The sequence below is a fragment of the Streptomyces sp. NPDC057002 genome (assembly GCF_042673825.1).
Lineage (GTDB): Bacteria > Actinomycetota > Actinomycetes > Streptomycetales > Streptomycetaceae > Streptomyces.
This window is the reverse complement of sequence record NZ_JBHURZ010000012.1, coordinates 229,563-286,456: the sequence shown is the minus strand read 5'-3', so window position 1 is coordinate 286,456 and position 56,894 is coordinate 229,563. Positions and strand designations below refer to the sequence as shown.

The window sequence follows — 56,894 nt, the reverse complement described above, 5'->3', positions numbered from 1 at the left end:
GGCGACCAGCAGATGGATCTTGGAGGGGAAGTAGCGGTAGAGGGTGCCGAGCGCCACCTGTGAGGACTCCGCGACCTCGCGCATCTGCACGGCGTCGAAACCGCCCCGGCTGGCCAGTTGCGCGCTCGCGTGCAGGATGCGGCGACGGCGGGCCTCCTGCCGCTCCGTGAGGGGAGGGGAGGCGGGGGCTGCGGCTCTGGCTTCCACCTTGGCCACTGTGTTCACCTTGGCTTCCGCGGGGCTCGGGTCCCGTTCCGTGACGGTCCGTGAGGGCAAGTGATCAGACAGCATGGCACGGCACGGCCGTGGCGTGAATCACCTGATCCACTGGTCACAGCGCCCCTACCTGCCGGTAGATTCAGAGCCTCCGAACGATCAAGTCTGAAACTTGTTCTAGATTAGCGTCCCGGCGTAATCTCGCGGGACAGTGCAGGGAGAAGGGGGCCAGAGTGACCGCTGAGGCCAGGGAGGCCGGGCCCTCGGAGGACCCCGCCGCCGACGGCTTGCGACCGCTCCGCATCGCGCTCCTCACCTATAAAGGGAACCCGTTCTGCGGCGGCCAGGGTGTCTACGTCCGGCACCTCTCGCGCGAACTGTCCCGCCTCGGCCACCGCGTCGAGGTCATCGGTGCCCAGCCCTATCCCCTCCTCGACGAGGGCTACGACGGCCAGAGCCTCACCGAGCTGCCCAGCCTCGACCTCTACCGCCAGCCGGATCCTTTCCGCACCCCGAAGCGCGACGAGTACCGCGACTGGATCGACGCGCTCGAAGTGGCGACCATGTGGACCGGCGGCTTCCCCGAGCCCATGACGTTCTCGCTGCGCGCCCGCCGCCATCTGCGGTCCCGCCGGGGCGAGTTCGACGTCGTCCACGACAACCAGACGCTCGGGTACGGCTTGCTGGGAGACGTGGGCGCGCCCCTGGTGACCACGATCCACCACCCCATCACCGTCGACCGGCAGTTGGAGCTGGACGCGGCGGACGGCTGGAAGCGGCGCCTGTCGGTGCGCCGCTGGTACGCCTTCACCCGCATGCAGAAGCGCGTCGCCCGCCGGCTCCCCTCCGTGCTCACCGTCTCCGGCACATCGCGGCAGGAGATCGTCGACCACCTCGGTGTACGCCAGGACCGGATCCACGTGGTCCACATCGGCGCCGACACCGACCTGTTCTCGCCGGATCCCTCGGTGCCCGTCGTGCCGGGCCGGATCGTCACGACGTCCAGCGCGGACGTGCCGCTGAAGGGCCTGGTCCATCTGGTCGAGGCGCTCGCCAAGGTGCGCACGGAGCACCCCGGCGCGCACCTCGTCGTCGTCGGCAAGCGGCCCACGGAGGGGCCCGTCGCCCAGGCGATGGAGCGGTACGGCCTCGCCGGCGCCGTCGACTTCGTCAAGGGCATCTCCGACGCCGAACTCGTCGACCTGGTGCGCTCGGCTCAGGTCGCGTGCGTGCCGTCGCTCTACGAGGGCTTCTCGCTGCCGGCCGCGGAGGCCATGGCGACGGGCACGCCCCTGCTCGCCACGACCGGCGGCGCCATACCCGAGGTCGCGGGCCGAGACGGTGAGACGTGCCTGGCGGTGCCCCCGGGGGACGCGGGCGCGCTGGCCGCCGGCCTGGGCAGGCTGCTGGGCGACGCGGAGTTGCGTGCGCGGCTCGGAGCGGCCGGTCGGGAGCGAGTACTGCGGCACTTCACCTGGGCCAGGGCGGCGGAGGGCACGGTGGCCAGGTACCGCGAGGCGATCGCCAGGTCCCGGAGCGCCGAAGCGGGCCGCTCCGCTCCGGTCGACGGAGGCTCAGGGACCCGGGCCCCGGGCACCTCGGCGGCGGGGCGTGAGGGCTCGGCGTCAGTGGCCTCCGCCGGTTCCGGGGCTCCGGTTTCTTCCGGCTCGGCGGGTCGTGACCGCTCGGCGCCGGTGGCCTCTGCCGGTTCCGCGTCCCTGGCTTCCGACCGCTCCGCGGTCTCGACAGGGGCTGAGCCCACGGCTCCCACGGGTGCGGTGTCCGCGGCCCCCACAGATGAACAAGGCGTCAACTCCGAAAGCAGGGCCACGTGCTGACCGTCGACTTCTCCCGGTTCCCGCTCGCCCCGGGCGACCGCGTCCTGGACCTCGGCTGTGGTGCCGGCCGGCACGCGTTCGAGTGCTACCGGCGCGGCGCGCAGGTCGTGGCGCTGGACCAGAACGGCGAGGAGATCCGCGAGGTCGCCAAGTGGTTCGCGGCGATGAAGGAGGCCGGCGAGGCCCCCGAGGGCGCCACCGCCACGGCCATGGAGGGCGACGCCCTGGCGCTGCCCTTCCCCGACGAGTCCTTCGACGTCGTCATCATCTCCGAGGTGATGGAGCACATACCGGACGACAAGGGCGTCCTGGCGGAGATGGTGCGGGTGCTCAAGCCCGGCGGCCGCATAGCCATCACGGTCCCGCGCTACGGCCCCGAGAAGGTCTGCTGGACCCTGTCCGACGCCTACCACGAGGTCGAGGGCGGCCACATCCGCATCTACAAGGCCGACGAACTCCTGGCCCGCATCCGCGAGGCCGGCCTCAAGCCCTACGGCACCCACCACGCCCACGCGCTGCACTCGCCCTACTGGTGGCTGAAGTGCGCGTTCGGCGTCGACAACGACAAGGCGCTGCCGGTGCGGGCGTACCACAAGCTCCTCGTCTGGGACATCATGAAGAAGCCGCTGGCCACCCGGGTCGCCGAGCAGGCGCTGAACCCGCTGATCGGCAAGAGCTTCGTGGCGTACGCGACCAAGCCGCACCTGCCGCGTCTCTCCGGCGCCGGGGCGGACGCCCAGTGACCACTCCCCGGACGGAACATCTGGTCCTGCCCGGGGTCCTCACCGCAGGGCAGGCCGCCGCGACCGTCGCCGGCATCCTCGCCGTGCAGCGCGAGGACGGTGCGATCCCGTGGTTCCGGGGGCACCACCTCGACCCGTGGGACCACGTCGAGGCGGCCATGGCCCTCGACACGGCCGGCGAGCACGAGGCCGCCGAGCGGGCCTACGTGTGGCTGGCCCGGCACCAGAACGAGGACGGCTCCTGGTACGCGGCCTACGCAGACGGCGAGTCCGGCGACGTCACCGACCGGGGCCGGGAGACCAACTTCGTCGCCTACATCGCCGTGGGCGTCTGGCACCACTACCTCTCCACCGGCGACGACACGTTCCTGGAGCGGATGTGGCCGGCGGTGTACGGGGCGGTGGAGTTCGTGCTGCGCCTGCAGCAGCCGGGCGGGCAGATCGGCTGGCGGCGCGACGACGACGGCACGGACACGGCGGACGCCCTGCTGACGGGCAGCTCCTCGATCCACCACGCGCTGCGGTGCGCGCTGGCGATCGCCGAGCAGCGGGAAGAGGCGCAGCCGGACTGGGAGTTGGCGGCGGGTGCCCTGCGGCATGCGATACGGCGGCATCCGGAGCGGTTCCTCGACAAGAACCGGTACTCGATGGACTGGTACTACCCGGTGCTCGGGGGTGCGCTGACCGGGGCCGAGGCCAAGGCGCGTATCGAGGAGGACTGGGAACGGTTCGTGGTGCCCGGGCTCGGGGTGCGGTGCGTCGTGCCCAACCCGTGGGTGACGGGGGGCGAGTCCGCCGAACTCGCCCTCGCGCTCTGGGCGATGGGCGAGTCCGACCGGGCGTTGGAGGTGCTGCAGTCGATCCAGCATCTGCGGGACGCGGAGAGCGGGCTGTACTGGACGGGGTACGTCTTCGACGATGACGCGATCTGGCCGCGGGAGCTGACCACGTGGACCGCGGGGTCGTTGTTGCTGGCCGTGGCCGCGTTGGGCGGGCACGAGGCCACGTGCCAGGTGTTCGGTGGGGATGAGTTGCCCGTGGGGCTGGACTCGGACTGCTGCGCCTAGGGGTTCAGGAGAGTCAGTGGCGGTGGGCCCTGTTGGCGATGGCGTGGCCCACGAACAGGTAGACCACCGCTGCCAGACCGTAGCCGCAGACCACTCGGGCCCAGGCCTCGTCGAAGGTGAAGAGGTCGTGGGACCAGCCTGCGAGCCAGCGGGCCGCGTCGTGGATGAACTGGACGAAGCTGTTCGCCTGGTTGGCGTCCAGCAGGTACATCAGGATCCACAGACCCAGGATGAGAGCCATGACGTCGGCCACGACCGCGACGATCGTGCCGGCCTGATTCGCACCGTTGCGATATCGAGGGGACATGTCATTCGGGTTGCCCTTGAACTCTGGATGAAACCCGGGGATTCGCTCAGGCGTTCAACTCGGCTAGTACGCGCAGCGTGTGGCGGTCCGGGCTGAGCACCAGCAGGTCCGTCACCGGGCCCTTGCGCCACGACTCCAGCCGCTCCGCGATCCGTTCGCGCGGGCCGACCAGGGAGATCTCGTCGGCGAAGGCGTCGGGGACGGCGCGGACGGCCTCCTCCCGGCGGCCGGAGAGGAACAAGTCCTGGATGCGGCGGGCGTCTTCCTCGTAGCCCATGCGTGCCATCAGGTCGGCGTGGAAGTTGCGGGCCGCGTGTCCCATGCCGCCGATGTAGAAGCCGAGCATCATCTTGACGGGCAGCAGGCCCTCGGCGACGTCGTCGCAGACCCGGGCCTGGGCCATCGGCGCGACCAGGAAACCCTCGGGCAGATCGGCCAGGGCCGGGCCGTACACCTCCGGCCGGGTCGGCGACCAGTACAGCGGCAGCCAGCCGTCGGCGATCCGGGCCGTCTGGGCGACGTTCTTCGGCCCCTCCGCCCCGAGCAGGACCGGCAGGCCGGCGCGGAGCGGATGCGTGATCGGCTTGAGGGGCTTGCCGAGGCCGGTGGCGTCCGGGCCCTGGTACGGGTGGGAGTGGAAGCGGCCGGACAGTTCGACCGGGGCCTCGCGGCGGAGCACCTGCCGTACGACGTCGACGTACTCGCGAGTGGCGGTGAGCGGGGACTTCGGGAACGGGCGGCCGTACCAGCCCTCCACCACCTGCGGTCCGGACAGTCCGAGGCCGAGCATCATGCGGCCGCCCGAGAGATGGTCCAGGGTGAGGGCGTGCATCGCGGTCGTGGTCGGCGGGCGGGCCGCCATCTGGGCAACCGCCGTGCCCAGCTTGATGGTGGAGGTGTGGGCGGCGATCCAGGCGAGCGGTGTGAACGCGTCCGAGCCCCAGGACTCCGCCGTCCACACGGAGTCGTAGCCCAGCCGTTCGGCCTCCCGCGCGAGCGGTATGTGGTCGGGGGAGGGGCCGCGGCCCCAGTAGCCGAGTGCGAGACCGAGCCGCATTCCTGCCTCCTGACGGTGTGTCAGCCGACTGGGGCGACGACTGTACGGCAACGGCCCCCCGCCCGGAAGGGCGAGGGGCCGTGAAGGGGGCGTGGGCTCAGCCGCGCTGGATGCCCGACGTGTCCTGCAGGACACCGCGACGGCCGTCCTGCGTCTGCGCGACCAGGGACGGGCCGCGCTGCTCGACGGCCAGGTACCAGGTACCCGGGGCGAGTTCGGCGATCGGCGTCGGCGAACCGTCCTCGGCGAACAGCGGACGCGGCACCGGAACCGCGAACCAGAACGGCGAGAAGTCCCCGGCCGGAGCCTGCGGCGCCTGCGCCTGCTGCGGCTGGGGCTGGCCGCCGAACGGCTGACCGGGCTGCCCCGGCTGACCGGCCTGGCCGGGCTGACCCGGCTGCCCGGGCTGCGGGTGACCGTAGCCGCCGGGCTGCTGGGCGCCCGGGTAGCCGTAGCCACCGGGGGGCTGGGCGCCGTAGGGCTGCGGGGCGGCCGGGCGGGGGGCCGGGAGGAGGGCGCCCTTGAGGGCCGGGACGAGGGGGGTGGCGATGGCGGCGCCGGCCATGAGCAGCGTCGCGACGAGGGCGAGGATCATGCCGATGCCGGGGCTCGGGGCGCCCTCGCTCGCGTTCTCACCGATGTTGTCGAAGCCACCCGGCACGTCGACGATGTTGCCGAGCGCGCTCCACGCGGCGAACACCGTGAAAGCGGCGCCGAACTGGCCGAGGTCGAGCCCCGCGATCTTCGGGACCTGCGGCAGGCCCCGGGCCACGACGACGAGCGCGGCGCCGATGACCCCGGCCAGCACGACGCTGAACACGACCGGGCCGCTGCCCCACAGCATGGGGAGGTCGACGCTGTCGGGGACATTGTCGAACGAGTACAGGTCGAGGAACGACGCGATGAAGAGCAACACCGCTGCTCCGATCACCACGCCGTCGCCTCGAGTGAGGGAGCGGATATTCACTTCAGGTCCTTCGTAGGTCGTCTCATCGTCGGTAGAGGCGTCGCTGTCACCATGTCGCCGTCAGGCCCCTGTGTGAAGCGCGGGGGTGGCCCCTCATCGTAGGGATGACACTATCGTCCGCCCTGTCAGGGTGTCCGCCGGGATCCGCCCGTCGAGAACTACCCGCGCAGGAAACTCACGATTCCCTCAGAGATCCCTTGCGCCGCTTTCTGCCGCCATGCGCCACTGGTCAGTGATGCCGCGTCCTTGCTATCGCGCATGTTGCCGCACTCGATGAACACCTTCGGAACCGTTGACAGATTGAGACCGCCCAGGTCCTTACGCGTGACGAGACCGGAGCCGTCGCCGATGTAGTTGGAGGGCGCGCTGCCGGTGACGGCCACGAAGCGGCCCGCGACGCGCTCGCCCAAGTCGCGGGAGGGCGCGACGATCGCGCGGGTGTCGGCGGAGCCCGCGTGGACCGCGCCGGGCAGGATGACGTGGAAGCCGCGGTTGCCGGCGCCCGAGCCGTCCGCGTGGATCGAGACCACGGCGTCGGCCTTCGCCTCGTTGCCGATCCGGGCCCGCTCGTCCACGCACGGGCCGAACGGCCGGTCGGCGTCCTGCGTCAGCTTCACCGTGGCGCCCTGCGCTTCTAGGAGTGCGCGCATCTGGTGCGCGACGTCCAGCGTGAACTTGGCCTCGGTGTAACCGTCGTTGGTGGACGTACCCGTGGTGTCGCACTCCTTCCAGTTCGTTCCGATGTTCACCTTGCGGTTGATCTCGGACGGGTGCTGGAAGTTGTCCGGGTTGTGGCCGGGGTCGATGACGACGACCTTGCCCTTGAGCGGGCCGGAGGCGGCGGGTGCGGAGGCCGAGGGCGCGCTGGGCGTGGGGTCGGCGCCCGGCTTCTTGCCGTCGTCGGTGGCGTCGTCGGCGGGCGGGCTCGACGCGGCGGGCGGGGAGGACCGTACGGTCGCCTGACCCGAGCCGCCGTCGTCGCCCGAGCCGCCCACGGTCTCGTACACCAGCCAGCCGAGCAGCGCCCCCGGCACCAGCGCGGCGAGCGCGACGGTCAGGGGGCCGCGGCGGGGGCGGCGGGGCTGGGGCGGTTCGAAGTCCGGGCCTACGTACGACACGTCCCTCACCCTAGCGGCCGTCCCGGAGCGACCGCGGGCGGAGGACGGCCGGGCGGGTGGCGGCTACCCCTCGTTCCCGTCGGGGCCCTCGCGCCGCACCGCCTCCTTCACCTCCGCCTCGACCTCCTGGCGGGGGGTGTCCTCCTGCTTCGCGTACGCCGTCACCGCCGCCTGTACGTCACGGGCGAGGTCGCGCCAGGCCCGCCAGGCGGTCTCCCATGTCGTGGTCTGCCGGCCGCTCCACTTGGTCTGGGTGGGCGGACCGTAGGCGTCCCGCAGTTTCCGCATACGGGCGTGCGCCTCGTCCGCCGCGCGCTGCTTCTCCACGAGCTCTGCGAATGCGATGGTGTGTGCCACGCGCCCGGATCCTCGAACAGCAACCGCCCCCCACCGACACGCCACGCCGCCCGTGGGCCGACCGGGAGGGGCACGGGGGGTGCGGTTCACCCGGCCAGCCGCCGAACTCCGCAGATGCCCGGGGTCCGGCCAGCCGCCGAGCCACGCGCCCGGCGTTCGGCCAGGCGCCCAGTCGCCGAGCTCCGCAGACGCCAGGGGTCCGGCCCGGCGTCAAGTAGCCGAGCTCGCGGACGGTCGGTGTTCGGTCAGCCGCCGAGCCACAGACGCCCGGAGCTCAGCGATCCGCCGAGCTCCGCGGGCGCCCGGTGCCCGGCCACCCGCCCAGTCGCGCCGGGGGCCCGGCCAGCCGCACGCGCCCCGCGTTCGGCCAGGCGCTCAGCCGTCGAGCTCCGCAGACGCCCGGGGTCCGGCCCGGGGCCAAGTCGCCGAGCTCGCGGACGGTCGGCGTTCGGTCAGCCGCCGAGCCACAGACGCCCGGCGCTCAGCGAGCCGCTGAGCTCCGCGGACGCCCGGTGCCCGGCCACCCGCCCAGTCGCGCCGGGGGCCCGGCCAGCCGCCGAGCCACGCGCCCCGCGTTCGGCCAGCCGTCGAGCTCCGCAGACGCCCGGCGCTCGGCCCGGTGCCCGGTGCGGGCAGTCGGCGCCCCGCCGTCGCTGTCAGCCGCCCCCGCCATCGCCGCCGGGTGTCGGTCGGCGCAGTGCCTCCGGCCGGCAGCGGCCGGCGCTCGTTTCAGATGCCCGGCCCCGTGCGCCGCAGTACGCGCAGGGAGTCCGTCGCCGAGATCTCGCTGAACGCGCCGGAGGCGAGGGCGCGCAGGTAGATGCGATACGGGGCCTGGCCGGTGAACTCGTCCTGGGGGTTCGGGAAGACGTCGTGGATGACGAGCAGGCCGCCCTCCGCGATGTGCGGTGCCCAGCCCTCGTAGTCGGCGGTGGCGTGCTCGTCCGTGTGGCCGCCGTCGATGAAGACCAGGGCCAGGGGAGTGCGCCAGAACCCGGCGATCTGCGGGGAGCGGCCGACCAGGGCCACCACGTGGTCCTCCAAGCCCGCCTTGCGCAGGGTGCGGCGGAACGTGGGCAGCGTGTCCATCAGGCCGATCTCGGGGTCGACCGTCTCGGGGTCGTGGTACTCCCAGCCCGGCTGCTGCTCCTCGCTGCCGCGATGGTGGTCGACGGTCAGCGCGCTCACCCCCGCCTCACGGGCCGCGTCGGCGAGCAGGACCGTGGACCGGCCGCAGTACGTCCCGACCTCCAGCAACGGCAGCCCCAGCCGCCCGGCCTCCACCGCCGCCGCGTACAGGGCCAGCCCCTCGTCCACGGGCATGAACCCCTTCGCCGCCTCGAACGCGGCCAGGATCTCGGGCTTCGGAGCCGCGGGCGGCATGGGGGTCCTTCCGGTCGTACGACGGTTACGGGCGCCCATGGTGCCGTACCCCCTGCCGTCGGGCGACAGGGGGTACTGGTGAGTAGGGGAGCAGCGCGGACCGGTCAGGCGGGGACCGTCTCGCCCGGCAGGGGCAGGTCCAGGTCGACCGGGCGGTCGTCGCCCGTGTGGGTCGCCGAGGAGGCGAGCGGCGCGTGGCCCGGGGCCCGGGCGGCGACGACGTAGGAGCCCCGGTCGGGGACGGCGAGCGCGTAGCTGCCGTCCTCGGCGGAGAGGGTCGCGCCGGCCTGGCGGCCCCGCCGGTCGATCAGTGTGACCTTGGCCCGGGCGACCGGTGCGCCGTCCGCGTCCAGGACCCGGCCGCGGAAGCCGCGCAGGACGGCCTCGGCGTGCTCCAGGTTGGCGTCCTCCTCGCTGCTCGCCCGCAGCTGCGGGTGCGCGGCCGGCCGGCGGCCGGGCAGGAAGAGGGCGAAGAGCAGGCCCACGGCGACCGCGGCGGTCGCGATCAGGAAGGAGACCCGGAAGCCGTGCATGGTCGGGATCGCGACCCCGCCGACGTTGTTGGCGGTGTTGGCCAGCACCATGCCGATCACGGCGCTGGACACCGACGTACCGATGGAACGCATCAGGGTGTTGAGGCCGTTCGCCGCACCCGTCTCCGAGGCTGGGACCGCGCCCACGATCAGCGCGGGCAGCGAGGAGTAGGCGAGGCCGATGCCCGCTCCCAGCAGGACCGCGATGACCAGGCTCTGCCAGGCGGCGCTCATCAGGCCGAGGCCGGCGCCGTAGCCGATCGCGATGATCAGCAGGCCGAGGATCAGGGTGACCTTGGGGCCGTACTTCGCGGACAGCCGGGCGTAGACGGGCGCCGTGAACATCATCGTCAGGCCGAGCGGCGCGACGAGCAGACCCGCGACGACCATCGACTGGCCGAGCCCGTAGCCGGTGGACTTCGGCAGCTGGAGCAGCTGCGGCAGGACCAGGGAGACGACGTAGAAGGAGACGCCGACCATGATCGAGGCGAGGTTGGTGAAGAGGACGGCCGGGCGGGCCGTGGTGCGCAGGTCCACCAGCGGGGCCTTGAGGCGCAGTTCCATCACGCCCCACAGGAGCAGGACGGCCGCGGCGGCGCCGAACAGGCCGAGCGTGGTGCCGGAGGTCCAGCCCCAGTCGCTGCCCTTGGTGATCGGCAGCAGGAACAGCACGAGACCGGCGGACAGCCCGAGCGCGCCCAGCAGGTCGAAGGAGCCCTCGGCGCGCATCGGGGACTCCGGTACGACGAGGAGGGTCAGGACGATGGAGAGCACACCGAGGCCGGCGGCGCCGTAGAAGAGGGCGTGCCAGTCGGCGTGCTGGGCGACCAGGGCGGCGGCGGGCAGGGCGAGGCCGCCGCCGACGCCTATGGAGGAGCTCATCAGGGCCATCGCCGAGCCGAGCCGTTCCCGGGGGAGCATGTCGCGCATCAGGCCGATGCCGAGCGGGATCGCGCCCATCGCGAAGCCCTGGAGCGTACGGCCGGTGATCATGAGCAGCAGATCGCTGGTGAGCGCGCTGAGCAGCGCGCCGACGACCATGACGGCGAGGCTGAGGATCAGCATGCGCCGCTTGCCGTAGAGGTCGCCGAGGCGGCCCATGATCGGGGTGGCCACCGCACCCGAGAGAAGGGTCGAGGTCAGGACCCAGGTCGCGTTGCCGGGGTCGGTGTCCAGCAGTTGCGCCAGATCCTTGATGACCGGGACGAGCAGGGTCTGCATCACCGCGACAACGATGCCCGCGAAGGCGAGCACCGGGACCACGGCCCCGCTCGCTCTGCCGGCGGGACGGTCTGTCGTCGTCTGCGTCATTGAGAGGGGCCTCCAGGCCGGAAGGGTGTGCGGGAGCTACGGGAGCTACGGGAGCTACAGGGGACGGGGTTACGTGGTGACTGAACTTGTATGTGCAGGCAACTATTCCGTTGCTTTGGCACTCTAACGAATTCTTGACCTTCTCTTGGGGAAGGGGGGCCAGGGGCCATGGGTCAGGTCCCCGGGAGGGCCCTGGGCCTAGGCCGAAATCCCGATGCCAGGAGCATGGAGTGGTTGAGAGCATGACACCCATGCTTGAAGCCGCAGAAAGGACCCGAATACCCCGCCGTACCGCGTCGCCCCCCACCTGGCTCGTGGTGGCGCTCACCTGTGCCGGCCAGTTCCTCGTCGTGCTGGACGTGTCCGTCGTCAATGTGGCGCTGCCCTCGATGCGGACCGGGCTCGGGCTGAGCGAGCAGGGCCTGCAGTGGGTGGTGAACGCCTACACCATCGCCTTCGCCGGGTTCATGCTGCTCGGCGGGCGGGCCGGAGACCTCTACGGCCGCAAGCGGATGTTCCTCGTCGGGCTCGGTGTGTTCACCCTGGCCTCGGTGGCGGGCGGACTGGCGCAGGACGACTGGCAGTTGCTGGTCGCACGGGCCGTACAGGGGCTGGGCGCGGCGGTGCTGGCGCCCTCGACGCTGACCATCCTCACCTCTTCGGTGCCGGAGGGCCCGGCCCGGGCCCGGGCGATAGGCACCTGGACGGCGGTCGGGGGCGCCGGCGGCGCGGCGGGCGGTCTGGCCGGCGGGCTCCTGGTGGAGGCGCTGTCCTGGCGGTGGGTGCTGCTGATCAACGTGCCCGTGGGTGTCGTGGTGCTCTGCGCCGCCGCCTGGTTCCTCGTCGAAGGCCGGGCCGGGGACCGGCGGCGGCTCGACCTGCCGGGCGCGCTGCTCGTCACGACCGGGCTCGGCACACTCGCCTACGGCATCTCCCAGACGGAGGCGGAGGGCTGGACGGCGGCGGCCACGCTGCTGCCGCTGCTCGCCGGGCTCGTGCTGATCGCCCTGTTCCTCGCGGTCGAGGCCCGCACCGCGAGCCCGTTGATGCCGCTCGGGCTGCTGCGCCTGCGGTCGGTGGCGTCGGCGAACGTCTCGATGTTCCTGTGCGGCTTCGCGATGTTCTGCATGTGGTTCTTCATGACCCTGTACGCGCAGAACGTCCTGGGCTACACGCCCCTGGAGGCCGGACTCGCCCTGGTCCCGAGTTCCCTGGCCGTCGTCCTCGGCTCCAAGCTCGCGCCCCGGCTGATGCGGGCGGCCGGCCCGCGCACCGTGGCGGTCATGGGCACGCTGGTCGCAGTGGCCGGCTTCGCCTGGCAGTCCAGGATGACCGCCGAGGGCTCGTTCGCGACGGCGATCCTCGTCCCCGGCATCCTCATGATGCTCGGCGCGGGCCTCGCGTCGACACCGCTCGCCGCCCTGGCCACCTCCGGCGCGGCCCCCGGCGAGGCCGGCCTGGTCTCCGGCCTCGTCAACACCTCCCGCACGATGGGCGGTTCACTGGGCCTGGCCGTCCTGTCCACCCTCGCGGCGGCCCGGACGGCGGGCAGCGGAACACCGGCAGCGCTGACGGAGGGCTACGCGCTGGCCTTCCGGGTGGGGACCGGGGTGCTGATCGCGGGCGTGCTGCTGATGTGGGTCTGGCTGCCGCGGATGCCGCGGGAGCGGTAGGGCCCGCGCGGTTTGTTTCGGGCCGGGGCGGAGTGGTGCGTCGAGGGGGCGTGCTGCGTCGGCGGGGCGGAGTGGTGCGTCGGCGTTGGCGCCGGGCTCAGAGCCAGCCCTGGCTGCGGGCCTCGCGCAGGGCCTCCGTGCGGTTGCGGGTGCCTGTCTTGCCGATGGCGGAGGAGAGGTAGTTGCGGATGGTGGACTCCGAGAGACGGAGCCGGGCGGCGATGTCGGCGACGGTCGCGCCGTCCGCCGATGCCTTGAGGGTGTCGCTCTCGCGGCTGGTCAGCGGGTTGGGGCCGGCGCTGAGCGCGGCGGTGGCGAGGGCCGGGTCGACCACGGTCTCGCCGGCCAGGACACGGCGGATGGCGGCGGCCAGTTCCTCCACCGGGCCGTCCTTCACCAGGAAGCCGGTGGCCCCCGCCTCCATCGCCCGGCGCAGATAGCCGGGGCGGCCGAACGTGGTGAGGATCAGCACGCGGCAGTCCGGTACCCGGGTCCGCAGGTCGGCGGCGGCGTCCAGACCGCTCCTGCCCGGGAGTTCGATGTCGAGGAGGGCGACGTCGGGGCGGTGGGCGAGTGCCGCGTCCAGGATCGCGTCACCGGCCGCCACCTGGGCGACGACCTCGATGTCGTCCTCCATGCCGAGCAGCAGCGCGAGCGCGCCGCGCATCATGCCCTGGTCCTCCGCGAGCAGCACGCGGATGGGTCTGTCGGTCACGCGCCCAGGGTAGGGCGGGGCGAGTCGAGCAGCGAGGCCAGTGTTGCGGTGAAGGCCTTCGCCGAGTGGTCGGCGTGCTCGCGTATGCGGGTCGCCACGGCGTCGGCCCCGCCGCCCTCCACCAGCTGCACGATCCGGTCGATGCTCTGCTCGTGCGGATCCTGGGTGGACAGATAGAAGTCCGTCGCGTCGTACGCCATGTGGAAGACGTGCTTCTTCACATCGCTCAGCGTCAGGTAGTCGTCGTGGGTCTTGGGGGTCGGCTCGGGCGCGCCGACACAGACCGCCGGGGTGCCGGCGCCCCAGGCGTTGACCGCCAGGTGGTAGGTGTCCGTGATGACCAGCCGGTAGCGGGGCAGGACCCCCACCAGGTCGCCGATGGTGTGGTCGCCCGGGCGGGCCGCGATGTGGCCGACCGGAGCGGGGACGTCCCGGTCGAACCAGGGCAGCCACTCCAGGGGAGCGCCCAGGCGGTCGGACAGGTCCTGGCAGGCGGCGGGCAGCCACGCCGGGACGGGTGTCCTGGCGCCCAGGAACACACCGATCGCACCGCCGTCCGGTACCGACCGGGACCAGTCCGTCGTCGGGAGGTGGTCGAGGTCGCCCGGGCGGGACAGCAGCGCCGCGTCCGAACCGAAGTAGTCGGTCGTACGGTCCCCGCGCAGGTGCGCGATCTTCGCGGCCGAGAGCGGGTCACGCACCCAGGTGCGGTGGTTGCGCGTCACCAGTCGGGCGAACAGGGGGCCGTACTCCTTGTCCTCGTAGTCGGACTGCGTGTTGTGCAGGATGGTCCCGCCGTAGCTGAGGGTCCGGGTGAGGAGCTCGTCGGGCTGGTCCGCGAACAGCAGGGTCCGATTCAGCAGGTTCCGGGCGGCGTCCCGGTCCGCGGCGATGCCGAAGTCGAGCAGACGGTTCGTCGCGTCCTGCGCCAGATAGTGCCGGGTGTGCAGGAAGTCGCCCCAGAAGACGACCGCGTCGTGGTCGCGGAGTGTGTCGAGGTGCTCGGCCAGCGGAAGGAAGCGGAACGGGAAGCCGGTGCCTCGCGCGCACTCGCGCAGCGGCACGGTCTCCGGCGTGTGCAGGGTGAACCAGGTGGCGTCGACCTCGCCGCCCTCGGCGGTCATCCGCCGCAGCAGGGACTCGAACGCCAAGTCCACGGTCAGCATGCCCGTGTTGCGGTACCCGATGTTCGGCGCGGTGATGACGGCGACGCGTCCCATGTGCTCCATTTCCCCCAGCCGTTGCCAACGCGGTCGTACTACGACGCGACCCGTCGGCCAACGTACACGGGGGTGTCCTGCCGTAGGGGGCCTGCCCCCGGGTGGGAGGGGGAGGGGGCGGTGGAGCGCTTGGGCCTGGCTTGGGCCTGGCTTGGGCTGTCGGGGGGCCCGGCATCGGACGGCGGATGGCCACACCGGTTCGGCCACTGCCGGTGGCGCGTCCGCCGTAGGGAGCCTGCCGGGCCGCTCCTCGCGGGGCTCGGGCCGTCGGGGGCGGACGGCAGTTGCTGGGCGTATGCCGCCGGCTCCCAAACCCCAGCCGCCTGCCGCCGGCGGCCTGCTCTCAAGCCCCTGCCGCCGGCGGGCGAACTGTCACGCCGGTTCCGCCACCGCCGGGCTTGCGTCCGCCGTATCGACGTCGAGCGGCAGCTCCGCCGTCACCGCGAACCCGCCCCTCGCCCGCGGCCCCGCCGTCAGCACCCCACCCACCATCGCGAGCCGCTCCGTCAGCCCGGTCAGCCCCGTCCCGCCGAGCCCACCGGAACCCCAGGGCCCGCCCGAGGCTCCGAACTCGCCAGCGGCACAGGCCTTGCCCATACCGCCCGCGCCGCCCCCGCCTTCGGCACCCACCCCGCCCCCGGCCGTGGCGCCCGCCCCGTTCCTGCCTCCGGCGATCACCCCGGCCGCGCCCACGGCGCCCGCACCTGCCCCGCCCACGGCGCCCGCGCCCACGGCGCCCGTGCCGCCCCCGCCCACGACAACCACCCCCTTCCCGCCTTCGGCGACCACCCCGGCCCTGCCTTCGGCGACCACCCCCGCCTGCCCCACGGCAACCACCCCTGCCCCACCCACGGCAACCACCCCCACCCCGTCATCCGCCACAGTCACCCGCACCCGCTCCCCGTCCACCCCCGCCAGCGTGATCTCGCAACATTCCGCCGTGCTGTGCCGTACGACGTTCGTGACCGCCTCCCGTATCACCCAGCCCAGCAGGGCCTCGGTCTGCGGTCCGAGTGGGGGGCCGGTTCGGGTGACGGTGAGGGTGATGCCTGCCGCCGTCAGGGCCGAGTGCGCGCGGGTGAGTTCCGTGTCGAGGCTGCCCTGCCGGTAGCCGGTCACGGCCTCGCGGATCTCCGTGAGGGCCTGGCGGCCCACGGCCTCGATGTCCGTGATCTGGGCCAGCGCCGCGTCCAGGTCGCGGGCTGCCAGGCGTCTGGCCGCCTCGGACTTCACGACGATCACCGACATCGTGTGCCCGAGCAGATCGTGCAGATCGCGGGAGAAGCGGAGCCGTTCCTTCTCGACCGCACGGCGGGCCAGCTCCTCGCGGGCGGCGCGCAGCTCCCGTACCGCCTCGGAGAGGCGGATGATCGCGGCCGTCACCATCGCCGAGATCCACGTGGCGTACGCGATGTCGAGGCCGCCCCAACCGTCGTGGAAGCAGGACACCGCACCCGCCAGCACCGCCACGGCCGTACCGGCGGGCCGCAGATGCGACAGCCGCAGGGCCGCGCCCGTCGCGAGCCCGAGCAGGGGGAAGAACAGCAGCCAGCTGCCGCCGTAGCCGGCGCCGAGCGCGCAGGTCACGGCTGCCAGCACCGCGAGTGCCACCCGGGTGGAGAGAGCCTCGCGCTTCTCCCGGTCGAACGCCCGGAACGCCACGTAGATGTACAGCGAGTTGAACGTGAACAGGCCCAGCCCGCCGATCCAGGGGTCCGTCGTCCGGTCCTGGAAGAGGTTGGAGAACGCGCCCATCCCCATCAGCAGCCACGGCAGCAGCGTGAAACCGCTGGGCGGCGGGCCGGGGTTCTCGGGGAGCTCGCCCGACTTCCGGGCGGCCCGCCACTCGGCCTTGAGCCGTGTCTTGTTCGCCTTGTAGTACCGCCGGTGCTCCCCGGCCTGCCGTACGGCCGACCGTGTCGCCTCGACGTGGCACCTGACCTTGCCTGTCCAGGACATGTCCCCGCCTTCGATCGTGGTCACATCAGTGACGCTACGGATCCGGCGCGATGGGCGGCAGATGCGGTTGTACGGAGTTCGGCAGGACAAATGTCACCGGTGGCCTCCCTCCCGGAGCCCCGTATCTGACACGGCGTCAGGAGGCTTCACAAGTCTGGTGGCCTGGGCTATACAGAGGGCGCGGGACTGGAACGCGTTCCAGTTGAATTCGGGTCCGTTCCGGTTCGGTCCCAGACGGCCTCGGTGCGGCCGACGGTGCGGACGGCCGTGCCGAGGTCTCTTCCACGGCGATGCCGAGGTCTTCCTACGGCGATCAGGAGCCCCATGCCCATCGACGCAGCCAAGGCGCTCGCCGCCGAACCCCGGACCGGCGAGATCACCTGGGACCACAAGGACGTGCAGCTCTACCACCTCGGCATCGGCGCGGGCACCCCCGCCACCGACCCCGACGAGCTGCGCTACACCCTGGAGTCCCGGCTGCACGTCCTGCCGAGCTTCGCCACCGTCGCGGGCGGCGGAAAGCCCGGGGTGACCGGCGGGCTGTCCATGCCCGGCATCGAGGTCGACCTGGCCCGTGTCCTGCACGGCGGCCAGAGCCTCGTCATCCACCGGCCCCTCCCCGCGACGGGCACCGCCACCGCGACCAACCGGATCGCCGCCGTGTACGACAAGGGCAAGGCGGCCGTCCTGGTGCTGCGTACCGAAGTCGGCGACGCCGACGGCCCGTTGTGGACCAACGACGCCCAGATCTTCATCCGCGGCGAGGGCGGCTGGGGCGGCGACCGGGGCCCGTCCGCTCGGCTCGACCCGCCCGCCGGCGAGCCGGACCGGGTCGTCGAGCGGCAGGTCCGTGAGGACCAGGCCCTCCTCTACCGCCTCTCCGGCGACTGGAACCCCCTGCACGCAGACCCCGAGTTCGCCAAGGTCGCCGGGTTCGAGCGGCCCATCCTGCACGGGCTGTGCACCTACGGCATGACGCTCAAGGCGGTCGTCGACACGCTGCTCGGCGGGGACGTGACCCGGGTGCGCACCTACACCACCCGGTTCGCCGGGGTCGTGTACCCGGGGGAGACCCTGCGGATCCGCATGTGGCACACGCGCGAGTCCACCAGGGTCGCCGTCGGCGCGGCGGACCGGGACGACGCGCCCGTCCTCGCCGACACCATCGTCGAACACACCTGAGTCCAGAACGCCGTACGAGGGGAGCCGCACCATGCGCGCAGCCGTACTGCACGAGATCGGCCAGGACAAACTGGAGGTCCTCGACGACGTCGAGGCGGTGGGCTTCGGACCCGGCAAGGTGCGGATCAGGGTGCGCGCCACCGGGCTGTGCCACTCGGACCTGTCCGCGATGAGCGGGGTGCTGCCGCAGCCCGCGCCGTTCGTGCCCGGGCACGAAGGGGCGGGAGAGATCCTCGAAGTCGGCGAGGGCGTCGGCCACTTGAAGGCCGGTGACCGGGTCGTCGTGTGCTGGCTGCCCGCCTGCGGCGCCTGTCCCGCCTGCAAGCGCGGCCAGACCGAACTGTGCCTCGCCGGGTTCATGAACGCCGGCACGCCCAACTTCAAGCGCCCCGGCGGGGACGTCTTCGGTTTCGCCGGCACCGGCACCTTCACCGAGGAGGTCGTCGTCGACGCCGGCTGCGCGGTGCCGATACCCGACGATGTGCCCTTCGACATCGCCGCCCTCATCGGCTGCGGTGTGACGACCGGACTGGGCGCCGCGCTCAACACGGCGGACCTGGAGGCCGGTTCGTCGGTGGCGGTCATCGGGTGCGGGGGCGTCGGCATCTCGGTGATCCAGGGCGCCCGGCTGCGGGGAGCCGCCGAGATCGTCGCCGTCGACCCCATCGCCTCGCGCCGCGAGATCGCGCTCAAGTTCGGCGCCACCAGGGCCGTCTCCCCGGACGAACTGCCCGACGCCAAACAGCAGGTCACCGCAGGCGAGGGCTTCGACTACGTCTTCGAGGTCGTCGGCAAGTCGGCCACGGCGCGGACCGCGTACGACACCACCCGGCGTGGCGGCACCCTCGTCGTCGTGGGCGCGGGCGCGATGGACGACTTCCTCCAGCTCAACATGTTCGAGCTGTTCTTCGACGAGAAGCGCGTCCTGCCCTCCATGTACGGCGGCGGAGACGTCCTGCGCTCCTACGAACGCACCATCGCCCTGTGGCGCGCGGGCCGGGTCGACCTGGCGGGCCTGATCACCCACCGGGTTCCGTTCGCCGACGTCAACGAGGCCCTGGACCAGATGCGGACCGGGACCGCCCTGCGTACGTGCATCGAGATGTGAGGACGTCCACCATGCCGCTGCCTCTCCAGGGACTGTCCGCCGTCGTCACGGGCGCGGGCCGCGGGCTCGGCCGGGCCGAGGCGCTGGAACTCGCCCGGCTCGGCGCCGCCGTGGTCGTCAACGACTACGGGCAGCCGGGCCGCGACGGCAGCGGCGAGGCGTCCGCCGGGCCCGCCGAGGAGGTCGCCGCCGAGATCCGGGCGGCGGGCGGGGCCGCCCTCGCGCACACCGGTGACGTCTCCGACTTCCGGCAGGCGGGCGAGCTGGTCGAGTCGGCCGTCGCCGCGTTCGGCAGGCTCGACATCCTCGTCAACAACGCGGGCATCCTGCGCGACCGCATGGTGTTCTCGATGGCCGAGGAGGAGTGGGACGCCGTGCTCCGGGTGCATCTCAAGGGGCACTTCAACACCACCCGGTTCGCCGCCGCCCACTGGCGGGAGCGGTCCAAGCGGGCCGGGAAGCCGGTGTTCGGGCGCATCGTGAACACCTCCTCGGAGGCGTTCCTCGCCGGTTCCGCCGGGCAGCCCAACTACGCGGCGGCCAAGGGCGGCATCGTCGGCCTCACCACCTCCACGGCCCTCGCCCTCGGCAAGTACGGCGTGACGGCCAACGCGATCTGCCCCCGCGCCCGCACCCGGATGACCGAAGACGTCTTCGCGGGCGTCGAGCAGCCCTCCGGCAACGCCATCGACCCGCTCGCCCCCGAGCATGTCGCCCCGCTCGTCGGCTATCTGGCCTCACCCGCGGCCGCCCACGTGAACGGGCAGCTCCTCGTGGTGCACGGCGGGATGGTCGCCGTCGTCGAACGGCCGCGGGTCGCGGCCAAGTTCGACAGCAAGCAGGACACCTTCACGTACGACGAGCTGGAGGCCGTCCTCGGGCCATACTACGCGGACCGGCCGGCGGGGGAGACCTTCGCGGCGGCGGAGGTGCTGGGACTGAGACGCGGCTGAGGAACGCTGAACGGCCCCACTCCTCGTGCGAGGGGTGGGGCCGTTCGCCGTTCGGCCACTGACGGTCCGTCAGGCCGCTGTCTCGGTCTGCTCGCTCTCCGCCGCCGGTTTACGGTGGCGGCCGCGCGGAGCCGTCTCGCCGTCGTGCGCGGAGACCTCGCCACGGTGCCGGCCGTGGCCGGCGGAGGTCTCCTGGACGTCGTCAGCGTGCAGCTGGTTCGTGCTGGCGTCGCTCATCGGATGGAATTCACCCCGTCAACATGATCTTTTTTACAGCCGGGTGAGTGTATCCGGCACCTCGCACCCGGGATCCAGGCGGCCACGCCAACCGGCACTAGTTCGTTACAAGCCGTCCCAATGGCGCTTGCTGCAGCGGCACCGGGCGAGGGGCGGAGGGGGTCGGGGGTACCGGTTCCGCTCCCGGTTCCGCTCCCGGTCCCGGTCCCGGTTCAGGGGGATGCCCCGGTGCGGCGGTCGTGCCGGCTGTCCGCGCGCCCGTCTCCTGCCCTGATTCCCTGCCCGGTTCCGGCACCGCCGCCCCGGGCGGGCTCACCTGTGCGACTCCGCACGGCACGACCTCCGTCGCGTACGGCAGCCGCAGCACTCCCTCCGGCGTCCACAGGCCGGTGCCCGCCAACCACCCCTCGGGCGCCGGGAGATGGTGCACCCGCCGCTCGGCCGGCCGCCACACGCCGACCCAGCTGCCCGCCGGCCCGTCCACGCGCAGCGCCACCGCGCAGCTCTCCGGCGTCAGCACCTGCCCCGGCTGGATCGCGAACGGCGTGACCGCGCAGTCCCGCAGTCGCAGGCACTCAGGGAAGCGCACCGGCAGGGTGCTGCCCAGGACGCCCCAGCCCAGCCGGTCCTGGCCCGGCGACGGCGCGTCCGAACGGACGATCAGCAGCCCGCTGTCGTGGTCGGCGAGCAGCAGCCGGTCGTCGCTGTCGGCGGTGATCTGCAGCAGCGGGGACACCTGGCCGCCGCGCTCCAGATCCACCACGACGGCCTTGGTGCGGCCGCCGGTCTCCCGGTCCAGGGCCAGCAGCCGCCCCGCCGGGTCCAGCCAGACCCCGCCCGAGCAGCGGCCGGGCAGCTCGGCCAGCTGTTCCGGCCCGGAGGGGCCGCCGGCCACCCGCCACACCGCCGTCGAACGCCGGCCGACCGCCAGGGCGTACGCCCGCTCGCCGCCGGGGGCGGGCGGCAGCAGCCTCAGCCGGGCGGCCGCGTCCGGGCACTCGATCGCGCCCAGGGGCAGCTCGCCGGTGCCGGGCCCGGTCGGGTACAGCAGTGAGAACGCGTGCCGCCCGGCCACCAGACGGTGGATGAGGACCCGCCCGTCGGCCATCGGCTGTACCTCGGTGCCCGGCTCCTCCGGCTGATTGCGGGGCAGCGGCACCGCGTACGGCTCGGGGCCGTCCAGGGTCCAGCGCTCCGGGAACCAGGAGTCGCCGGCCGACGCCAGGCGTGCGGCGTAGGCACCGTCCGCGGAGAGGGCGCAGCCCGTCGGCTCCGCCCCTTCCCCGTCCTCGTGTCCCGCCGAAGGCTCGATCGCACAGGCAGTCATCGTTCGGTCACCTCCAGTGACGAACGTAGTTTTCGTCCCACACGTGGGGAATCCGGGCGCTCCGGCTTCACACATAAGGGTGTTCCAGGAACGATTCGCCTGAGGAAAAGGGGCATTTGTGCTCGGTGGGGCGACCGGCGGCCTACGGGGCCGGTGACGGTGGCAGTGACGGTGACCGCGACGGTGGCAGGGGCGGTGGCAAGGGCGGCGGCGGTGGCGGTTCAACGCCACAGATCAGACGGGTAGCCTTGCTCCCGTGCCCCGTCTGTCTGAAGTCATCGCCGCGCTCGAGAACCTGTGGCCCGCCGAGCGGGCCGAGTCCTGGGACGCGGTCGGCACCGTCGTGGGCGACCCGGACCAGGAGGTCACCCGGGTGCTGTTCGCCGTCGACCCCGTCCAGGAGATCGTCGACGAGGCGGTGAAGCTGGGCGCCGACCTGCTCGTCACCCACCACCCGCTCTATCTGCGCGGCACGACGACCGTCGCGGCGACCCACTTCAAGGGCCGCGCCGTCCACACCCTCATCAAGAACGACATCGCGCTGCACGTCGCCCACACCAACGCCGACACCGCCGACCCGGGTGTCTCCGACGCCCTCGCGGGCGCCCTGGACCTGCGCGTCACCGGACCGCTCGTCCCGGACCCCACCGACCCGGAGGGCCGCCGGGGTCTGGGCCGCGTCTGCGCGCTGGACCACCCGCTGACCGTCCGCGAGTTCGCCGCCCGCGCCGCCGAGCGGCTGCCCGCCACCGCGCAGGGCATCCGCGTCGCAGGCGACCCCGAGGCGGTGCTGCGCACGGTCGCCGTCAGCGGCGGCTCCGGCGACAGCCTCTTCGACCATGTGCGCGCGGCGGGCGTCGACGCCTTCCTCACCGCGGACCTGCGGCACCACCCGGCCGCCGAGTTCCTGGCGGATCGCGCCCACAGCCCCCTCGCGCTGCTCGACGCGGCGCACTGGGCCACCGAGTGGCCCTGGTGCGAGCTGGCCGCGAGCCAGCTCGACGAGATCTCCGACCGACACGGATGGGACCTGCGCGTCCACGTCTCGAAGACGGTCACCGACCCCTGGACCGCGCACGCGGCCTCCGCCACTTCCGAACCCCTGGGAGCCCCGAACTGAACGCCGAGCCCGCTGACCAGATCCGACTCCTCGACGTCCAGAACCTCGACGTCCGCCTCCAGCAGCTCGCGCACAAGCGGAAGTCGCTGCCCGAGCACGCCGAGATCGAGTCGCTCGCCAAGGACCACATCCAGCTGCGCGACCTGCTCGTGGCCGCGCAGACCGAGGAGAGCGACACCGCCCGCGAGCAGACCAAGGCCGAGCAGGACGTGGACCAGGTGCGCCAGCGCGCCACCCGCGACCAGCAGCGCCTGGACTCCGGCGCCGTCACCTCGCCCAAGGACCTGGAGAACCTCCAGCGCGAGATCGCCTCGCTGGCCAAGCGGCAGGGCGATCTGGAGGACGTCGTGCTGGAGGTCATGGAGCGCCGGGAGTCCGCGCAGGAACGGGCGGCCGAGCTGACCGAGCGGGTCTCCTCCGTCCAGTCGAAGATCGACGACGCGACCGCGCGCCGGGACGCGGCCTTCGAGCAGCTCGACGGCGAGGCCGCCACGGCGACCAAGGAGCGCGAGGTCGTCGCCGGGTCGGTGCCGGCCGATCTGCTCAAGCTCTACGACCGGCTGCGCGAGCAGCAGGGCGGCATCGGCGCGGCGAAGCTGTACGCGCGCAGCTGCCAGGGCTGCCGGCAGGAGCTGGCCCTCACGGAGATCGCCGAGATCCGCAAGGCGGCGCCCGACACGGTGATCCGCTGCGAGAACTGCGGGCGCATCCTGGTGCGCACGTCCGAGTCGGGTCTGTAAGGGCGACAGGGGCGGTGGCCGTGCGGGAGTTCATCGTCGAGGCCGACGGCGGGTCGCGGGGCAACCCGGGGCCCGCGGGCTACGGGGCCGTGGTGAGCGACGCGGCGACGGGGGAGACCCTGCGGGAGGCGGCCGAGTACATCGGCGTCGCCACGAACAACGTCGCCGAGTACCGCGGCCTCCTCGCCGGCCTGCGCGCCGCCCATGAACTGGACCCGGCCGCGACGGTCCACGTCCGGATGGACTCCAAGCTCGTCATCGAGCAGATGTCGGGCCGCTGGAAGATCAAGCACCCCGACATGAAGCCCCTGGCGGCGGAGGCGGCCCGGGTGTTCCCGCCGGGGCGGGTCACGTACGAGTGGATGCCGCGGGAGCAGAACAAGCACGCGGACCGGCTGGCCAACGAGGCGATGGACGCGGGGGCCAGGGGAGAACAGTGGTCGGAGTCGACGTCGACGGCTGAGCTGGACGCTTCGGCCGGGGCGGCTGCCCCCTCGGGGCCGCCCGGTGACGCGGCGGCGGGCGCGGCACGGGTGCGTGGAGCTCTGGCGGAGCGGCCGGCCGGCGAAGCCGCATCGACCGGAGCTGGTGCGCCCTCCGCGAAGGCGGATGCCGACGTCCGTGCCGCGAAGGGCGACGCCGGCCCGGCCGAGGCTGACGCCGACTCGCAGGGTGCTCGTGCCGGGATCGGCGCCGCCGCGCAGGATGCCCGAGCCGATGCCGATGCCGACGCCCGCTCGGCGAAGGCCGAAGCCGACACCCGCGCCGCCAAGGCCGTTGCCGCGCCGGGCTGGGCCCCCGCCGACATGGGTGCCCCCGCCACCTTCGTGCTCCTGCGCCACGGCGAGACCCCCCTCACCCCGCAGAAGCGCTTCTCCGGCAGCGGCGGCACCGACCCCTCCCTCTCCGACGCGGGCCGGGAACAGGCCGAGCGGGCCGCCGCGCTGCTGGCCAGGCGCGGCACCATCCAGGCCGTCGTCTCGTCGCCGCTCACCCGCACGCGGGAGACCGCCGGTATCGTCGCCGCCCGGCTCGGGCTCGACGTGAGTATCGACGACGGGCTGCGCGAGACCGACTTCGGCGCCTGGGAGGGACTCACCTTCGCCGAGGTGCGCGAGCGCCATCCCGACGACCTGAATGCCTGGCTGGCCTCCCCGGACGCCGAACCCACCGGCGGCGGCGAGAGCTTCGCGGCGACGGCCACCCGGCTCGCCGCCACGCGCGACAAGCTGGTCGCGGCGTACGCGGGCCGCACGGTGCTGCTCGTCACCCACGTGACCCCGATCAAGACGCTCGTCCGGCTCGCCCTCGGCGCCCCGCCGGAGTCCCTGTTCCGCATGGAGCTCTCGGCCGCGTCCCTGTCGGTCGTGGCGTACTACGCGGACGGCAACGCCAGCGTCCGCCTCCTCAACGACACGTCCCACCTGCGCTGAGCCCCGCCGCCGCACGGGCCAGCTCCTCGACCCGCCCCCAGTCGCGGGCCGCGACCGCGTCCTGCGGGAGCATCCAACTCCCGCCCACGCAGCCGACGTTGGGCAGCGCGAGGTAGTCCGGCGCGGAGGCCGGACCGATCCCGCCCGTCGGGCAGAAACGGGCCTGCGGCAGCGGCCCGGAGAGCGACTTCAGATACGCCGTACCGCCCGCGGCCTCGGCCGGGAAGAACTTCATCTCCCGCACCCCGCGCTCCAGCAGCGCCACGACCTCGGACGTGGTCGACACCCCCGGCAGGAACGGCACCCCGGACGCCCGCATCGCGTCCAGCAGCAGCTCCGTCCACCCGGGACTGACCAGGAACCGGGCGCCCGCGGCCACCGACTCCTCGACCTGCCCGGGACTGATCACCGTCCCGGCACCCACCACCGCCCCGGGCACCTGCCCGGCGATCTCCCGGATCGCCTCCAGCGCCGCCGGCGTCCGCAACGTCACCTCGATCGCGGGCAGCCCACCGGCCACCAGCGCCCGCGCCAGCGGTACGGCGTCGCTCGCGTCCTCGATGACGACGACAGGGATGACGGGCGCGAGGTCCAGCACGGAGGCGGGCAGGGGAGAGACCATGGCGGTATCCTGCCGCCGACTCAGCAGCATGCGCAAAGCTCATTGCGTATGCTGCAACAGACATCGTCCGGCGGTCAGTGAACCTCGTCCACCAGTACGTCCAGCGCCCACGCCTGCCCCGCCTTGCCCGGCGCCTCGGCCTCGACCACGTACCCGAGCTCCCGCAACACCGTGACCAGCTCGGCCGGGTTCTTCGGATCGGCCCCGGCGGTCAGCAGACCGCGCACGATCCGCCCCTTGGTCGCCTTGTTGAAGTGGCTGACCACCTTCCGCGTCGGCGCGTGCAGCACCCGTACCGACGCCGTCCGCCCGGCGATCTCGCCCTTCGGCTTCCAGGCGGCGGCGTACGCGGCGGACCGCAGATCCAGCACCAGCCCGCCCCCGGCCACCTCGGGAAGCACCGACGCCATCGCCGTACGCCAGTGCGCGCCCAGCGCCCCGAGCCCCGGCAGCCTCACCCCCATCGAGCACCGGTAGGACGGAATCCGGTCCGTCACCCGCACCGCACCCCACAACCCGGAGAACACGAGCAGCGAGCGCGCCGCCCGCCGCTTGGCGGCGGCGTCCAGGGTCGCCAGGCCGAGGGCGTCGTAGAGCACGCCGGTGTAGATCTCCCCGGCCGGCCGCGCTCCCGCCGTCCGCAGCTCCGCGTTCTTCGCGACCTCGCCCCGCAGCCCCTCGCTGAGCCCGAGCACCTCGCGCGCCTTGTCCTCGTCGCCGGCGCACAGCTCGACCAGCTCGGTGAGGACGGCCTCCCGGGCGTCGGCCAGCCCGGGCAGCGACAGCGACTCCGGCTTCAGCGGGGCACCGCGGCCGGAAGAGGCCTTGCCTTCGGACGGCGGCAGCAGGACAAGCACGCGTACTCCTTCGATCGAACTCCGCCGACAGCGTACGGGGGCCTGCGTCGACCTCAGACGCGCGCCCGGCCGAGGGCACGTACGAGGTCGTCAGCATCGTCGGCGTGGAAACGGACGACACGCACCGCCCGCCGGCGCCCGAAGAAGGTGAGATGGGTGACGGGCTCCGTCAGCTCGATCGTGACGGTCGTCTGGGCGCCCACCTCGACATTGAGCTCGCCGTCGGCCCGCTCGTGCGTCATCCGCAGCTCGCGCCGCACCGAGGCGATCAGCTCCAGCGGCACCCGCAGATCGACATGGACGTACCGCCGGATCCGCAGCTCACCGCCGGCCGGATCCAGTACGTGCGGACGTACGACCGACGAGGCGTGCAGCCCGACGACGAAGACAAGGCTGTACACGTCCACAAAGAGGAAGACGGCGTGCACGGTCGGCCAGTCCCGCAGCAGCACGGACATCGCCACGGTCTCGACGACACACACGAAGCCGAACCCGAACATCATCGCGCCCTGCCCGCGCGCATACCCGAACGCCTGACCACCACCCCCGGCCCCCTGCGTACGCCGCGCCACCCACAGCACAAGACTCACGAGCACGCGCACCTCGTGCCGGACCAGCAGCCGCGCGATCCTCATCGTCGCTCCTCGGTGAGGATGTGGAGCGTCCGGCGCATCGCCTCCGCCTGGGCCGGTGCCAGGTCGTCGTAGAAGGCGCGCAGCACACTGTCGTCGTGGTCGAGATCCCCGACCTCCGGGAACAGCCCCGGGGGAATGCAGTCGGCCAGGGCCCGGGCGGCCTCGGCGACACGGGGATCGTCCGGATCCGCCTCGGCGAGCGTGTCGAGCAGCGCGTACGCCTCATGGGCCCGCGCCACGGCCTCGGGATTCCCCAGGGCCTCACCCAACGACGACACGAGCTGCTCCCGTGCCTCGTCCGGCATGGCCGTCTCAAGGAAGGCCATGATCTCGCGGTCCTTGGCGGCCATGGGCGAGTCCGACAGCTGCGCCGACCCGGCGAACAGCGCGGCCAGCTCCGGCGACACCGGCCCTTCGACCGGCAACCCGCCCTCCGCCTCCAGCAGGATCCGCAGCCGCCCCCGCCGCTCCCGGATGGCCTCCTCCTGCCGCGCCAGATCCTCGTCCAGCTCGGTCAGCACCTCGACCAGGTCCTTCCCGGCCTCGTCCGCCAGCACGTCCCGCACCTCGGCGAGCCCGAGCCCCAGCTCGGTCAGCCGCCGGATCCGCGCCAGCACCACGGCGTGCCGCAGGCCGTACTCCCGATACCCGTTCGCCCGCCGCTCCGGCTCCGGCAGCAGCCCCAACTGGTGGTAATGCCGCACAGCCCGCGTGGTGACGCCGACGGCGACGGCGAGTTCTCCGATCCGCATGGCACCAGTGAAGACGTTGACGTTGCGGCAAGGTCAAGCGAACGGCTTGCCGCCTGTCGGAGGCATCGCCCATGTGCCACGATCGAGGGACGATTCCCGATCTCCCGGACAGGTGATCTTCCGATGTCCCAGTCTGACGGGCGACAGAAGGAGGGGCGTGACATGAATGCCATGGCCCATGAGCCGCTCTCGCAGGAAGAGGTTCTGCTGGAGGGCTTTCTCTCCCTGGACACCCCGGAGGGTTTCCGGGCGGAGCTGATCGAGGGGGAGATCGTTGTGACGCCGCCGCCGGACGGGGATCACGAGGACTACATCGGACTGATCGTGAACCAGGTGATCAGGCGTTCCCGGACCGACATGCAGTTCTCAGGGAACAAGGGACTGAGACTGCGCAGAGGAGGCACATGCCTGAAGGACCACGTGGTTCCGGACGGCACGTTCGCTCCTATGGAATTGCGCCTGTATCGGGGAGCCGACTCCTGGATGCCCTGCGACGGCGTCGCCATGGTGCTGGAGGTGACATCGACCAAGCCGAAGGCCGACCGCGAGGTCAAGCGCCGCTGCTACGCCCGCGCCGGCATCCCCTTCTACCTGCTTGTCGACCGGGACATCGCTCAGGTCACGGTGTTCAGCGAGCCGAAGGAGGACGACTACCGCGAGCACTGTGCCCGTCCCTTCGGCAAGCCGATCACCCTTCCGGAACCGTTCGCCTTCGAACTGGACACCGCGGATCTCCTCTGAGCCTCTATGGGCAGCGAGGGGGGAGGTGACCACAGACGTGCGGATCCGCGAACAAGCCAGCTGGACCAGGGCACGTCTGGGCCGCGCCGGCCCGCCCGTCGACCTCCTCACCGCCCACTTCGACCAGCACGTCTACGCGCCGCACGCACACACCGAGTTCACCATCGGCGTCACGGTCGGAGGCTCGGAGGTCATCGCCTACCGGGGCGGGCGGATCCACTCCTACCCCGGCTCGATCGTCGTCCTGGAGCCGGGCGAGATGCACACCGGCGGCCCGGCCGCCTCCGACGGATACGCCTACCGCGCCCTCTACGCCGATCCGGCCCTCCTTACCGATGGCACCCTCGGCGGTGGCCTCCCGCACTTCCGGGACGCCGTCCTCCACGACCCGGACCTGGCCACCGCCCTGCGCCGCGCCCATACGGACATCAGCACCTGCCCCGACCCGCTGGAGGCCGAGTCCCGGCTGCCCTGGCTGTTCACGGCCCTGTCCCGCCGCCACTCAACGGCCCGCGCGAGCGACGACACCCTGCCCGGCGCCGACCACATCGCCAGGTCCGTACGCGACCGCCTCGCCGACGAACTGCTGGCCCCTCCCTCCCTGGCCGCCCTCGCCACCGACCTCGGCCTCTCCCGCTACCAGCTCCTGCGCGCCTTCCGCACGACCATGGGCGTACCGCCGTACGCCTGGCTCGCCCAGCACCGGGTCGCCAGGGCCCGTGGACTCCTGGAAACCGGCCTGCGCCCCGCCGAGGTAGCCGGACTCGTCGGCTTCGCCGACCAGGCGCACCTCACCCGCTGGTTCCGCCGGGTCCTCGGGGTGACCCCGGCGGCGTACCGCAACAGCGTTCAAGACACGGCGGGGTGAGGCGGCCGAGACTCGCCGCATGACTGCACGCGGCTGGTTCCTGTTCTCCCTGATGGGAGTGGTCTGGGGCGTCCCCTACCTGATGATCAAGGTGGCGGTGGACGCGGTGTCCCCGTCCATGGTGGTGTTCACACGCTGCGCCCTCGGCGCCGCACTCCTGCTCCCCTTCGCGATACGCCAGGGCGGCCTGCCCCGCACGATCCGCACCCACTGGCGCCCGATGCTGGCCTTCGCGTGCATCGAGATCATCGGCCCCTGGTGGACCCTGACCGACGCGGAACGCCACCTCTCCAGCTCGACGGCGGGCCTGCTGATCGCCGGCGTCCCGATCGTGGGCGTGGCCCTGGCTCGCTTCTTCGGCGAGACGGAGAGGCTGGGGGCGAGGCGGATGACCGGACTCGGCCTGGGCCTGGCCGGCGTAGGGGTCCTCACGGTCCCGCACCTGACGGGCGGCGACGCGAAGTCGCTGGCCGAGGTACTGGTGACGGTGGTGGGCTACGCGACGGCGCCCCTGATAGCGGCCCGCCACCTGAAGAACGTCCCGACCCTCCAGCTCATCGCCCCCTGCCTGGCCCTGGCGGCGCTGGTCTACGCCCCGGCGGCGGCGCTGACCTGGCCATCGGCCATGCCTTCCGCCTCTGTCCTGGCGGCGCTGGCGGCCCTGGGCGTCATCTGCACGGCGATCGCCTTCGTGGCCTTCCTGGAGCTGATCAAGGAGGCGGGCCCGACCAGGGCGACGGTCTTCACGTACGTCAATCCGGCGGTCGCGGTGGCGGCGGGTGCGATCTTCCTGGACGAGCGGCTGACGGCGGGCATCGTGGCGGCGTTCACGCTGATCCTCGCGGGCTCGGTACTGGCGACGGCCGGACCCGGCAGGAGGAGCCTCTCCCGCCCGGTACCATGGTCGACACGGCAGACGAGCCGGGCGGACGGCCGCGTGGAGTCCCCCTGACGGGGAGCTTCCCGAGGAACGTCCGGGCTCCACAGGGCAGGGTGATGGCTAACGGCCACCCGGGGTGACCCGCGGGACAGTGCCACAGAAAACAGACCGCCCAGCGCTTCGGCACTGGGTAAGGGTGAAACGGTGGTGTAAGAGACCACCAGTGCCCAGGGTGACCTGGGCAGCTAGGTAAACCCCACCCGGAGCAAGGTCAAGAGGGGCCGCCTTTTCGGAGGTGTCCCTGCGCGGATGTTCGAGGGCTGCCCGCCCGAGTCCGCGGGTAGACCGCAGGAGGTCGGTGGTAACGCCGGCCCTAGATGGATGGCCGTCGCCGAGGGGTCCGCGAGGACCCCTCGGAACAGAACCCGGCGTACAGCCCGACTCGTCTGTCGCCTTTTGCGGCCCCTTACCGGCCGGACCTCACACGCGCTTCAGATCCTGGACGAGGCGCTCGAACACGCTCCAGGCACGGGGGTCGGTTCCGTCGCCCAGGGAGTAGTGGAGGGCGGGATCGCTTCCGGGACCGAGCCGCTCGGGCAGGGGGCCGCCAGGCGGGTGGGTGGCCCGGGCTTGACCGATGATTTCTGCCTCCCCGCCGCCGAGTGTGAACGCGACGGGAATGGGTGGTGCTTCGAACGACGGTGGAACCGTGAGGTCGCGCCGGGCGGCGCGCAGTGACATGAGCAGCGTGACGAGACGGTGCTGGGCGTCGAGTGCGGTCGCCAGTTCCTCGATGGTGTTCAGGGGCGGTGCCTCGGCTCGGCCGTAGCCGAGCGCGAGGGTGATGTCCTCCTCGACTCCCGCCGGTGTGCGCTGTACACGGACGGTGGCGAGGGCCGGGCGGTCGGGGTGTCCGACGGCGACGAGCCAGGTGGGCTGGGGCGCGCGGGCTCGGGCCAGGTCGGTCAACTGGCGGGTGGACCAGGGGAGGTTGACGGGTTCGGCGGTGCTCCAGCCCGCGGGCGGTGTGCCGGTGAGGTGCTGGAAGGCGGTTTCGAGGGCGCCGCCGAGGACGAGGTTCTCGTCGGCGGGGTGGCGGGTGCGCAGGGTGAGGATCAGCTGGCGGTCACCGGTGTCGGGGGTGGGGGTGAACGCCTCGGCGATCCGGGTCGCGCCTTGCTCGTCCTGTACTGGGGTGAAGGTGCCGTTCCTCCAGTGGAGTACGGCGCCGGACAGGCCGTCGTAGTAGCCGTGCTCAGGGTCTTGGACGACCCAGCGGTTGGGCAGGCCGCGCAGGGCTGTGCGGGTGGGGAGGGTGAGGCGTGCTGTGGGTGGGGTGACGATCTGCAGGGCGCGGTCAGTGCTGGTGGCGGTACGCAGGGCGTCGGACAGCCAGCTGGTCATGGCGATCAGAGGGCGGTCCTGGATGACCACGGCGGTGGTGTCGGTGAGGACGTCCACGGCAGGGGCGGTGGTGGCGGGAGCCGGGATGGCCGAGACGTCGGTGGTGAGGGGGACGACGTCGGTCGTGGCGGCCTCCGGTGGCCATACCGTCCCGCCCAGCACGGTGGCCAGACGTCCGGCGAAGGAACCCGCGAGTCGTCCGGCTTCGGCGACGGCGGTGGAGGCGCGGGCCTCGGTCCACCACAACGGTCCGTCCTCGACCGCGTGGTCCAGCAGGCGGGTGGTCTCGCCGGGGACCTGGACGAGGATGGGCGTCTCCACCGAGACCAGAGGACGGCCGTCGGGTGCGCAGAGCTGGACGACGGCGCCGTCGGCCGCGGTGTTTACGCCGAGGTCGGGCCCGCCGGCGTAGAGGCCCGCGAGCAGGGTGGGCAGGTCTGGCATCTTGGGGGTGAGGGCGATGACGTCCTTGGTCACGGGCTTTCTTCATCTGCGAGGGCGGTCTGGATGAGCTGGTGGGGGCGTCCGCGGCGGACGAGGGTGCCGCGGCCGGGTGGCTGTTGGGACGCGTACAGGCCGGGGAAGAGCTGGCCTTCGGTGCGGTCGCCGGTCATGACGAGTGCGGTGGCGCCGGTTTCGCGCAGGGTGGTAAAGAGGGGTTCGTAGAGTGCGCGGGAGGCGCCTGCGGTGCGGCGGGCGATGACGAAGTGCAGGCCGATGTCCTGTGCGGAGGAGACGTACGGCAGGAAGGGCGCCAGGGGCTGTTGGCCGGCCGTGGTGAGGATGTCGTAGTCGTCGACCAGGATGACGATGCGGGGCCCGGTGAAGGTGGGCTCGTCGGTCATCGGGGCATCGGGGTCCGCCGTATCCGGCAGGCGTTTCTCCAGCTCTGTGGCGATGCCGGTGGACAGTGCGCCCGCGAGCCTGGCGTTGTGGGCGTAGCCGCCGCGGTAGGGCTCGGGGACCACGCCGCGCAGACCGCGGCGGGGGTCGTAGACGCCGAAGACGAGTTCCTTGTCGCTGTGTCGCCGGACGAGCTGGGTAGCGATGAGCTTCAGCAGGTTCGTCTTGCCGCACTCGTTGTCGCCCAGGATCAGGAGATGCTGGTCGGCGCTGAACAGGTCCAGCAGGACCGGCGCCAGGGCCTCCTGGTCGACGCCCACGGGGGTCATCGCCGGTTCGGCTGCCGGTGTCGGCAGTTCGGCTGCGGACAGGCGGATGGGCAGGACCCGTACGGGTGGGGCGAGTTCGCCGTGCCAGGAGGCGCGGATGGTGCGGGCTGCGCGTTCGAGGGCGGGGCCCAGGTCGGCTGTCTTCGGCCGGTTGTCGATGCGGGGCAGCGCGACCTGCGCGAACAGCTTGCCGTCCGTCAGGACGCGGCCCGGGGCGTCCGGAGCGAGGGTCTCGGACAGCTTGCGGTCGATGGAGGAGTCGGCCGGGTCGTTCAGGCGCAGTTCGACGCGGGTGCCGAACATCGACTGGGTGGCGATGCGGACGTCGTTCCAGCGCAGCATGCCGGCGACGATGTGGATGCCGTAGCCTCCGCCGCGCTTGAGTAGGTCGGTCACCGCGTCGTCGAGGTCGGCGAACTCGTCGCGCAGCGCACCGAAGCCGTCGACGATCAGCACGATGTCGGTGGCGGCCAGCTCGGGCAGCCCTCCCTTGGACCGCAGGTGGCGCAGTTGGCCGATCGAGTCGATGCCGTGCTCGCGGAACAGTTCCTCGCGTCGCGCCAGCATGCCGCGCACTTCCGCGGCCGTGCGGGCGGTCCGTTCGTGGTCGGCGCGGGAGGCGATGCCGCCGACATGCGGGAGCCCGGCGAGGGCGGACAGCCCGCCGCCCGCCAGGTCGAGGCCGTACACGGCGACGTCGTAGGGGGAGTGGGTGAGGGCCAGGGAGAGGGCGAGGGTGCGCAGCAGGGTGGTCTTGCCGGACTGCGGGCCGCCGATGACGGCTGCGTGCCCGCCGGCGACGGTCAGGTCCAGCAGCCATGGCCGCTGCCACTGGCGGGCCGGGTCGTCCAGGACGCCGAGCGGGACGCTCATCGGGCCGCTCGTGCGGGCGAGGCGCACACCGTCCGGGCTGGCGTGGAGAGGGCCTGCGGCCGTGTCGAGGGTGGTGGCGTCGGGCAGCGGGGGCAGCCAGACGCGGCGTACCGGCGGTGCCGCCGCGGCGAGTTGGGCGACCATGACGGACAGGACGGTCAGGCCGGTTTCCCGCTGGGTGGTGACGGGCTCCTCCACCGCCTCGGTCTCTTGAGGAGTGTTGTACGCCGGGTAGGGCCGGGCGAGTGGCTCGTCGTCGTGTCGGTCGTGCCGGGCCGGTCCGCGGTAGGGCCCCGAGACGTATCCGGCCTTGAAGCGCTCGTAGGTGGAGGTGTCGACCTTGAGGTAGCCGAAGCCCGGCAACGGCGGGAGGTGGAAGGCGTCGGTGGTGTCGAGGACGGTGCGAGACTCGTCGGCGGAGAACGTGCGCAGGCCCAGCCGGTAGGAGAGGTATGTGTCCAGGCCTTTGAGCTTGCCGCCCTCGATGCGCTGGCTGGACAGCAGCAGATGGACGCCGATGGAGCGGCCGATGCGGCCGATGGACAGGAACAGGTCGATGAAGTCCGGTTTGGCGGTGATGAGTTCGCCGAACTCGTCGATGACGACGAACAGATGGGGGAGGGGCTCCAGGTCGGCGCGGGTCGTGGCGCGCAGGGTGGCGTAGTGGCCGATGTCGGCGATGTTCCCGGCGTCCTTGAGGACCTGCTGGCGGCGTTTGACCTCGCCCGCCAGGCTGGAGTGGACGCGTTCGACGAGACCGGCCTGGTTCTCCAGGTTGGTGATCACGCCGGCGACGTGGGGAAGTTCGGCGAAGGGGGCGAAGGTCGCGCCGCCCTTGTAGTCGACCAGGACGAGGGCCAGATCTTCCGGGGAGTGGGTGGCGGCGAGGGCGAGGACGAGGGTGCGCAGAAGCTCGCTCTTGCCGGAGCCGGTGGCGCCCACGCACAGTCCGTGCGGGCCCATGCCGAGCTGTGAGGACTCCTTCAGGTCCAGCAGCACCGGCTCGTGGCGGTCGGTGAGGCCGATGGGGACGCGCAGGAAGTCCCTCCCCCCGCCGGGGGGCGCCCACAGGCGGCTCAGGTCGAGGGCGGCCGGGTCGTCGATGCCCAGCAGCGCGGGGAAGTCGACCGGGCCGGACACGGGCGTGCCCTCGGCCGCCGACTCGGCCGACAGGCGCAGTGGGGCGAGCATGCGGGCGACGCCCTCGGCTCCGGCGGTGGTCACGGCGTCGACCGTGCCGTGAGCGGAGGGAGCGTTCGGGGCGCGCAGGTCGTCCATGACGATCCGGTCGCCGTCGACGGTGATGCGCACGCTGACCTGATCGGGCTCGTGCACCTGCCGCTGAAGCAGGTGCAGCACGGTGACACCCATGTCCTGCAGTCCGATCGCCGAGTCGGGGCGCGGGAGTTCGGTGGCGACGTCGCCGTAGGAGTCGCTGATCACGAGTATGCGGGAGGTCAGGCGCAGCGCGTCCTTGGTCCTGCCGGACAGTCCGCGGCGTACCTCGGCCGAGTAGGCGGCGCGCTGCCGAAGGTCGGGGCCGCACAGCCGGGCCAGTTCCGCGAGATCGGGGGCGATACGACGGGCGGGGACGGGGCCGTCGTACGTCTGTGGATCCAGGATGTGGGGCAGCCACTTCGCCCAGGCCCACTCGGGCTCGTCGCCGGTGCCGAGGGCGAAGGCGACGTCGTCCGGCGCGTGCGTCACGGCGGTCTGCAGCAGCAGCGCGCGGGCGACGCGGAGGACGTCCTCCCGGCCGCCGATGACGCTGACGTTCCCGGCCCGGTCCAGTGGCACGGTGAGCGGGAAGTCCGTGGCGGTGGCGAAGCGGCCCTGTAGGGCGCGGGCCTCGTTGAGCATGAAGGGGTCCGGCGGGGTGAGGACGCCGCCGGTGGTGTTCTGCGCGATGGCCGGCTGGCGCGTCGGAACGTCGCCGGTGCCCAGGCGAGGGTGCAGAAAGTCGGCGTCCCGACGGCGGCGCTCCCACAGCCGGGCCGGCTCCCTGACGAGGTCGTACAGGGCCTCGGGCGGCGGGTTCAGCTCGCGCTCCGCCTGCCGCCGTTCCCGCTCGGCGGTGCCCAGTTCCTCGCGCAGTTCCTCCAGATACTCCAGATAGCGCTCACGCTGCACGCGCCGGGTGCGCTGCGCCTTGCCGCGCTGGGACAGAAACAGCGCCACCGCTCCGAGCAGGGCGACGACCAGCACGATCGCACCGATCGCGGCGAACTGGCTGTTGCGGATGACCGTCATCAGCACGATGGAGCTGACGACACCGGCCATGGGCAGCAGCGCGGTGGCGGCGTTACCGACCTTGCCCTCCGGGAGGTTCGGAGGCGCTTCGACGGTGCGGGGTTCGCCGGGATCGAGGGGGCGGGTGCTGCGGGCCGGCCGGTGGATCACCTGCTGGGTCATCGCACCCTCACCGCCCGCCGCATCACTTCGGCCGCCAGGCGGACGGCCGCGTCCCGGGTACTCCGACCCAGCATGGCGGTGTGGATGGGGCCTCCTTGGGCGAGATGACGGTCGTAGGGAAGCAGGACGACGGGCACGCCGGGCTCGCGCAGGTGCGCGACGGCCGCCCTCGGGTCGAGGGTGGTGTCGGGGGCGTTCGCACTGAGGGCGACCACGGTGGTGGCGAGCGCGGAGTGCGGCAACTGGCCCAGCCAGTCTAGGACTTGGCGGGTGCCGTGAATGCCTTCGGCGGTCATCGGGGCGACGACGACTCGCGCGTGGGCGGTGTCCATGGACGTGCGTGCCACCTCGCCGGGCAGCGTCTCGCAGTCCACCACCGTCACCGCGAAGTACCGGCGCAGGGCCAGCGTCACCGTACGGTAGGTGCGCATGTCCATGGGGGCGCCGACCCGCCCCTGACTCGCGGGCAGCAGCCAGCCACCGTCGGCCACCGGCACCAGGTAGCCCGTGATGTCCGTGAGCTGCATCGAAGGCGTCAGGATCCGGGCGAGGTCGGCGCAACACCAGCGCACGGTGTCCGCGCCCATCCGCACCGGGAGGGTGCCCAGGGCCGCGTCGGCCTCAAGGGCGAGCACCGGGTCGTGCCGGTAGTGGTTGAAGGTACGGCCGAGCAGCGCGGCGACCGTGGACTTGCCGACGCCGCCGCGGATCGAGGTGACGGCGATGACCCGTCCGGTGGTGACCGGTTGCTGCACCTCCTGGGCGAAACGGGTCTGTTCGGCGACCTCCTGGCCGGCGGAGGCGGTGAGGCGGCGCAAGGACGTCCCGGCGCGGCGTGCGGCCGAGTCGCCGTGGTGAGGACTGCCCAGGGCGAGGGCGAGGCGCGGATCGACCGTGGGGAGGGACTCGGGGACCGGGGCGGGGACACGGGGGTCCCGCGTCCGGTGAGGAACCGGCGCCGGGGGTGGCGTGGGGTCGGGCGGTTCGGGGGCAGACTGGATTCCCGACGGCTCGGCTGCGGCCGGGGCAACCGGGTCCGCCTGGCCGTCGGTGAGCTCGCGCAGCACGTCGTGCTGCCAGTCCCCTCCCTCTGTCATGCCGGTCACCCCGCCCTACGCGAAAGTGTCGAGCAGCCGCCCGTACACCCCGAACACGCCGATCACCAAGGGGAACAGGGCGATCACGGCCACGGACTCCAGCAGGTCACCGGCCCGCCGCAGCCGCACCCGCACATGCTCGGCCGGCTCCACGGCCAGCACCACCAGCGGGACGACGGCGAGGAGGCCGAGCACGGCGACGGGACCCACGGCTGCTGTGTGCTCCGACCACACCACGACGAGCCGCACGGCGACGACGGCCGCCGCGACGAGCAGCACCACGATCTCGGCGGTGAGCGGAAAGGCACGCGCCCGCAGCGCGAGCACCACCATCACGACGACGCCGAGCGACACCGTCCACACTGACACCGTGCGCAGCACGAGGACGCCGGCCGCACCCGCGGAGACGGCGAGAGCGACCGTCGCCAGCACCAGCCCACGGTGGGTGGCCGCGAGCGCCGTACCCACCTGGTACCGGCTCACCGACACCCCGCCAGTGCGCCGGTCGTCCAGCCCGGTCAGCCCCGACGCCATCAGCGCGAGCCGCGGCAGCATCCCGAGCACGACGACGGACACGACGGCGAGCAACGCACCCGCCCGGGCCTGCTGGGCGGCGGTCTCTGCCCCGCCCTGAAGCCCGAGGGCCGTTTCCCATACCACCAGGCAGCCGGCGACAGCCCCGGCGCCGATCAGCGCCCCCCGCCCCGACGGCGTGAGCCATCCGGCGAGCAACAGCGCGAGCGTCACGGCGCCCGCGACAGCCGCCAGGCGCACCGCGCCGTCCCAGCCGTAGGCGTCGGCGCAGGTCCAGGCGCCCAGGACGGCCAGGGCGGCGGCCGTGACGATCAGGGTGGCGGCGAGTGCGTTCCGCCGGGCGCGCCCGAGGAGGGCACCGGCTACGGCACATCCCACGGCGACGGCGAGAAGCCCCGCGCCGACCGCGGACAAGGTGAATTGGTCCCGGGCCAGAAGCCCGGCGGTCAAGGCCCAGAGGACGGTCGCACCCCCGGCGACAACGCGCCGCGCCGCAGGCCGCCACCGCCAGACCCGCAGGCCGAGATCGTCGGCGACTTCGTCGGTGACGTCATGGACGACAGGCGCGGAAGGGGCATCCTCCACCCGTACGAGCCGCAACACGGCACCGTCGGCCACACCGGCCGACTCCAGGGTGCTGTCGTGCGCGAGCGCGGATCCGTCAGGAGTGACCAGATACCGCAACTCGGGCCGGGCCCCCACACGGTCGTCCAACAGCCGCATGACCTCCGGCAGCAGAACCCCGACGGACTCCCGCGACGGCAGTACGAGGTCGACCCGACGCCGCTCACCGACCAGGGTGACCCGGCTCAGCGCCGTGCGGCCGCCGGGAGCCGAACGACTTAAGGACCCCGTGGAATTCACGCGTTCGAACCTATCATCGAGACGAAGAGGTAGTTGGGGCGGCAGAGGCGGGGGAGTTCTGACCCAAGGACGGCACAGACGCGCCGTACGGGCTCTTTCCGATGACCCTGTGCGACACGAACGACCACCCCACACATCCGGCACAGACCACTGCCGCGATCACCACTCCGGCGAATACTTTTCCGAGCCGTTCGTCCAGCGACCTCCGCTGCCGCTGCGTGCCGAAGAGGAGAGCGTCGCGGAGGCGACGGCGGCGGACCGACACCGATTCGAGGAGCTGACTGTCGTAATCCTGTGCTGTCACGGTTACCCGCAATCCACCCTTCGCTTTCCGGCTGTCGCTGTTCGTTCCTGCTGGGCCGGCTACGTGTTCTGTCCCTTGACTTCTTCGATGAACGCGACAGCTTCCGCTTCGCTGATCTCCACGTGGTCGACCTCGTTGTGCCCCAGTGCGTAGAGCCGGAGATACTCGGTCGGCTCCCAGCGCAGGTTTCTGGTGAATGCCTCGTCATGCGCTACGCCGTTCACCATGCGGCGTCTGACGATGCCTTGAGGATTGCTGCGCGAGTAACCTTCGCCGAACTTGGCGTAGTAGGTGATGTGACCGGAGCGTGGTTCGAGAACATGCACCTTCGCTCCGCGGCTGTTCAGCCACCGCTCGAGGTCCACTCCGCTGATCTCGCGCCGCACCCCCGCGTGGTCGATGACCGCAGGGCCGAAGAGCGTGCCGGAGAGCCCTTGTACGACTGTGTGCTCGTCGAGCATCGCCTTCAAGGACGCCTCACGCACCGACGCGTCGGTGAGGTCGGCACCCTCCAGCCTGACGTCGATCAAGGAAGCGCCATGGAGCTTCGCAGCCCGGAAGCGAGCCGACCGCGCATCGACCGCGTAGAGGCGGGCGCTTCCCAGGTCCGCTTCGTCCAGAGCGGCTCCACGCAGGGAAGCCTCGTCGAGTTCAGCCTTGACCAGCGACGCGTCGGTGAGGTCGGCGTCATCGAGGACGGCACCTTCCAGATGCGCCCGATAGAGTTCGGTGCCGACGAGCCTGGAGCCCCTGAGAACCGTCTGCGACATAAGCGCCATGGCGAGGTCCGCACCTGACAGGTCGGCCCGGGACAGGTCGAGGGCCGAGACGTCCAGAAGCGAGTCCGCTTGCTCGACCCACGTCTGTAGGACGGCAGTGGCTTCCGCATCAGGCGGCATCACGCGGACGGTTCGTCGCACGTCACGGATACGAGTCAACTCGATCGCCCTCCGGGTGCTGATCGCTGGAGCAGCGGAGCCATGAGGGTTCAGTACCGGCCCGAGAGCTCTTCGAGGGCGTCCAAGGACGGAGCCATTTGAGGGGTGTCTTCCACAACAAGGCCGCCCTCCGGCCGTGGTGGGCTTTGCGCTACCCAATCTAGCGCTGCGAGGGCGTTGAGCCCTCGGCCGTGGGCGTCCCGCAGGCGTAGCAACCACTCGGCACCTTCCTCGAATGCCGCCTCCCCGGCGGCGGTTCGAGGCTCGTATCCTGCAGCCTCGTCCCCCACCGAGGCCCAGACGTAGCCCATGGTTTGTCCGTCCCGTCGGATCGTGAAGTAACGCACAGGGTGTTCAGTAATCTCCTGGTACTCGTCCTCGGAGGCAGGAATTCTGGAACGAAGCAGACGTGATCGGGTCGCGATCTCGAACGTCCCCCAGGAATCGTCGTACGCGGGTCCGTCGATCCTGGGGTCCTCGAAGCCCGTCTCTGTAGGAGTCGCGTGGCGGTTCGGATCGCCCGGGGTCGGAGCGCAGCCCAGCAAGCTTGAAATGCCGTGCAGTGCAGTGGCGAGCCGGGGTGCGTTCTCCGCGTAGACCTCGGGCTGCTCCCGGTCGCGAGTGTCCATCGTCAGCCATGCGTCCACGTAGGTTTCCAGCGTCACCACGAGCAGACTGTTCTTCCAGAGATCCACCTGGATGGCGAACAGCTTCTCCGCCCGGTACTTGACTCCTGATTCCAGCCAGTAGCCGGGGCAATTGATTCGAACGCCGACGACGAAATCCCCTTCGAGTGAATCGGCCTCGGCCACCGCACGTGACAGAGTCGCTTCCGCGGACAGCTGCTCCGATTTCAGGCTCAGACCGTCGACCCGGACACGCAGATCCCGGGTGTCATGCACGGAGCGGACGGCAACACTGGCCTTGCTCACGGGAGTAGCCAGCTCATAACCGGTCAGGACACGCCAGACCGCGAGAGCGGTCTCCGCGGCCCGCACGGGACGGAGTTCGTCTGTGCCCCGTGTGGCTTCCCAAGTCCAGTCGCCGATGGGTGCAGAGGTGATCACAGCATGTCCTTGGGGTCGAGCTTGCTTCCGGGCGGGACGACGAGGTTTCCGCCTTCAAGACGTACGACGAACGTGATGCCTTCGCCTTTCGGCCCGCGCCCACCGCGGTGGATGTCCATGAGGGCATCGTAGGATCCGTTGGACATCCAGTCCGCCAGCGTCCCCCGGCCCCCGTCCACGAGCAGTATGTGGTGGTCGGCTTCCGACTTCGCCAGCTGAAGCAAGTACTTGCCTCTCGTAATTTCGCCCACCGGATCCTGCGGGTCGTTGAGGTGTTTCATCTGGTAGGCGTAGACGCCGGACTCGTCAGCGATGCGAATGTCCATATCGGCGCCGGATGAGGACTTCTGCTCGAAGTCGATGGCGTGCGCAGGAACACCGCTCCTGACCAGGTCATCCGCGAACATGAGTTGGTCGGCCCCTGGCTGGAACATTTGGGCTCTATTCGCTCCCAAGGACGACACGACCTGTCCGTATTCGTCGCTCAGATTGAACTGCCCGGAGCTGATGATGTCGGCGATCCGTTGGCCGTCGGGTTCCGTGGCGAGCCTCTCCAGGACCCTCTCAAGGACGTTCGGCTTCGGCCTCTTCTTGCCTGGGATGCCCTTGACCGCGTCGCGGATCTGCTGCTCAGTCTCGCCTCCGCGAACCATGGGCTGGCCCTCCCCATCCGGCGAGGGTCCTTGCGGCGCCCCGGGGGGATTGCCGTCAGCCCCGCCATGGCCGCCGCCAGTTCCAGATCCAGGTCCGTGATTCGGGCTGTTCGTTCCATCGTCACCAGCGTCGCCGTGTCGGCCATCAGCGCCCTCATGCCCGATGGCGGGTCCGTCGCCGGATTCAGCGGAATGGCCATGCCGTCCCGGCGTGGCCTCCTCACCCCCCATGCCCGTGCCGCCGACATCGTGACCGGCTTGAGGCGGAAGGTCACCCCCGGCATGGGCAGCCGCCTCAGGGCCTCGCGACGTCGCGCTGACCCCGGCGAGCTCCCGTTCCCTGACCGGAACCGGCTCCGGTGTGCCCTGCGCCGTTGCGGGGCGCTCCGGCACAGGAGTGTCGGTAACGACCTTGCCGTCCTTGAGGACGACGAACTCACCGTCTTTGAGGATGAGTACGGAGGGCCCGGAGGCGTCGGAGAACTCCAGGACGCTGTGTGGGGTGCGCAATGCGGGAACGTTGTTGACGCCGCGCAGGCTCTCCGTCACCTGGGCGATTCTCGGGACGGCATGACCTGTCACCTTGACCGCGGCGCCGATCGGGTCGATGACCTCGCCGACCTTGGCGACCGTGGCAGCAGTCTTGGCCGCCGCGCCGGCCTTGCCCGCCGAGGCGACCTTGAGCGGTCCGACGCCCAGGGTGAGTCCGTTGAAGACGACGGTGGCCGCGGCGCGGGACGGGTTCTCCTCCCACATGTCCCAGGCGACGAAGCCTTTGGCGAACTCCTTGGCGTGCGCCTTGCTGTCCTGGGCGAAGTCGGACGCGAAGATTCCGGTCGGCTTCTGGCCGCCGGACTCCATGAGGTAGGTCTCCGCCCCGACCACCGCCCGGACCAGGCCCTCCCAGGCCTGGCCCGCGCTGTCCGAGCCGTGGAACCCGGCGAGGGTCGCGAGGCCGTCGAGGGTGCCCCAGACGTTGTCGACGATGATCCCGTCCCAGAAGAAGCTCTTGGCGTAGTAGCCGAGGTCGTCCGGGTCGTACCAGTCGTGGGACTGGGTGACCGGCGTGCCCCAGGGAAGTTCCCTGGCCTGGTCCAGAACCTCGGCGCTGTAGCCGTAGAGTTCCGCGCCGCGCGGTATGAACTGCTCGTCGCCGGTGTTCATCACGTACTGGGTGCCGCCGACCAGTGCCGTGATCTTGTTGTTGCAGGCGATCTCGGCAGCGGCGAACTGCTCCTGCGCGACGTTCACGTCATGCATCAGGGCCTGGTGCTCGGAGACCTTGTCGGCGTCGTCGGTCCAGTTCTCGTCGAACGCCCCGCTGTCGGTCTTCAGCCCCGCCACGAACGTGGTCGCCTGGCTCTGTAACTGCTCCAACCGCTGTGCGATCGGCGCGACTTCGGCCGCGTACGTCCGTAGCGCGTCGGCCACCGTGGCGACCTTGTCCCCGAAGACGTCGGCGGCGTCGCGTACCGGGGCCGTGGAGGCGAAGAGGTCCTCCGCTTCCGGCGCCTGGTAGAAGGCCGACAGTCCCTGGAACTGCCGGTGGGCCTCGCCGCCGGCCTGGCGGATGCCGTCCGCCTCGTCCCGCAGGGCGTCTGTGTGCTGTTCCAGTTGGGCGAGATCGCCGGTGAACAGCGGGATGGACTCCGGCTTGATCACAGTCGCCCGGCCTTCCAGCCGTCCGGCATGTCGGGCCTGACCAGTCCGGCCGCCCGCTGTTGCGCCTCCGCGGCCATCTCCAGGTCGCCGTCGCGGTACGCCACCGTGGCGTCCACCGCGCCGTTGACCGACTTGCCGACCCGCACGCCGATGAACTTCAGCTCGTCCGACGTGCCTTCCATGAACTCCGCGAGCGCGGCGACCACCAGCCCGGTCTGCCCCTTGTGCTCACCGCCCGCCCCGCCCGGGGCGAGCGTCCCGGCCGATGTGGCCGCACCCTGCACATCGCCCGAGTACGCCTGGACGATCTCGTCCAAGACCTTCATGACGTCGCCCACGTTCGAGACCACACTCTGGACCCCGGACGGAGAGATGTCCCACGCCGGCATGCGTCAGCCCCCGTTTCCCTCTCCCTGCTATTGCCGTCAGCCGATGTTGTCGACGGCCGCCCGTGCCTTGGCCAGGGTCGTCTGTGCGGTTCCGTCGTTCTGTTCCATCGTGGTGCGGACCAGTCGGATGATCTCGCGTACCTCGCTGGCGGCTGTGTGCCAGCGGTTCTCCTTGCCGTGGTACTCGTCGGCGACGCCGTCCGCGGTGAAGTCGGCCATCGCGGCCTTCACCGCGCGGTCGCGGTCGGTCAGTACGCGCTCCAACTGCCCGATGACGGTGTGCAGGCTGACTTGCACCTCGCCGGAAGCATCGGTGTCGTACGAACGGCGGTCCTGGTTCTGCCCCATGGTCGGTTCCCCCTTGAAACGGTGACGGTGAAAGTGGTCGCTTCCGTGGCTACCGTGCGCCGAAGCGAGCCGCGTCGAAGTTGGCGGCGCCCATGTTCTGGTGGGCGTTGCCCTCCAACTCCACATCACCGGTCCCGAACGCGGTGTCCATGCCCGACTGGCCGCCGAGGATCGCACTCAGCGAACCGTTGAGAGCGGACGTGATCTCGTCGGCGTTCAGCTTGAAGGTGTCGAACGCGGCCTTGCCCGCCCCGTTGAACTTCCCCTCCAACGGTTCCGCCGCCTGGATCAGCCACGTGATCAACGTGCCCAGATCCTCACTCGAGCCGACCGTGCTCTTCCCGAGCTCCGACAGGGTCGTCGAACCCATGTCGAACTTCATCAACCCACCCCCGTAAGTGTGTTGTGCAGTGGCGCTGCACGATCACCACAGAGTAGTCACTCGTCACGTGTGACTCACAATCTGTCGAACATCTTTCCGCACCTCACGTTGAGGGTGCAACGCAAAAGGGGTCTAAGTGGCTTGATCTGGTGGCCTGTCGAAAGCCCCGGTTGACCGTTACCTGTTGTCGGCCTGCGCGGGACGGGGAGGGCAGGTGGACCGACTGTCCCGATTCCGTTCTTCCGTAGGTCACGGGCGGCTGCTACATACCATCATCCGCCCACATCGACTCTGGGGGAGACAGGGTGTCGGTTCAGGTACAGACCCGTCGCAAGCGGCTCCTGCTCGGGAGTGCCACGGCGGTCGCGGCCGTCTGCGGGATGACCGGAACCCTGATCTTCAGTGCGCTGAAGACGAGTGAGCGCTCGGTGCGTTTGCCGGCGATGCCGTTGTCGTGACCGGTCTGACCGTGCTCCTGTATCGCCACTCGGCGGACGACCTGGCTGGCGCAGCGTTACCAACTCCCGCTGGAGCACTTACTGGTGGGCCGGGAGACTCCCAGTAGCAGCCTCATCGAGCGGCTCCGGGACGTACCTACCCCGAGGAGCGGCACACTTCCCGCGGATACCTCCACCGGGCAGTGTGCCGTGACCGTCGTCCACGGCGCGGCTGGCACCGGGCAGACTGCTCTCGCCCTGCACGCGGCGCACCGCGACAAGGAGCGCTACCCCGATGGTCAGCTGTACGTCGACCTGAGAGGTGGCACGGCCACGCCGCGCGACAGTGGAGAGGCCCTGGAGGAATTCCTCCGGAGCCCGGGGACGGTGCAGTAAGACATCCCCCGCCGCGTCGACGACCGTGCCACCCGTTTCCGCAGCCTCACGAATGCCATGCGCCTGTTGGTTGTGCTCGATAACGCGCACAACACGGACCGATCCAGCCGCTTCTGCCCGTGGGGGCCAGCTGCTCGGTGCTCGTGACCAGCAGAAGGAACCTGTCGGCGGGAAACGTCACCAGGCGGCACCCGCTGAAGGTGGAACTTTCGGCTGAGGAGAAGGCGTTGGAGATCTTCAGTGCCTGCAGCGGGAGACTGGTCGCTTCTTCGGGTGGGCGCGGCTCGGAGCCGACATCCGGGACGCGCTGTCCGGCGACATCGACGCGTTGATCGCCACCGGGACATGATCGAGTCGGAGGGCGGACTGATGCCGGCGGAGGGTTCCTGGTCCACAGCGGTGGGCTCTCCTCGTATCGCACGGAACACCCGCTGAGCCGGCTGCGGAGACACGGGCGACCGCTGCCGCCACCCCCGACCACCGCTACGACTGTCCGTGCCGCCAGATACCCTCGAACACATCGTCAACGCGGCCCGACGGGCTTCCGCTCCACTCCGGTGGAGTCTCGAAGGACATGCCCCCACCCGCACGAGTCTCTTCGTGCTGCCTGGGGGAAGTCCTTGCTGTTCCGCGCGTCCGCGAAAACGGTCGCCGTCATGGCACTAGACGGTTCGCTGTTCCTGCACCTCACCGACAAGTTCGTCCGCACGCACGGCTATCGGCCCGGGGCCTCGGAGGTGCGTTCCTGGGAGCGCAGCATCCCCGTCCTGGCATCTGCACTCAACGACGCGGGCCTGGGCGACGTGGAGGTCATGCTGGAGTACTCGCTCCCGCTGAACAGCAAGCGCGCCGACGTCGTCCTCGCCGGAGTGCACCCGGCCACGGGGGAGCCGTCCTACGTCGTGGTGGAGCTGAAGCAGTGGAGCCAGGCCCTGCCTCACGAGGACGACCTCACCCTGTGCCACGTCGACGCCTATGCCCACCCGGTCCTCAACCCCATCGAGCAGGTGCGCCGCTACTGCGAGTACCTCGTCAACTTCAACGGTGCGGTGGCCGAACACGGGCACAGGGTGGCCGGAGCGGCCTACTTGCACAACGCCACCGAGTTCGGTGTGAACGGGCTGCGCGAGATCGAGCGTGACGGCCACGGACTGCTCTTCACCGAGGAACGCCGCGGCGCCTTCCTCGACCACCTTCGTACGAGGCTGAGTTCCCAGCACCCGGGGGCCCAGGCCGCGGACGCACTCCGTGCAGGCGCCACGGTGCCGTCGAAGCAGCTCATGTCCGTGGCCGCTGAGGAGGTGCGCGACCGGACACAGTTCGTCCTGCTCGACGAGCAGCAGGTCGCCTACCGGATGGTGCTCAACGCGGTGGAGAAGGCGAAGCACGCCGATCGCAAGGAGGTCGTCGTCGTCACGGGCGGTCCCGGCACCGGCAAGAGCGTGATTGCTCTTCAACTGCTGGGCGAGCTGTACCGGCGCGGGGTTCCGGCACTGCACGCCACCGGCTCGCAGTCGTTCACGAAGACGATGAGAAAGGTCGCCGGAGCCCGCAAGCGGGAAGTCCAGGACCTGTTCAAGTACTTCAACAGCTTCATGACGGCCGAGAAGAACAGCCTGGGTGCCCTGATCTGCGACGAGGCACACCGCATCCGGGAGACCTCGGCCAACCGCTTCACGCGCGCCGAGAACCGTACCGGCAGAGCACAGATCGACGAACTCATCGACGTCGCCTACGTGCCCGTCTTCTTCCTCGACGAGCACCAGGTCGTCCGCCCCGGCGAGATGGGCACCGTGGCCGAGATCGAGGCGGCAGCGGCGAAGCGGGACATCCCCTGCAGCGTCGTACCCCTGGACAGTCAGTTCCGCTGCGGTGGCAGTGACGCCTACCTGCGCTGGGTGGTCCGCCTCCTCGGCCTGGAGAAGGGCGGGCCGGTCGGATGGGAGCCCGACGGCCGCATGCAGTTGCTGGTCGCCGACAGCCCGCAGGAGATGGAAGCCTTCCTCGAGACCCGTCGGACCCAGGGCTACGGCGCCCGTATGTCCGCGGGGTACTGCTGGCGCTGGTCCCCGGAGCCCAAGCCCGGCGACCCGCTCCCGCCCGACATCACCATCGGTGACTGGGCCCGCCCCTGGAACCTTCGCGGTGACCGCTCCGTCTCCGGCGCGCCCCCGGCCGCCCTGTGGGCCACCGACCCGGCGGGCTTCGGACAGGTCGGCTGCGTCTACACCGCCCAGGGCTTCGAGTACGACTGGTCCGGCGTGATCATCGGCGCGGACCTGGTCTGGCGGGGTGACCGCTGGATCACCGACCGCATGGCCTCCAAGGACCCGGTCTTCAAGAAGTCCACATCGGACACCGACGTGGACCGCCTGATCCGTAATACGTACAAGGTTCTGCTGACCCGGGGCATGGTCGGCACGATCGTGTACTCGACGGACCCGGAGACGCGGGAGAAGCTGCGGGAGCTCGGGGGACAGCCGACGCGGAACCTGGTCGCGACGTGACATCGGCACCCGCGGCCGGACACTGAGATCATTCGAACCGGTCGCGGCCCGACGGGCTTCCTACGCTTCACGCACGGCATCGCCTTGTGTGGAGGCCGCGACGGCTGAATCTCGTGTACGTCGATGGATCGCCGGCCCCGTTTGACACCCCGCCCACCAGCTCAGTGAATACCACTCGCTGTTCGCCGGCCTTACAGGTTTGCTGAACGGGCATCAGCGCAGGTCGGTCCGGGCACCGTGTCCTCGTAACCGCTATTGAAAACCGGCAAGTTGCGACGATTGAGTGCCTTCGCCTCCCTCCGTCATCATCGAAGCATGCAAAAACTCGAGGCGCACGAGATGCCCCTGCACAAGGTGTTCAGCAGCGACTACGACTTCCAGATCCCCGATTATCAGCGCCCGTACGCCTGGCAGGAGGAGCAGGCGTCCCAGCTGCTGATCGACCTGCAGGAGGCTCTGGACCGCAGCGCGGACGAGCCGTACTTCCTCGGGTCCGTCGTGCTCGTCAAGGACGGCGGGGCCCCGAAGGCGGAGGTCATCGACGGCCAGCAGCGGCTCACCACCCTCACCATCCTCCTGTCGGTCCTGCGTGACCTCACAGAGGACGCGGAACTGCGGGGTGACCTCGACCGGCTGGTGGTGGAGCCGGGCGCCAAGATCCGTGGCCTCGCGCCGAGGCCACGAATTACGCTGCGAAGCCGCGACAAGGACTTCTTCGAGAAGTACGTGCAGACGAAAGGCGCCGTGGACACGCTACTGGCGCTCCAGGAGGACGCTCTGCACACCGACGCGCAGAAGGCCATCCTGCGCAACGCGACGGTCCTGCACCGCAGCCTCACCGCGCTCACCGAGGAGCGCCGGCTGGAACTGGCGCAGATGCTTGCCGAGCGGACGTTCCTGGTCGTCGTCAGCACACCCGACCTCGAGAGCGCTCACCGGATCTTCAGTGTCATGAACTCCCGCGGTCTGGACCTGTCGCCCACCGACATCTTCAAGTCGCAGATCATCGGTGACCTCGACCGGGAAGCGTCCGAGGCGTGCGCCACCACCTGGGAGGACGCGGAGGAGATGCTGGGGCGCGACGACTTCGCGGAGCTCTTCCTCCATCTGCGGTTGATCTTCGCCAAGAAGCGGGCGGAACAGGAGCTGCTCAAGGAGTTTCCGGAGCAGGTACTCAGCCACTACCTCCCCGACCGGGCCGAGGCGTTCGTCCATGACGTCGTTCGGCCCTATGCCGAGGCCTACGCGCAGATCAAGGAAGCCCGCTATGAGTCGGCTTCGGGCGCGGAGGCGGTCAACGGCTGGTTCAGGAGGCTCCACCAGATCGACAACTATGACTGGCGACCGGCCGCCCTCTGGGCGCTGCGTCACCATGAGAGCGACCCGGCATGGCTCGACGCGTTCATGCGGGCGCTGGAACGCCTGTCGGCCAGCATGTTCATCCGGCGCGTCTACACGACACCTCGCGTCACACGCTATGCCGAACTGCTCCGGCAGCTCGACGAAGGCCAGGGCCTCGGCTCTCCGGCCCTCGAACTGAGGGACGACGAGAAGGCGGACACTCTCAACCTGCTCGACGGCGATCTCTATCTCGTCCGCAGGGTCCGCAAGTACGTGCTGCTTCGCCTCGACGAGTTGCTGGCCCGCGGGCAGGGAGTGACGTACGACCACCCGCTCATCACTGTGGAACACGTACTGCCACAGAGCCCGGGGGGCGACTCGCAGTGGGTCGAGCTGTTCGACGAGGAGCAGCGAGTGCAGTGGACGCACCGCCTGGGAAACCTGGTTCTGCTGAACCGCTACAAGAACTCGACGGCCCAGAACTACGACTTCGCCGCAAAGAAGATCAAGTACTTCACCGGCCGCGGGGGAGTGGTCCCCTTCGCTCTGACCAGTCAGGTGCTCCAGCACGCCGAGTGGACCCCCGAACTGCTCAAGGCCCGGCAGGAGGAGCTGCTGGGGTTGCTTGCTGAGGAGTGGCGCCTGTGAGTGCGGGGCCGGGAAGTCAGTGTCGGTCACCACGATAGCCAAGCAACTCCATGGTGTTCCAAAGAGTTCCATTATTGTCGCCGCTTGGGCTATGGTCGTCGTCCACAGCGCGCGGATCACTGGCTGCGAGTCACCCCGTCGTGCCCGTGTGTTCCGTGTCGCTCAGTCGCCGCCGGCCTGCCCGGCCTCGCGCTTCCCAGCCGTCGCCTCCTCGGGAGTCCCCGCATGTCCGTATCAGCCGATCCCGCACCGGACACGTCTCCCACGAGGCCGCCCGCTCTCGATCCGCCCGCCGGCACCCTCGCCCACCTCATCGCCGGGTGGCTCGCCGACTCGGACCTCGACGAGGAGACCCGGGCTGTCCTGCTCACCGCCTTCCAGAACGAGGCCCCGGCGCGTGGCCGCATGCCGGGGGCCTACCTGCAGTCCGTCACGGTCAGCGGCTTCCGCGGCATCGGCCGAACCGCACGCCTCCCCCTCACCCCCGGCCCAGGGCTCACCCTGGTCACCGGCCGCAACGGCTCCGGCAAGTCAAGCTTCGCGGAAGCCGTCGAGATCACGCTGACCGGCGACAACGCCCGCTGGCGCGGCCGCAGCGACATCTGGCGCAAGAGCTGGCGCAACCTCCACCACGGCCAGGATCCGCAGGTGGCCGTGGAGTTGCGCATCGACGGTGATCCGGAGCCCGCCACTGTGGTGCGCACCTGGCATGGGGGCGACGTCGCCGACTCCACCGCCGAACTCGACCGGCCCGGCCACGCCCCCGTCCCCCTTCAGGACCTCGGCTGGCAAGATGACCTGGCGACCTACCGCCCCTTCCTGTCGTACTCCGAGCTCGGCCAGGTGATCGGCGGCAAGCCCAGCGAAATGTACGACGCCGTCGCCTCCATCCTGGGGTTGGAGCAACTCGCCGCCGCCGACAAGCAGTTGCGCGAGCTGGCCCGCGAGTACGAGGCACCCGCCAAGGAAGCCAAAGCCGAACTGCCCGCCCTGCTCACTCTCCTGGACGGCACCGACGACCCCCGCGCCCGGGCCGCTCACACCGCACTGAGCGGGCGCCGCCCGGACCTCGCGCGGGCGGCCGAGCTGGCCGCCGGGACCGGCGCGGCGGACGAGTCCCTCCTGTTCGACCTGCGCCGCCGCGCCACCCTGACCGGCCCGGACACCGAGGCGGTCGCCACGGCCGTGACCCGGCTGCGCGAAGCCATCGCCTCCGCCGAGGACATGCGGGGCACCTTCGCCGAGGACGCGCTGCGCCGCGCCGAACTCCTCGCCCGCGCGCTCGCCCACCACCGCGCCCACCCCGCCCTCGGCACCTGCCCGGTGTGCGGCGGCACGGCCCGCCTCGACGAGGAATGGGCCCGGGAAGCCGCCGAGCAGGAACGCCTGCTGCGCGCTGAGGCCGAGCAGGTCCTCACCACCCGCAGGGACCTCGACGCGGCCGCGCAGGCCGTCCGCGACCTGGCCGTCCCGCCCCCCGACTGGCTGCCGTCCGAGATTGCCGCCGCCTGGGACGACTGGCTGCGCTGCCGCACCGTCTCCGACCCGGCCGTGCTGGCAACCGTATCCGCCGACGCCGCACGGACCGCCGCCGATGCCGCACGGATCACCCGTCAGGAGGCCGCGGCACGCCTCGCCGACCAGGACGACACCTGGCGCGATACCGCGCGGGCGCTCGCCGCCTGGCTCGACAAGGCCCACGCAGCCGAGCAGGCGGCCCCGTACCTGGCCCGCGTCAAGGCCGCCCAGAAATGGCTGAAGGCTACTCACGACGACATCCGCGCCGACCGGATGCGGCCCATCGCCGAGGACGCCCAGCGCATCTGGTCCAACCTGCGCCAGCAGAGCAATGTCGCCCTCGGCCCAGTCCGCCTGAGCGGCTCCGCAACCCAGCGCAAGGTCGCCCTCGACGTGACCGTCGACGGCATCGACGCCCCCGCGCTCGGCGTGATGAGCCAGGGGGAACTCCACGCCCTCGCCTTGTCCCTCTTCCTCCCGCGTACCTTCCTGCCGGAGAACCCCTTCCGGTTCCTCGTCATCGACGACCCGGTGCAGTCCATGGACCCCGCCAAGGTGGACGGCCTCGCCCGTGTCCTCGCCCTCCTCGCCGAACACCGCCAGGTCGTCGTCTTCACCCACGACACCCGCCTGCCCCAGGCCCTGAAGTACCTGCGGCTGCCCGCCACCGTCCTCACCGTCGACCGTCGCGAGCGCTCCGCCGTACGCGCCCGCTCCGGCGACGACCCCGTCAAGCAGGCCCTGCACGACGCGAGGGCGCTCGCCAGGACCCGAGACCTGCCCGGCGACGTGGTCACCCGGGTCCTGCCCGGCCTGTGCCGCACCGCCCTGGAGGCCGCCTTCCCCGGACCGGCCCGGCGCCGGCTCCTCGGCACGGGCCTGCCCCACGCCGAGATCGAGCAGCGCATCGCCAAGGCCCACAGACTCACCGAACTGGCCTCCCTCGCCCTCTTTGGGGAGACCGACCGGGTGGGCGAGGCCATGACCGACCTCACCCGGGCCTACGGCCAGCAGGCCACCGACCACATCCGGTGGTGCAACAAGGGCTCCCATGAAGCCGTACCCGTCGACGACGCGGAGGAGATCATCCGCCGCACCGCGGACCTCGCGAAGGCGGTGCGAGCCCTGTGACCACGATCCCCCCGGCCCCGCCCATCCCACCCGCGCGCCCGCCCCAGCTCCCCGCGCCCTTCCCGCCTCCGCCGCCGCCCACCTCGACCCCCGAGGAACTGCTCGCGGGCGCGGACCGGCTGCTCGGCACGGCCACCGCCTCCACCACCGGCGTCTGGCCACGCGCCGTGGCACTGCTGCTGCGCCACGCCCTCGAGGAGGCCCTGCGCCGCTACTGGCAGGCCCGCAAACCGCAGCTTGCTCACTGTCCGCCGCACGCCCAGGCCCTGTGCCTGGAGTCCTATGCCGACCCCGACACGGCCCGCCGCTGGTCGGCGACCTGGGCCGGCCTCAGCCGCGCCTGTCACTACCACGGGTACGAGCTGGCGCCCACGCAGGGGGAGCTGTGTGGGTGGCGGGACGACGTCGACCGGGTGATCGGGGCGTTGGCGCCCCGGACTCAGTGATGGATCGCCGCCGGACCGCAGACCCGCCGCGCGGGGCGGGCGGCGGGAGGCGGACGCTGGTCGGCGGAGGCGGTACGGGACGAGGCGCCGGGGAGAGGAGCGTGCCCGCTTACCCACCTCGACCGACCACACTCGCGCTGCCGTCATACGCGTATTACGATGCCTTCATGGCGAAGACGCGCATCAGCATCAGCTTGGAGCAGGACCAGGCCGAGCGCATCAGGCAGCACGCGGAACGGGCGGGCATGGACGTCTCGGCTTACCTGGTTCACGCCGCAACGCGCCAGATGGCCGAGAGCGACGCCATAGAGGAACAGTTCGCCGAGGTGGACGCACTCATCGCCCGGGCGGAGCAAGCGGCGGACGGGCTCCCCGCCGAACCCGACCCCGAACCTGCTGCGGAACTGACGGAGCAGGAACGCCGCGAGGTGGAGGAAGCCCTGGGTCTCGTCCACGGCCGGGACCGGCAAGACCGCCGTCCGGGACACGCCGCGTGAGCTCGCGAGTGCCGGTCTACGACACCGGCATGCTCATCGCACTCGCCGACCGCAAGGCGAAGGCGGTCGCTCTCCACGAGGGACTGCGCACGGTCCCGCACCGGGCGCTGGTGCTCGGCCCGGTCCTCGCCCAGGTGTGGCGCCCCCAGCCGGCGCTGGTGCACGCCCTGTCCGGCGTCCTGAAGGACTGCACGGTCCCCCAGGCCCGTACGTCCGAGCCGCCCATGCGTGAGACGAAGGCGGGCCGTCCCGAGTGTCTGGCCTGTGCGACGGGCCCGGACCTCGCGGACTGGCGGCGCATCGGCACCGCACTGGGGCGGGCGGCCCTGCCTGCGAAGAAGCGGCCGGACGCGGTGGACGCCTGGGTGACACTGGCAGCGGCCCGGCACGGCAGCGCGGTGATCTTCACGACCGACCCGGGGGACATTCACGCCTACCTGACGGTCCTCGCGCCGACAGACGTGCACGTGGTCGCCGTCTGAGGCCGAGAGGGGGGGGCGACGCCCTTCAGTACGTCGAGGGTCAGCCAGGCGAGTTCTCGGACGTTGGCGGTGTGCTGTACGTCAGTCCTGGCCACGACATCGGAGGTGGGCCAAATGCACGACGACCGGCCCTCACCGCCAGAGTGGCCATGGCAGCGTTGGCGCCACCGCCAATCACAGCGCCGATACCGAAGGGTGCCACTCGACCGAGAACGATGATTCCCTGCTTGGTCCCGTACTTCGTGACGAAGTTCTTCCCCAAGATCTTGTTGATCTGACGCAACGTCTCGACGGGCACCTTGGCGACAACCTGACGCCCCCAGTGCTGCCCCGTACGCTCGGCGACCTTGGTAATGGTGGCGGAGCCGCTCCCACCGAGCATGATTCCCATCACGATCGTTCGGCGGCGCTCGATCTCATCGATGGGGACTCCGTGGACTTCGGCGAGCGAAAGCGCGAAGAGGGCGCTCAGCTCAAGAGATGACAGAGCCTCGCCTGCCGACAGAGCCAGTGCGACTCCGGTACCGACGCCGGGTGCGGCCGCGGTTCCTCCAACCGCAGCACCCGTCCCGGTCAAGGCGCTGACGTACATCCGCTCCAGATTGCGGATCGCCTGTGCTGGTGTCGCCTCCGGGTTCCGCTGGCGGGCCCGGACGATGTTCTTGCGAACCAGTTGGCTCTGGCTGTCGATTGCCTTGTCCAGGAGGTCGAGGACGCGCTGCCCACGTACGTCTGCTTCCGGAACCGGTCCGTCGTGGGCACCTGTTGCCATGCCTTGGTCTCCTTAGGTTCGATAGGTCCCAAGTCTCCCACTCAGGCTGCCGGTTCTGGGGGTGTTTCCCCCGACAGCTCCTACCTGTCCGGGCTTGGAGCCGTTGCGGTCCGCCCCATCCTGTCCGGATCGGGGGTCTCGCAGGCGCACTCGGCCCAGACGGTCTTGCCACTGGGCGGGTACGGCTCCACGCCCCAGCGGTCGGCGAGGGCAGCGACCAGGAGGAGGCCGCGGCCGGACTCGGCGTCCAGAGACGTTCCGCAGTCCGCAGGCAGCGACGGGAGGCGCTCGCCCCGGGCGTCGGTGACGGCGATGCGGAGCAGGCCGGCCGTGGAGTCGAGAGTGAGGGAGAGCCGGAAGTCGCGGTTGCCAACACGGCCGTGAAGGGCGGCGTTGGAGGCGAGTTCAGCCACGATCTGCTCCGTGCGTTCGGTAACGCCGGGTGACACCTGCCATGCGCGGAGCTGCTCGGCGGCGAGGAGACGGGCGAGCCGGGCTCCGCGGCGCGTGGACGACAGGAGTTGGGTGAACGTGTGTACGGTGACGGGAAGTTGGGGTGTGGTTGCGCTCATGAGGCCACGGTGACGGGTGCGGGTGGGCGCGTTCCAGAGGTGCGGTCCGTACGCTGCGTCAGCGTACGAGCACATTCCGTGGACGGTACGACGGTTCATGCGTCACGCTGGGTGTCGCCGGGTGGGGACAGCGAACAGCGCGGATACGGAACCGGAGGTGCCGCGGATGACCGACGGCGGCGTGGGGTACGACGAGGACATGCCGGGCGGCGAGGCAGACCGGGAGCCCGATCCCTCGGACAGCCTGCGGACGTTCGGGGCCGTCATGCAGGCGCTGCGCGAACACGTGGGGTACAGCCGGACCGAGTTCGCGGATTTGGTGCGCTTCTCCAAGCACACGGTGGAGTCCGTGGAGTTGGGGCGTCGGATGCCCGACCTCGCGTTGGTGGAGCGGGCCGAGGATGCGCTGGGAAACACGGGGGCGCTGCGGAAGTCGTCGAAGTACGTGACGCGGGGGCGTGGGGACGTCGGGCTCGCGGCCTGGTTCCGGCAGTGGGCTCAGCTGGAACGGGTGGCGGTGAGTCTGTGTACGTACGAGTGCCGGCTGGTGCCTGGGTTGTTGCAGTCGGAGGGGTATGCGCGCGCGGTGTTCGACAATGCCATTCCGCCTCTGACGGACGGGCAGTTGGAGGACCAGGTCACGGCACGTCTTGAGCGCCAGAAGCTGCTCAGGGAGCGGCCGAATGCCGTGTTCAGCTTCATCGTCGAGGAGTTTGTCTTCAGGCGTCAGCTGGGCGGGCCTGAGGTCATGAGAGAGCTGATCGACCACGTACTGGAGCTGACTGCTCCCCGTAACGTGACACTTCAGATCATGCAGCTCAGCACTGAGTTCCACGCTTGCCTGGACGGTCCTGTACAGCTCTTGGAGACGCCGCGACAGCGGCGCCTCGCGTACTCGGAGGGACAGCAGAACGGCCGCCTGATCTCCGACCCCAAAGAGGTGAGCCTCCTCTGCCAGCGCTATGACACACTGCGCTCGCAGGCCCTGAACCCCAAGGACTCGCGCGGCCTGCTGGAGCGACTCCGAGGAGAGCTATGAACACGACGGAACTGGCGTGGTTCAAGTCCAGCTACAGCGGCACCCAGGGTGACAGCTGCGTGGAGGTCGCCCTCACCGAACAGGCCGTGTGCGTACGCGACTCCAAGGACGTGTCGCGTCCTCACTTCGCCGTCGGCCGTGTGGAGTGGTTGCGATTCGTGCGGTTCGCGACAGAGGTGTGAGGGGCAGGGGCGCCGACGGCCGGTGACCGGTGTGGTGGTAACGCCCTCCGCCCCGCATCGCTCAGTGCTGGTGGGGGAGACCTCTGTGCCTACCCCACCAGCAGTATGTAGCGTCAGCCTTACCCAGGTCCATCGGTGACATCGCGAGCGATAGGCCGCACACACAATGCCACTCTCCCGGGCTAACCCTCACGGACCCTCAGAACGAGTGCACGCGGATCGTCGGGCCCACTCAGTCCTCTTCGAAACCCGTGTCCTCGAACCTCAGCTGGGCGGCGTTCTCTCGGACGGTACGTACCTGCTGTTCGGTGAATCCGTCGGGAGTGCTTGCGGTGATCTCGATACGGACTTCGAGCGTGACGCCGTCGGCGGCTTCCAGGTGAGCCAGCACCTCTTGTTGGATATTGGCGAAGTCGGCAGCGGGACGGTTGGGGTTGAGAGTCTTGACACCCCAGAACCTGCGCGTGACCTTCTTCGCCGGCGGAGTCGAAGGCTGAGAGCCGGGGCCCGGCGTAGGCGTGACAGCACCGGGACTGGGAGACGGGCTGATGCCTTCACCGCTATCGCTGCCGTCCGCAGGGGGGACCGGTTCGATCTGCGGCGTGGCCACAACCCGGGCGCGCTGAGCGACGGCTCGGGCTGGCTGGACGAGGAGTGTGTCGTCGGTGACGAAGCTGGGATCGGGCTTGTCGCCGTGGATCCAGAGGTTTTGGTACTCGTCGGTGGCCTCGTCGTAGCCGTCGGCGAGGGCGAAGGCGTCCTGCTGCCAGAGGAGGACGTCGGCAGCACCAAGTACAGCCTGCTCGAGTACCTGCCGGTTGGGCAGGCGCTTGAGGTAGGGGTACTGGGTGTACCAGGACCATAGGTCGCCGAACCTCACATGCCCCTTGCCCCAGGCGTTGGCCAGG

General features: G+C 71.0%; 52 protein-coding genes, 1 other RNA gene and 1 pseudogene (2 of these 54 cut by a window edge). 23 read left to right on the top strand and 31 right to left on the bottom strand.

Annotated features, from left to right (window positions below; genetic code table 11):
• Window positions 1-291, bottom strand: partial view of a TetR family transcriptional regulator gene (locus tag ACFT32_RS41755; RefSeq protein WP_382499617.1) — the 5' portion only. Its footprint begins 423 nt before the window's first position; 291 of the gene's 714 nt are visible here — the first part of the coding sequence; it begins with the start codon at window positions 289-291; the stop codon falls past the left edge of the window.
• Between the two features lie 158 nt (window positions 292-449).
• Between ACFT32_RS41755 and ACFT32_RS41750 the strand changes: the two genes are divergently transcribed.
• Genes ACFT32_RS41750 through ACFT32_RS41740 form a run of 3 tightly spaced genes read left to right on the top strand, consistent with a single transcriptional unit; the run spans window position 450 to window position 3,864 of the window.
• Window positions 450-2,054 (top strand): glycosyltransferase, encoded by a 1,605-nt coding sequence (locus ACFT32_RS41750; protein WP_382499615.1) that lies wholly within the window; start codon window positions 450-452, stop codon window positions 2,052-2,054.
• On the top strand, window positions 2,048-2,797 hold the full coding sequence (locus ACFT32_RS41745; RefSeq protein WP_382499613.1) for a class I SAM-dependent methyltransferase: 750 nt from the start codon (window positions 2,048-2,050) through the stop codon (window positions 2,795-2,797). The genes ACFT32_RS41750 and ACFT32_RS41745 overlap by 7 nt, the downstream gene beginning before the upstream one ends.
• A complete protein-coding gene (locus ACFT32_RS41740; protein ID WP_382499611.1) occupies window positions 2,794-3,864 on the top strand; it encodes a prenyltransferase in 1,071 nt (356 codons plus the stop codon). Before ACFT32_RS41745 ends, ACFT32_RS41740 begins: the two co-directional genes overlap by 4 nt.
• A 13-nt stretch (window positions 3,865-3,877) precedes the next feature.
• Here the strand turns inward: ACFT32_RS41740 and ACFT32_RS41735 are convergent, their stop codons facing one another.
• From ACFT32_RS41735 to ACFT32_RS41705, 7 genes are all read right to left on the bottom strand, one after another.
• Window positions 3,878-4,171: a hypothetical protein gene (locus ACFT32_RS41735; RefSeq protein WP_382499610.1), complete on the bottom strand. Its 294-nt coding sequence runs from the start codon at window positions 4,169-4,171 to the stop codon at window positions 3,878-3,880.
• A gap of 46 nt (window positions 4,172-4,217) precedes the next feature.
• Window positions 4,218-5,228, bottom strand: coding sequence for an LLM class F420-dependent oxidoreductase (locus tag ACFT32_RS41730; protein WP_382499608.1), 1,011 nt, complete (start codon window positions 5,226-5,228; stop codon window positions 4,218-4,220).
• A gap of 97 nt (window positions 5,229-5,325) precedes the next feature.
• Complete coding sequence (locus tag ACFT32_RS41725) at window positions 5,326-6,195, bottom strand: hypothetical protein (protein WP_382499606.1); 870 nt, start codon at window positions 6,193-6,195, stop codon at window positions 5,326-5,328.
• A 158-nt stretch (window positions 6,196-6,353) separates the two neighbouring features.
• Window positions 6,354-7,313 (bottom strand): N-acetylmuramoyl-L-alanine amidase, encoded by a 960-nt coding sequence (locus tag ACFT32_RS41720; RefSeq protein ID WP_382499604.1) that lies wholly within the window; start codon window positions 7,311-7,313, stop codon window positions 6,354-6,356.
• Between the two features lie 63 nt (window positions 7,314-7,376).
• Window positions 7,377-7,670, bottom strand: coding sequence for a hypothetical protein (locus ACFT32_RS41715; RefSeq protein ID WP_382499602.1), 294 nt, complete (start codon window positions 7,668-7,670; stop codon window positions 7,377-7,379).
• A 729-nt stretch (window positions 7,671-8,399) separates the two neighbouring features.
• Complete coding sequence (locus ACFT32_RS41710) at window positions 8,400-9,053, bottom strand: class I SAM-dependent methyltransferase (protein WP_382499600.1); 654 nt, start codon at window positions 9,051-9,053, stop codon at window positions 8,400-8,402.
• A 104-nt stretch (window positions 9,054-9,157) separates the two neighbouring features.
• Window positions 9,158-10,897, bottom strand: coding sequence for an MFS transporter (locus ACFT32_RS41705; protein ID WP_382499599.1), 1,740 nt, complete (start codon window positions 10,895-10,897; stop codon window positions 9,158-9,160).
• A 242-nt stretch (window positions 10,898-11,139) separates the two neighbouring features.
• Here ACFT32_RS41705 and ACFT32_RS41700 point away from each other — a divergent pair, with 242 nt between their 5' ends.
• Window positions 11,140-12,570, top strand: coding sequence for an MFS transporter (locus tag ACFT32_RS41700; protein ID WP_382499597.1), 1,431 nt, complete (start codon window positions 11,140-11,142; stop codon window positions 12,568-12,570).
• Between the two features lie 97 nt (window positions 12,571-12,667).
• Here ACFT32_RS41700 and ACFT32_RS41695 read toward each other — a convergent pair whose 3' ends face one another.
• The 3 genes from ACFT32_RS41695 to ACFT32_RS41685 form a co-directional block, all read right to left on the bottom strand.
• Window positions 12,668-13,285, bottom strand: a complete 618-nt coding sequence (locus ACFT32_RS41695; RefSeq protein WP_382499595.1) for a response regulator — start codon at window positions 13,283-13,285, stop codon at window positions 12,668-12,670.
• A complete protein-coding gene (locus ACFT32_RS41690) occupies window positions 13,282-14,505 on the bottom strand; it encodes a hypothetical protein (RefSeq protein ID WP_382499592.1) in 1,224 nt (407 codons plus the stop codon). The genes ACFT32_RS41695 and ACFT32_RS41690 overlap by 4 nt, the downstream gene beginning before the upstream one ends.
• Window positions 14,506-14,877: 372 nt before the next feature.
• Entirely contained in the window at window positions 14,878-16,464 is a 1,587-nt protein-coding gene (locus tag ACFT32_RS41685; RefSeq protein WP_382499649.1) for a histidine kinase, read from the bottom strand.
• Window positions 16,465-16,788: 324 nt separating this feature from the next.
• Between ACFT32_RS41685 and ACFT32_RS41680 the strand changes: the two genes are divergently transcribed.
• From ACFT32_RS41680 to ACFT32_RS41670, 3 genes are read left to right on the top strand one after another with little or no spacing between them, the layout of a single operon-like run.
• Complete coding sequence (locus tag ACFT32_RS41680) at window positions 16,789-17,646, top strand: MaoC/PaaZ C-terminal domain-containing protein (RefSeq protein WP_382499590.1); 858 nt, start codon at window positions 16,789-16,791, stop codon at window positions 17,644-17,646.
• Between the two features lie 31 nt (window positions 17,647-17,677).
• Window positions 17,678-18,754, top strand: coding sequence for a Zn-dependent alcohol dehydrogenase (locus ACFT32_RS41675; RefSeq protein ID WP_382499589.1), 1,077 nt, complete (start codon window positions 17,678-17,680; stop codon window positions 18,752-18,754).
• 11 nt (window positions 18,755-18,765) lie between these two features.
• The gene (locus ACFT32_RS41670) at window positions 18,766-19,707 is read left to right on the top strand and encodes a 3-oxoacyl-ACP reductase (RefSeq protein WP_382499586.1); all 942 of its coding nucleotides are present in this window, start codon (window positions 18,766-18,768) and stop codon (window positions 19,705-19,707) included.
• Window positions 19,708-19,776: 69 nt separating this feature from the next.
• Here ACFT32_RS41670 and ACFT32_RS41665 read toward each other — a convergent pair whose 3' ends face one another.
• Entirely contained in the window at window positions 19,777-19,944 is a 168-nt protein-coding gene (locus tag ACFT32_RS41665) for a hypothetical protein (protein ID WP_382499584.1), read from the bottom strand.
• A 97-nt stretch (window positions 19,945-20,041) separates the two neighbouring features.
• On the bottom strand, window positions 20,042-21,271 hold the full coding sequence (locus ACFT32_RS41660) for a hypothetical protein (RefSeq protein WP_382499583.1): 1,230 nt from the start codon (window positions 21,269-21,271) through the stop codon (window positions 20,042-20,044).
• 256 nt (window positions 21,272-21,527) lie between these two features.
• Here ACFT32_RS41660 and ACFT32_RS41655 point away from each other — a divergent pair, with 256 nt between their 5' ends.
• The 3 genes from ACFT32_RS41655 to ACFT32_RS41645 are packed head-to-tail and all read left to right on the top strand — an operon-like array spanning window position 21,528 to window position 24,564.
• Complete coding sequence (locus ACFT32_RS41655; RefSeq protein WP_382499581.1) at window positions 21,528-22,391, top strand: Nif3-like dinuclear metal center hexameric protein; 864 nt, start codon at window positions 21,528-21,530, stop codon at window positions 22,389-22,391.
• Entirely contained in the window at window positions 22,388-23,131 is a 744-nt protein-coding gene (locus ACFT32_RS41650) for a zinc ribbon domain-containing protein (RefSeq protein ID WP_382499648.1), read from the top strand. Before ACFT32_RS41655 ends, ACFT32_RS41650 begins: the two co-directional genes overlap by 4 nt.
• Window positions 23,132-23,151: 20 nt before the next feature.
• A complete protein-coding gene (locus ACFT32_RS41645; protein ID WP_382499579.1) occupies window positions 23,152-24,564 on the top strand; it encodes a bifunctional RNase H/acid phosphatase in 1,413 nt (470 codons plus the stop codon).
• Here the strand turns inward: ACFT32_RS41645 and ACFT32_RS41640 are convergent.
• The 4 genes from ACFT32_RS41640 to ACFT32_RS41625 all read right to left on the bottom strand — a co-directional run bounded on the left by ACFT32_RS41640 (window position 24,539) and on the right by ACFT32_RS41625 (window position 27,430).
• On the bottom strand, window positions 24,539-25,186 hold the full coding sequence (locus ACFT32_RS41640; protein WP_382499577.1) for a bifunctional 4-hydroxy-2-oxoglutarate aldolase/2-dehydro-3-deoxy-phosphogluconate aldolase: 648 nt from the start codon (window positions 25,184-25,186) through the stop codon (window positions 24,539-24,541). The two genes, ACFT32_RS41645 and ACFT32_RS41640, sit on opposite strands and share 26 nt — an antisense overlap.
• Window positions 25,187-25,260: 74 nt before the next feature.
• Entirely contained in the window at window positions 25,261-26,043 is a 783-nt protein-coding gene (gene yaaA / locus ACFT32_RS41635; RefSeq protein ID WP_382499575.1) for a peroxide stress protein YaaA, read from the bottom strand.
• 53 nt (window positions 26,044-26,096) lie between these two features.
• The gene (locus tag ACFT32_RS41630; RefSeq protein ID WP_382499573.1) at window positions 26,097-26,678 is read right to left on the bottom strand and encodes a hypothetical protein; all 582 of its coding nucleotides are present in this window, start codon (window positions 26,676-26,678) and stop codon (window positions 26,097-26,099) included.
• Window positions 26,675-27,430 carry a MerR family transcriptional regulator gene (locus ACFT32_RS41625; protein WP_382499571.1) on the bottom strand — a complete coding sequence of 252 codons (756 nt, stop codon included), beginning with the start codon at window positions 27,428-27,430 and terminating at the stop codon, window positions 26,675-26,677. Before ACFT32_RS41625 ends, ACFT32_RS41630 begins: the two co-directional genes overlap by 4 nt.
• A 162-nt stretch (window positions 27,431-27,592) precedes the next feature.
• On the opposite strand from ACFT32_RS41625, the gene ACFT32_RS41620 reads away from it, so the two are divergent.
• From ACFT32_RS41620 to rnpB, 4 genes and pseudogenes are all read left to right on the top strand, one after another.
• The gene (locus ACFT32_RS41620; protein ID WP_382499568.1) at window positions 27,593-28,171 is read left to right on the top strand and encodes a Uma2 family endonuclease; all 579 of its coding nucleotides are present in this window, start codon (window positions 27,593-27,595) and stop codon (window positions 28,169-28,171) included.
• 25 nt (window positions 28,172-28,196) lie between these two features.
• Window positions 28,197-29,039 (top strand): AraC family transcriptional regulator, encoded by an 843-nt coding sequence (locus tag ACFT32_RS41615; protein WP_382499566.1) that lies wholly within the window; start codon window positions 28,197-28,199, stop codon window positions 29,037-29,039.
• Window positions 29,040-29,058: 19 nt separating this feature from the next.
• Window positions 29,059-29,838: pseudogene (locus tag ACFT32_RS41610) on the top strand (DMT family transporter); the annotation flags it as partial.
• 118 nt (window positions 29,839-29,956) lie between these two features.
• An RNA gene (gene rnpB / locus ACFT32_RS41605) (RNase P RNA component class A) lies at window positions 29,957-30,368 on the top strand.
• 31 nt (window positions 30,369-30,399) lie between these two features.
• On the opposite strand, the gene ACFT32_RS41600 is transcribed toward rnpB, so the two are convergent.
• The 11 genes from ACFT32_RS41600 to ACFT32_RS41550 all read right to left on the bottom strand — a co-directional run bounded on the left by ACFT32_RS41600 (window position 30,400) and on the right by ACFT32_RS41550 (window position 44,018).
• On the bottom strand, window positions 30,400-31,800 hold the full coding sequence (locus ACFT32_RS41600; protein ID WP_382499564.1) for a DUF6177 family protein: 1,401 nt from the start codon (window positions 31,798-31,800) through the stop codon (window positions 30,400-30,402).
• Window positions 31,797-35,780, bottom strand: coding sequence for a type VII secretion protein EccCa (gene eccCa / locus ACFT32_RS41595; RefSeq protein ID WP_382499561.1), 3,984 nt, complete (start codon window positions 35,778-35,780; stop codon window positions 31,797-31,799). The genes ACFT32_RS41600 and eccCa overlap by 4 nt, the downstream gene beginning before the upstream one ends.
• Window positions 35,777-36,877, bottom strand: coding sequence for a hypothetical protein (locus tag ACFT32_RS41590; RefSeq protein ID WP_382499559.1), 1,101 nt, complete (start codon window positions 36,875-36,877; stop codon window positions 35,777-35,779). Before ACFT32_RS41590 ends, eccCa begins: the two co-directional genes overlap by 4 nt.
• Window positions 36,878-36,892: 15 nt before the next feature.
• On the bottom strand, window positions 36,893-38,224 hold the full coding sequence (gene eccD / locus ACFT32_RS41585; RefSeq protein WP_382499646.1) for a type VII secretion integral membrane protein EccD: 1,332 nt from the start codon (window positions 38,222-38,224) through the stop codon (window positions 36,893-36,895).
• 64 nt (window positions 38,225-38,288) lie between these two features.
• Window positions 38,289-38,579, bottom strand: a complete 291-nt coding sequence (locus tag ACFT32_RS41580) for a hypothetical protein (protein WP_382499557.1) — start codon at window positions 38,577-38,579, stop codon at window positions 38,289-38,291.
• A gap of 59 nt (window positions 38,580-38,638) precedes the next feature.
• Entirely contained in the window at window positions 38,639-39,499 is an 861-nt protein-coding gene (locus ACFT32_RS41575; RefSeq protein WP_382499555.1) for a pentapeptide repeat-containing protein, read from the bottom strand.
• Between the two features lie 68 nt (window positions 39,500-39,567).
• Window positions 39,568-40,449: a hypothetical protein gene (locus ACFT32_RS41570; RefSeq protein WP_382499554.1), complete on the bottom strand. Its 882-nt coding sequence runs from the start codon at window positions 40,447-40,449 to the stop codon at window positions 39,568-39,570.
• A gap of 131 nt (window positions 40,450-40,580) precedes the next feature.
• Window positions 40,581-42,668, bottom strand: a complete 2,088-nt coding sequence (locus tag ACFT32_RS41565; protein ID WP_382499552.1) for a hypothetical protein — start codon at window positions 42,666-42,668, stop codon at window positions 40,581-40,583.
• A 227-nt stretch (window positions 42,669-42,895) separates the two neighbouring features.
• Window positions 42,896-43,288, bottom strand: a complete 393-nt coding sequence (locus ACFT32_RS41560) for a DUF6507 family protein (protein WP_382499550.1) — start codon at window positions 43,286-43,288, stop codon at window positions 42,896-42,898.
• A gap of 36 nt (window positions 43,289-43,324) precedes the next feature.
• A complete protein-coding gene (locus ACFT32_RS41555) occupies window positions 43,325-43,636 on the bottom strand; it encodes a pore-forming ESAT-6 family protein (protein ID WP_382499548.1) in 312 nt (103 codons plus the stop codon).
• Window positions 43,637-43,685: 49 nt separating this feature from the next.
• Window positions 43,686-44,018: a hypothetical protein gene (locus ACFT32_RS41550; RefSeq protein WP_382499547.1), complete on the bottom strand. Its 333-nt coding sequence runs from the start codon at window positions 44,016-44,018 to the stop codon at window positions 43,686-43,688.
• Between the two features lie 647 nt (window positions 44,019-44,665).
• Between ACFT32_RS41550 and ACFT32_RS41545 the strand changes: the two genes are divergently transcribed.
• From ACFT32_RS41545 to ACFT32_RS41515, 7 genes are all read left to right on the top strand, one after another.
• The gene (locus ACFT32_RS41545) at window positions 44,666-44,851 is read left to right on the top strand and encodes a hypothetical protein (RefSeq protein WP_382499545.1); all 186 of its coding nucleotides are present in this window, start codon (window positions 44,666-44,668) and stop codon (window positions 44,849-44,851) included.
• A gap of 620 nt (window positions 44,852-45,471) precedes the next feature.
• On the top strand, window positions 45,472-47,358 hold the full coding sequence (locus ACFT32_RS41540; RefSeq protein WP_382499543.1) for a DNA/RNA helicase domain-containing protein: 1,887 nt from the start codon (window positions 45,472-45,474) through the stop codon (window positions 47,356-47,358).
• Between the two features lie 315 nt (window positions 47,359-47,673).
• Window positions 47,674-49,347, top strand: a complete 1,674-nt coding sequence (locus ACFT32_RS41535; protein WP_382499541.1) for a DUF262 domain-containing protein — start codon at window positions 47,674-47,676, stop codon at window positions 49,345-49,347.
• Between the two features lie 225 nt (window positions 49,348-49,572).
• Window positions 49,573-51,996, top strand: a complete 2,424-nt coding sequence (locus ACFT32_RS41530; protein WP_382499539.1) for an AAA family ATPase — start codon at window positions 49,573-49,575, stop codon at window positions 51,994-51,996.
• Window positions 51,993-52,442 carry a hypothetical protein gene (locus tag ACFT32_RS41525; RefSeq protein WP_382499537.1) on the top strand — a complete coding sequence of 150 codons (450 nt, stop codon included), beginning with the start codon at window positions 51,993-51,995 and terminating at the stop codon, window positions 52,440-52,442. The genes ACFT32_RS41530 and ACFT32_RS41525 overlap by 4 nt, the downstream gene beginning before the upstream one ends.
• A 167-nt stretch (window positions 52,443-52,609) precedes the next feature.
• A complete protein-coding gene (locus ACFT32_RS41520) occupies window positions 52,610-52,939 on the top strand; it encodes a plasmid mobilization protein (RefSeq protein WP_382499536.1) in 330 nt (109 codons plus the stop codon).
• Window positions 52,936-53,421: a hypothetical protein gene (locus tag ACFT32_RS41515; RefSeq protein WP_382499534.1), complete on the top strand. Its 486-nt coding sequence runs from the start codon at window positions 52,936-52,938 to the stop codon at window positions 53,419-53,421. Before ACFT32_RS41520 ends, ACFT32_RS41515 begins: the two co-directional genes overlap by 4 nt.
• A 40-nt stretch (window positions 53,422-53,461) precedes the next feature.
• On the opposite strand, the gene ACFT32_RS41510 is transcribed toward ACFT32_RS41515, so the two are convergent.
• Window positions 53,462-54,193: a hypothetical protein gene (locus ACFT32_RS41510; protein ID WP_382499532.1), complete on the bottom strand. Its 732-nt coding sequence runs from the start codon at window positions 54,191-54,193 to the stop codon at window positions 53,462-53,464.
• A gap of 80 nt (window positions 54,194-54,273) precedes the next feature.
• Complete coding sequence (locus ACFT32_RS41505) at window positions 54,274-54,765, bottom strand: ATP-binding protein (protein ID WP_382499530.1); 492 nt, start codon at window positions 54,763-54,765, stop codon at window positions 54,274-54,276.
• 166 nt (window positions 54,766-54,931) lie between these two features.
• On the opposite strand from ACFT32_RS41505, the gene ACFT32_RS41500 reads away from it, so the two are divergent.
• Window positions 54,932-55,804, top strand: a complete 873-nt coding sequence (locus tag ACFT32_RS41500) for a Scr1 family TA system antitoxin-like transcriptional regulator (RefSeq protein WP_382499528.1) — start codon at window positions 54,932-54,934, stop codon at window positions 55,802-55,804.
• Window positions 55,801-55,986, top strand: coding sequence for a DUF397 domain-containing protein (locus ACFT32_RS41495; RefSeq protein WP_382499527.1), 186 nt, complete (start codon window positions 55,801-55,803; stop codon window positions 55,984-55,986). The genes ACFT32_RS41500 and ACFT32_RS41495 overlap by 4 nt, the downstream gene beginning before the upstream one ends.
• Window positions 55,987-56,218: 232 nt before the next feature.
• Here ACFT32_RS41495 and ACFT32_RS41490 read toward each other — a convergent pair whose 3' ends face one another.
• Window positions 56,219-56,894, bottom strand: partial view of a Swt1 family HEPN domain-containing protein gene (locus ACFT32_RS41490; RefSeq protein ID WP_382499525.1) — the final stretch only. It continues 2,738 nt past the right edge of the window; the window shows 676 of its 3,414 coding nt (coding positions 2,739-3,414); the start codon falls outside the window, past its right edge; its stop codon occupies window positions 56,219-56,221.

What these genes read in the sequence shown, in the direction of transcription:
- ACFT32_RS41735 (WP_382499610.1), bottom strand. Translation starts at nt 4,171, where the DNA reads ATGTCCCCTCGATATCGCAACGGTGCGAATCAGGCCGGCACGATCGTC.
- ACFT32_RS41705 (WP_382499599.1), bottom strand. Translation starts at nt 10,897, where the DNA reads ATGACGCAGACGACGACAGACCGTCCCGCCGGCAGAGCGAGCGGGGCC.
- ACFT32_RS41690 (WP_382499592.1), bottom strand. Translation starts at nt 14,505, where the DNA reads ATGGGACGCGTCGCCGTCATCACCGCGCCGAACATCGGGTACCGCAAC.
- ACFT32_RS41630 (WP_382499573.1), bottom strand. Translation starts at nt 26,678, where the DNA reads ATGAGGATCGCGCGGCTGCTGGTCCGGCACGAGGTGCGCGTGCTCGTG.
- ACFT32_RS41700 (WP_382499597.1), top strand. Translation starts at nt 11,140, where the DNA reads ATGACACCCATGCTTGAAGCCGCAGAAAGGACCCGAATACCCCGCCGT.
- ACFT32_RS41505 (WP_382499530.1), bottom strand. Translation starts at nt 54,765, where the DNA reads ATGAGCGCAACCACACCCCAACTTCCCGTCACCGTACACACGTTCACC.
- ACFT32_RS41620 (WP_382499568.1), top strand. Translation starts at nt 27,593, where the DNA reads ATGAATGCCATGGCCCATGAGCCGCTCTCGCAGGAAGAGGTTCTGCTG.
- ACFT32_RS41535 (WP_382499541.1), top strand. Translation starts at nt 47,674, where the DNA reads ATGCAAAAACTCGAGGCGCACGAGATGCCCCTGCACAAGGTGTTCAGC.
- ACFT32_RS41680 (WP_382499590.1), top strand. Translation starts at nt 16,789, where the DNA reads ATGCCCATCGACGCAGCCAAGGCGCTCGCCGCCGAACCCCGGACCGGC.
- eccCa (WP_382499561.1), bottom strand. Translation starts at nt 35,780, where the DNA reads ATGACCCAGCAGGTGATCCACCGGCCGGCCCGCAGCACCCGCCCCCTC.
- ACFT32_RS41560 (WP_382499550.1), bottom strand. Translation starts at nt 43,288, where the DNA reads ATGCCGGCGTGGGACATCTCTCCGTCCGGGGTCCAGAGTGTGGTCTCG.
- ACFT32_RS41510 (WP_382499532.1), bottom strand. Translation starts at nt 54,193, where the DNA reads ATGGCAACAGGTGCCCACGACGGACCGGTTCCGGAAGCAGACGTACGT.
- ACFT32_RS41665 (WP_382499584.1), bottom strand. Translation starts at nt 19,944, where the DNA reads ATGAGCGACGCCAGCACGAACCAGCTGCACGCTGACGACGTCCAGGAG.
- ACFT32_RS41730 (WP_382499608.1), bottom strand. Translation starts at nt 5,228, where the DNA reads ATGCGGCTCGGTCTCGCACTCGGCTACTGGGGCCGCGGCCCCTCCCCC.
- ACFT32_RS41590 (WP_382499559.1), bottom strand. Translation starts at nt 36,877, where the DNA reads ATGACAGAGGGAGGGGACTGGCAGCACGACGTGCTGCGCGAGCTCACC.
- ACFT32_RS41710 (WP_382499600.1), bottom strand. Translation starts at nt 9,053, where the DNA reads ATGCCGCCCGCGGCTCCGAAGCCCGAGATCCTGGCCGCGTTCGAGGCG.
- ACFT32_RS41520 (WP_382499536.1), top strand. Translation starts at nt 52,610, where the DNA reads ATGGCGAAGACGCGCATCAGCATCAGCTTGGAGCAGGACCAGGCCGAG.
- ACFT32_RS41625 (WP_382499571.1), bottom strand. Translation starts at nt 27,430, where the DNA reads ATGCGGATCGGAGAACTCGCCGTCGCCGTCGGCGTCACCACGCGGGCT.
- ACFT32_RS41530 (WP_382499539.1), top strand. Translation starts at nt 49,573, where the DNA reads ATGTCCGTATCAGCCGATCCCGCACCGGACACGTCTCCCACGAGGCCG.
- ACFT32_RS41495 (WP_382499527.1), top strand. Translation starts at nt 55,801, where the DNA reads ATGAACACGACGGAACTGGCGTGGTTCAAGTCCAGCTACAGCGGCACC.
- ACFT32_RS41675 (WP_382499589.1), top strand. Translation starts at nt 17,678, where the DNA reads ATGCGCGCAGCCGTACTGCACGAGATCGGCCAGGACAAACTGGAGGTC.
- ACFT32_RS41500 (WP_382499528.1), top strand. Translation starts at nt 54,932, where the DNA reads ATGACCGACGGCGGCGTGGGGTACGACGAGGACATGCCGGGCGGCGAG.
- ACFT32_RS41685 (WP_382499649.1), bottom strand. Translation starts at nt 16,464, where the DNA reads ATGTCCTGGACAGGCAAGGTCAGGTGCCACGTCGAGGCGACACGGTCG.
- ACFT32_RS41660 (WP_382499583.1), bottom strand. Translation starts at nt 21,271, where the DNA reads ATGACTGCCTGTGCGATCGAGCCTTCGGCGGGACACGAGGACGGGGAA.
- ACFT32_RS41550 (WP_382499547.1), bottom strand. Translation starts at nt 44,018, where the DNA reads ATGAAGTTCGACATGGGTTCGACGACCCTGTCGGAGCTCGGGAAGAGC.
- ACFT32_RS41640 (WP_382499577.1), bottom strand. Translation starts at nt 25,186, where the DNA reads ATGGTCTCTCCCCTGCCCGCCTCCGTGCTGGACCTCGCGCCCGTCATC.
- ACFT32_RS41555 (WP_382499548.1), bottom strand. Translation starts at nt 43,636, where the DNA reads ATGGGGCAGAACCAGGACCGCCGTTCGTACGACACCGATGCTTCCGGC.
- ACFT32_RS41670 (WP_382499586.1), top strand. Translation starts at nt 18,766, where the DNA reads ATGCCGCTGCCTCTCCAGGGACTGTCCGCCGTCGTCACGGGCGCGGGC.